The sequence below is a fragment of the Variovorax sp. Soil_C_26 genome (assembly GCF_057657075.1).
The window spans coordinates 1-54,405 of record NZ_JBDGJC010000013.1; the positions used below are offsets into that span (position 1 = coordinate 1).

At 69.0% G+C, this 54,405-nt stretch carries 57 protein-coding genes and 1 riboswitch (1 of these 58 only partly in view); of the genes, 23 read left to right on the plus strand and 34 right to left on the minus strand.

What is annotated here, in order from left to right; all coding sequences use genetic code 11:
- A partial coding sequence (locus tag AC3A6G_RS24605) for an aminotransferase-like domain-containing protein (protein WP_487874824.1) occupies window positions 1-765 on the minus strand: 765 nt, incomplete at its 3' end.
- A gap of 138 nt (window positions 766-903) precedes the next feature.
- Here AC3A6G_RS24605 and AC3A6G_RS24610 point away from each other — a divergent pair.
- From AC3A6G_RS24610 to nth, 3 genes are read left to right on the plus strand one after another with little or no spacing between them, the layout of a single operon-like run.
- Complete coding sequence (locus AC3A6G_RS24610; RefSeq protein ID WP_487862618.1) at window positions 904-1,158, plus strand: helix-turn-helix domain-containing protein; 255 nt, start codon at window positions 904-906, stop codon at window positions 1,156-1,158.
- A gap of 16 nt (window positions 1,159-1,174) precedes the next feature.
- Complete coding sequence (locus AC3A6G_RS24615) at window positions 1,175-2,521, plus strand: type II toxin-antitoxin system HipA family toxin (RefSeq protein WP_487862617.1); 1,347 nt, start codon at window positions 1,175-1,177, stop codon at window positions 2,519-2,521.
- Entirely contained in the window at window positions 2,518-3,156 is a 639-nt protein-coding gene (nth, locus tag AC3A6G_RS24620) for an endonuclease III (RefSeq protein WP_487862616.1), read from the plus strand. The genes AC3A6G_RS24615 and nth overlap by 4 nt, the downstream gene beginning before the upstream one ends.
- 22 nt (window positions 3,157-3,178) lie before the next feature.
- Here the strand turns inward: nth and AC3A6G_RS24625 are convergent, their stop codons facing one another.
- From AC3A6G_RS24625 to AC3A6G_RS24670, 10 genes are all read right to left on the minus strand, one after another.
- Window positions 3,179-4,075, minus strand: a complete 897-nt coding sequence (locus AC3A6G_RS24625) for an SDR family NAD(P)-dependent oxidoreductase (RefSeq protein WP_487862615.1) — start codon at window positions 4,073-4,075, stop codon at window positions 3,179-3,181.
- A 49-nt stretch (window positions 4,076-4,124) separates the two neighbouring features.
- A complete protein-coding gene (locus tag AC3A6G_RS24630; protein ID WP_487862614.1) occupies window positions 4,125-5,018 on the minus strand; it encodes a helix-turn-helix domain-containing protein in 894 nt (297 codons plus the stop codon).
- Window positions 5,019-5,056: 38 nt separating this feature from the next.
- A complete protein-coding gene (locus AC3A6G_RS24635) occupies window positions 5,057-5,614 on the minus strand; it encodes a histidine phosphatase family protein (protein ID WP_487862613.1) in 558 nt (185 codons plus the stop codon).
- Complete coding sequence (gene cobS, locus AC3A6G_RS24640; RefSeq protein ID WP_487862612.1) at window positions 5,611-6,399, minus strand: adenosylcobinamide-GDP ribazoletransferase; 789 nt, start codon at window positions 6,397-6,399, stop codon at window positions 5,611-5,613. The genes AC3A6G_RS24635 and cobS overlap by 4 nt, the downstream gene beginning before the upstream one ends.
- A 6-nt stretch (window positions 6,400-6,405) precedes the next feature.
- Entirely contained in the window at window positions 6,406-7,452 is a 1,047-nt protein-coding gene (gene cobT / locus AC3A6G_RS24645; protein WP_487862611.1) for a nicotinate-nucleotide--dimethylbenzimidazole phosphoribosyltransferase, read from the minus strand.
- An 11-nt stretch (window positions 7,453-7,463) separates the two neighbouring features.
- Window positions 7,464-8,903: a cobyric acid synthase gene (locus tag AC3A6G_RS24650; protein WP_487862610.1), complete on the minus strand. Its 1,440-nt coding sequence runs from the start codon at window positions 8,901-8,903 to the stop codon at window positions 7,464-7,466.
- Window positions 8,904-8,994: 91 nt separating this feature from the next.
- Window positions 8,995-10,482: an efflux transporter outer membrane subunit gene (locus tag AC3A6G_RS24655; RefSeq protein WP_487862609.1), complete on the minus strand. Its 1,488-nt coding sequence runs from the start codon at window positions 10,480-10,482 to the stop codon at window positions 8,995-8,997.
- A 41-nt stretch (window positions 10,483-10,523) separates the two neighbouring features.
- On the minus strand, window positions 10,524-13,796 hold the full coding sequence (locus AC3A6G_RS24660; RefSeq protein ID WP_487862608.1) for an efflux RND transporter permease subunit: 3,273 nt from the start codon (window positions 13,794-13,796) through the stop codon (window positions 10,524-10,526).
- A gap of 40 nt (window positions 13,797-13,836) precedes the next feature.
- Window positions 13,837-15,087: an efflux RND transporter periplasmic adaptor subunit gene (locus AC3A6G_RS24665; RefSeq protein ID WP_487862607.1), complete on the minus strand. Its 1,251-nt coding sequence runs from the start codon at window positions 15,085-15,087 to the stop codon at window positions 13,837-13,839.
- Between the two features lie 151 nt (window positions 15,088-15,238).
- Complete coding sequence (locus tag AC3A6G_RS24670) at window positions 15,239-16,120, minus strand: alpha/beta hydrolase (RefSeq protein WP_487862606.1); 882 nt, start codon at window positions 16,118-16,120, stop codon at window positions 15,239-15,241.
- Window positions 16,121-16,302: 182 nt separating this feature from the next.
- Here AC3A6G_RS24670 and AC3A6G_RS24675 point away from each other — a divergent pair, with 182 nt between their 5' ends.
- Window positions 16,303-17,217, plus strand: coding sequence for a LysR family transcriptional regulator (locus tag AC3A6G_RS24675; RefSeq protein ID WP_487862605.1), 915 nt, complete (start codon window positions 16,303-16,305; stop codon window positions 17,215-17,217).
- A gap of 27 nt (window positions 17,218-17,244) precedes the next feature.
- On the opposite strand, the gene AC3A6G_RS24680 is transcribed toward AC3A6G_RS24675, so the two are convergent.
- The 10 genes from AC3A6G_RS24680 to AC3A6G_RS24725 all read right to left on the minus strand — a co-directional run bounded on the left by AC3A6G_RS24680 (window position 17,245) and on the right by AC3A6G_RS24725 (window position 26,346).
- Window positions 17,245-17,979 (minus strand): LrgB family protein, encoded by a 735-nt coding sequence (locus AC3A6G_RS24680; protein ID WP_487862604.1) that lies wholly within the window; start codon window positions 17,977-17,979, stop codon window positions 17,245-17,247.
- A complete protein-coding gene (locus tag AC3A6G_RS24685) occupies window positions 17,976-18,329 on the minus strand; it encodes a CidA/LrgA family protein (RefSeq protein WP_487862603.1) in 354 nt (117 codons plus the stop codon). Before AC3A6G_RS24685 ends, AC3A6G_RS24680 begins: the two co-directional genes overlap by 4 nt.
- Before the next feature lie 29 nt (window positions 18,330-18,358).
- Window positions 18,359-19,390 carry an aminotransferase class I/II-fold pyridoxal phosphate-dependent enzyme gene (locus AC3A6G_RS24690; protein ID WP_487862602.1) on the minus strand — a complete coding sequence of 344 codons (1,032 nt, stop codon included), beginning with the start codon at window positions 19,388-19,390 and terminating at the stop codon, window positions 18,359-18,361.
- Window positions 19,391-19,393: 3 nt separating this feature from the next.
- Entirely contained in the window at window positions 19,394-20,362 is a 969-nt protein-coding gene (gene cbiB / locus AC3A6G_RS24695; protein ID WP_487862601.1) for an adenosylcobinamide-phosphate synthase CbiB, read from the minus strand.
- 127 nt (window positions 20,363-20,489) lie between these two features.
- Window positions 20,490-21,059 (minus strand): cob(I)yrinic acid a,c-diamide adenosyltransferase, encoded by a 570-nt coding sequence (gene cobO / locus AC3A6G_RS24700; protein WP_487862600.1) that lies wholly within the window; start codon window positions 21,057-21,059, stop codon window positions 20,490-20,492.
- Between the two features lie 25 nt (window positions 21,060-21,084).
- Window positions 21,085-21,861, minus strand: coding sequence for an ABC transporter ATP-binding protein (locus AC3A6G_RS24705; protein ID WP_487874825.1), 777 nt, complete (start codon window positions 21,859-21,861; stop codon window positions 21,085-21,087).
- Entirely contained in the window at window positions 21,858-22,868 is a 1,011-nt protein-coding gene (locus tag AC3A6G_RS24710; protein WP_487862661.1) for a FecCD family ABC transporter permease, read from the minus strand. Before AC3A6G_RS24710 ends, AC3A6G_RS24705 begins: the two co-directional genes overlap by 4 nt.
- Window positions 22,869-22,883: 15 nt before the next feature.
- Window positions 22,884-23,780, minus strand: a complete 897-nt coding sequence (locus AC3A6G_RS24715) for an ABC transporter substrate-binding protein (protein ID WP_487862598.1) — start codon at window positions 23,778-23,780, stop codon at window positions 22,884-22,886.
- Window positions 23,777-24,358, minus strand: coding sequence for a bifunctional adenosylcobinamide kinase/adenosylcobinamide-phosphate guanylyltransferase (locus AC3A6G_RS24720; RefSeq protein WP_487864404.1), 582 nt, complete (start codon window positions 24,356-24,358; stop codon window positions 23,777-23,779). Before AC3A6G_RS24720 ends, AC3A6G_RS24715 begins: the two co-directional genes overlap by 4 nt.
- A gap of 41 nt (window positions 24,359-24,399) precedes the next feature.
- The gene (locus tag AC3A6G_RS24725; RefSeq protein WP_487862596.1) at window positions 24,400-26,346 is read right to left on the minus strand and encodes a TonB-dependent receptor domain-containing protein; all 1,947 of its coding nucleotides are present in this window, start codon (window positions 26,344-26,346) and stop codon (window positions 24,400-24,402) included.
- 100 nt (window positions 26,347-26,446) lie between these two features.
- Window positions 26,447-26,699, minus strand: a riboswitch (cobalamin riboswitch).
- Window positions 26,700-26,736: 37 nt separating this feature from the next.
- Here AC3A6G_RS24725 and AC3A6G_RS24730 point away from each other — a divergent pair.
- From AC3A6G_RS24730 to AC3A6G_RS24750, 5 genes are all read left to right on the plus strand, one after another.
- Window positions 26,737-26,961, plus strand: a complete 225-nt coding sequence (locus AC3A6G_RS24730; protein ID WP_487862595.1) for a DUF904 domain-containing protein — start codon at window positions 26,737-26,739, stop codon at window positions 26,959-26,961.
- Complete coding sequence (locus AC3A6G_RS24735) at window positions 26,958-27,296, plus strand: cell division protein ZapA (protein ID WP_487862594.1); 339 nt, start codon at window positions 26,958-26,960, stop codon at window positions 27,294-27,296. The genes AC3A6G_RS24730 and AC3A6G_RS24735 overlap by 4 nt, the downstream gene beginning before the upstream one ends.
- 285 nt (window positions 27,297-27,581) lie before the next feature.
- Window positions 27,582-28,403, plus strand: a complete 822-nt coding sequence (locus tag AC3A6G_RS24740) for a sulfite exporter TauE/SafE family protein (protein WP_487862593.1) — start codon at window positions 27,582-27,584, stop codon at window positions 28,401-28,403.
- 61 nt (window positions 28,404-28,464) lie between these two features.
- Window positions 28,465-28,890, plus strand: coding sequence for a universal stress protein (locus AC3A6G_RS24745; RefSeq protein ID WP_487862592.1), 426 nt, complete (start codon window positions 28,465-28,467; stop codon window positions 28,888-28,890).
- Window positions 28,891-28,942: 52 nt separating this feature from the next.
- Window positions 28,943-29,635, plus strand: a complete 693-nt coding sequence (locus AC3A6G_RS24750) for a P-loop NTPase family protein (protein ID WP_487862591.1) — start codon at window positions 28,943-28,945, stop codon at window positions 29,633-29,635.
- 3 nt (window positions 29,636-29,638) lie between these two features.
- Here AC3A6G_RS24750 and AC3A6G_RS24755 read toward each other — a convergent pair whose 3' ends face one another.
- The 6 genes from AC3A6G_RS24755 to AC3A6G_RS24780 form a co-directional block, all read right to left on the minus strand.
- Window positions 29,639-30,139, minus strand: coding sequence for a disulfide bond formation protein B (locus AC3A6G_RS24755; protein WP_487862590.1), 501 nt, complete (start codon window positions 30,137-30,139; stop codon window positions 29,639-29,641).
- A complete protein-coding gene (locus tag AC3A6G_RS24760; protein WP_487862589.1) occupies window positions 30,136-31,233 on the minus strand; it encodes a sulfate/molybdate ABC transporter ATP-binding protein in 1,098 nt (365 codons plus the stop codon). The genes AC3A6G_RS24755 and AC3A6G_RS24760 overlap by 4 nt, the downstream gene beginning before the upstream one ends.
- Window positions 31,234-31,253: 20 nt before the next feature.
- Window positions 31,254-32,156, minus strand: a complete 903-nt coding sequence (gene cysW, locus AC3A6G_RS24765; protein ID WP_487862588.1) for a sulfate ABC transporter permease subunit CysW — start codon at window positions 32,154-32,156, stop codon at window positions 31,254-31,256.
- Window position 32,157: 1 nt separating this feature from the next.
- Window positions 32,158-33,045, minus strand: a complete 888-nt coding sequence (cysT, locus tag AC3A6G_RS24770) for a sulfate ABC transporter permease subunit CysT (RefSeq protein ID WP_487862587.1) — start codon at window positions 33,043-33,045, stop codon at window positions 32,158-32,160.
- Window positions 33,046-34,062, minus strand: a complete 1,017-nt coding sequence (locus AC3A6G_RS24775) for a sulfate ABC transporter substrate-binding protein (RefSeq protein ID WP_487862586.1) — start codon at window positions 34,060-34,062, stop codon at window positions 33,046-33,048.
- 195 nt (window positions 34,063-34,257) lie between these two features.
- On the minus strand, window positions 34,258-35,172 hold the full coding sequence (locus AC3A6G_RS24780) for a LysR family transcriptional regulator (RefSeq protein WP_487862585.1): 915 nt from the start codon (window positions 35,170-35,172) through the stop codon (window positions 34,258-34,260).
- Between the two features lie 134 nt (window positions 35,173-35,306).
- Here AC3A6G_RS24780 and AC3A6G_RS24785 point away from each other — a divergent pair, with 134 nt between their 5' ends.
- Window positions 35,307-35,954: an FMN-dependent NADH-azoreductase gene (locus AC3A6G_RS24785; protein WP_487862584.1), complete on the plus strand. Its 648-nt coding sequence runs from the start codon at window positions 35,307-35,309 to the stop codon at window positions 35,952-35,954.
- A gap of 19 nt (window positions 35,955-35,973) precedes the next feature.
- Here AC3A6G_RS24785 and AC3A6G_RS24790 read toward each other — a convergent pair whose 3' ends face one another.
- Window positions 35,974-36,531 (minus strand): NADPH-dependent FMN reductase, encoded by a 558-nt coding sequence (locus tag AC3A6G_RS24790; protein ID WP_487862583.1) that lies wholly within the window; start codon window positions 36,529-36,531, stop codon window positions 35,974-35,976.
- A 181-nt stretch (window positions 36,532-36,712) separates the two neighbouring features.
- On the opposite strand from AC3A6G_RS24790, the gene panE reads away from it, so the two are divergent.
- Together panE and AC3A6G_RS24800 are read left to right on the plus strand one after the other, a co-directional pair.
- Window positions 36,713-37,648: a 2-dehydropantoate 2-reductase gene (gene panE, locus AC3A6G_RS24795; RefSeq protein ID WP_487862582.1), complete on the plus strand. Its 936-nt coding sequence runs from the start codon at window positions 36,713-36,715 to the stop codon at window positions 37,646-37,648.
- Window positions 37,649-37,686: 38 nt separating this feature from the next.
- Complete coding sequence (locus AC3A6G_RS24800; protein WP_487862581.1) at window positions 37,687-38,397, plus strand: Asp/Glu/hydantoin racemase; 711 nt, start codon at window positions 37,687-37,689, stop codon at window positions 38,395-38,397.
- Here AC3A6G_RS24800 and AC3A6G_RS24805 read toward each other — a convergent pair.
- A complete protein-coding gene (locus AC3A6G_RS24805; protein WP_487862580.1) occupies window positions 38,384-39,742 on the minus strand; it encodes an NAD(P)/FAD-dependent oxidoreductase in 1,359 nt (452 codons plus the stop codon). The genes AC3A6G_RS24800 and AC3A6G_RS24805 overlap by 14 nt on opposite strands.
- A gap of 105 nt (window positions 39,743-39,847) precedes the next feature.
- Between AC3A6G_RS24805 and AC3A6G_RS24810 the strand changes: the two genes are divergently transcribed.
- Together AC3A6G_RS24810 and AC3A6G_RS24815 are read left to right on the plus strand one after the other, a co-directional pair.
- Window positions 39,848-40,696, plus strand: coding sequence for an AraC family transcriptional regulator (locus AC3A6G_RS24810; RefSeq protein WP_487862579.1), 849 nt, complete (start codon window positions 39,848-39,850; stop codon window positions 40,694-40,696).
- 37 nt (window positions 40,697-40,733) lie between these two features.
- Window positions 40,734-41,753, plus strand: coding sequence for an alpha/beta hydrolase family protein (locus AC3A6G_RS24815; RefSeq protein ID WP_487864403.1), 1,020 nt, complete (start codon window positions 40,734-40,736; stop codon window positions 41,751-41,753).
- 6 nt (window positions 41,754-41,759) lie between these two features.
- Here AC3A6G_RS24815 and epsC read toward each other — a convergent pair whose 3' ends face one another.
- On the minus strand, window positions 41,760-42,674 hold the full coding sequence (gene epsC / locus AC3A6G_RS24820; RefSeq protein ID WP_487862577.1) for a serine O-acetyltransferase EpsC: 915 nt from the start codon (window positions 42,672-42,674) through the stop codon (window positions 41,760-41,762).
- 200 nt (window positions 42,675-42,874) lie between these two features.
- On the opposite strand from epsC, the gene AC3A6G_RS24825 reads away from it, so the two are divergent.
- Window positions 42,875-43,831, plus strand: a complete 957-nt coding sequence (locus AC3A6G_RS24825; protein WP_487862576.1) for a 5'/3'-nucleotidase SurE — start codon at window positions 42,875-42,877, stop codon at window positions 43,829-43,831.
- 10 nt (window positions 43,832-43,841) lie between these two features.
- The gene (locus AC3A6G_RS24830; protein ID WP_487862575.1) at window positions 43,842-44,549 is read left to right on the plus strand and encodes a hypothetical protein; all 708 of its coding nucleotides are present in this window, start codon (window positions 43,842-43,844) and stop codon (window positions 44,547-44,549) included.
- 60 nt (window positions 44,550-44,609) lie between these two features.
- Here AC3A6G_RS24830 and AC3A6G_RS24835 read toward each other — a convergent pair whose 3' ends face one another.
- Complete coding sequence (locus AC3A6G_RS24835) at window positions 44,610-45,656, minus strand: sulfate ABC transporter substrate-binding protein (protein WP_487862574.1); 1,047 nt, start codon at window positions 45,654-45,656, stop codon at window positions 44,610-44,612.
- A 157-nt stretch (window positions 45,657-45,813) separates the two neighbouring features.
- On the opposite strand from AC3A6G_RS24835, the gene AC3A6G_RS24840 reads away from it, so the two are divergent.
- The 7 genes from AC3A6G_RS24840 (at window position 45,814) to AC3A6G_RS24870 (ending at window position 52,853) form a co-directional block, all read left to right on the plus strand.
- Entirely contained in the window at window positions 45,814-46,089 is a 276-nt protein-coding gene (locus AC3A6G_RS24840) for an oxidative damage protection protein (RefSeq protein ID WP_487862573.1), read from the plus strand.
- A 7-nt stretch (window positions 46,090-46,096) separates the two neighbouring features.
- Complete coding sequence (gene mnmC, locus AC3A6G_RS24845; RefSeq protein ID WP_487862572.1) at window positions 46,097-47,965, plus strand: bifunctional tRNA (5-methylaminomethyl-2-thiouridine)(34)-methyltransferase MnmC2/FAD-dependent 5-carboxymethylaminomethyl-2-thiouridine(34) oxidoreductase MnmC1; 1,869 nt, start codon at window positions 46,097-46,099, stop codon at window positions 47,963-47,965.
- Window positions 47,966-48,014: 49 nt separating this feature from the next.
- Window positions 48,015-48,914, plus strand: coding sequence for a transglutaminase family protein (locus AC3A6G_RS24850; protein WP_487862571.1), 900 nt, complete (start codon window positions 48,015-48,017; stop codon window positions 48,912-48,914).
- Between the two features lie 192 nt (window positions 48,915-49,106).
- Complete coding sequence (locus AC3A6G_RS24855) at window positions 49,107-50,609, plus strand: alpha/beta hydrolase family protein (RefSeq protein WP_487862570.1); 1,503 nt, start codon at window positions 49,107-49,109, stop codon at window positions 50,607-50,609.
- Window positions 50,610-50,699: 90 nt separating this feature from the next.
- Window positions 50,700-51,599 carry a LysR substrate-binding domain-containing protein gene (locus tag AC3A6G_RS24860; RefSeq protein ID WP_487862569.1) on the plus strand — a complete coding sequence of 300 codons (900 nt, stop codon included), beginning with the start codon at window positions 50,700-50,702 and terminating at the stop codon, window positions 51,597-51,599.
- A 16-nt stretch (window positions 51,600-51,615) separates the two neighbouring features.
- Window positions 51,616-52,377: an extensin-like domain-containing protein gene (locus AC3A6G_RS24865; protein ID WP_487862568.1), complete on the plus strand. Its 762-nt coding sequence runs from the start codon at window positions 51,616-51,618 to the stop codon at window positions 52,375-52,377.
- 104 nt (window positions 52,378-52,481) lie between these two features.
- Window positions 52,482-52,853 carry a VOC family protein gene (locus tag AC3A6G_RS24870; RefSeq protein WP_487862567.1) on the plus strand — a complete coding sequence of 124 codons (372 nt, stop codon included), beginning with the start codon at window positions 52,482-52,484 and terminating at the stop codon, window positions 52,851-52,853.
- A 21-nt stretch (window positions 52,854-52,874) separates the two neighbouring features.
- Here the strand turns inward: AC3A6G_RS24870 and AC3A6G_RS24875 are convergent, their stop codons facing one another.
- The 3 genes from AC3A6G_RS24875 to AC3A6G_RS24885 all read right to left on the minus strand — a co-directional run.
- On the minus strand, window positions 52,875-53,267 hold the full coding sequence (locus AC3A6G_RS24875) for a nuclear transport factor 2 family protein (RefSeq protein WP_487862566.1): 393 nt from the start codon (window positions 53,265-53,267) through the stop codon (window positions 52,875-52,877).
- 31 nt (window positions 53,268-53,298) lie between these two features.
- Window positions 53,299-53,622, minus strand: a complete 324-nt coding sequence (locus AC3A6G_RS24880; RefSeq protein WP_487862565.1) for a DUF2834 domain-containing protein — start codon at window positions 53,620-53,622, stop codon at window positions 53,299-53,301.
- Between the two features lie 67 nt (window positions 53,623-53,689).
- Window positions 53,690-54,405, minus strand: the 3' portion of a protein-coding gene (locus AC3A6G_RS24885) for an AraC family transcriptional regulator (RefSeq protein WP_487864400.1). It continues 103 nt past the right edge of the window; only the last 716 of its 819 coding nucleotides appear in the window; the start codon falls outside the window, past its right edge — the gene reads right to left on this strand; its stop codon occupies window positions 53,690-53,692.

The following is a 54,405-nucleotide window of genomic DNA, read 5'->3' on the forward strand; positions in this document are numbered from 1 at the left end:
CAGTTCGGCCGGCGCGATCATCCAGCCCACGCGCAGGCCCGGGCTCAGCACCTTGCTGAGGCTGCCGCAGTGCGCCATCAGTTCGCGGCTGCCGGGCACGTCCTTGGCGAGCGCCATGATCGACGGCGGCGGCGCTTCGCCGAAGTAGAGGTCGCCATACGGATCGTCTTCGACCATCAGCGTCTGGTACTTCACGGCCAGTTCGAGCACCTTCTTGCGGCGTTCGAGGCTCAGCGTCGCGCCGCTCGGATTGCCGAAGGTCGGGATCAGGTAGACGAACTTCGGCTTGTGCTCGGCGATGAGTTTCTCGAGCGCATCGGTGTCCACGCCGTTGGCGTCGATCGGTGCGCTGACGAGCTGCGCGCCATAGAGGCGAAAGCACTGGATGGTGGCCAGGAAAGTCGGCCCCTCGACAATCACCTTGTCGCCGGGCGAGATCATGGTCTTGCCGAGCAGGTCGAGCGCCTGCTGGCTGCCGGTGGTGACGATCAGGCCGCTCGGATCGACCTCGACACCCTTGGTGCCCATGAACGCGGAGAGCTGCGTGCGCAGCGGTTCGTAGCCTTCGGTGGCGCCGTACTGCAGCGCGCCGCCGGGTTCCTCCGCCAGCGCCTTCTGGCTCGCCTCCTTCAGGCCCTCCACGTCGAACATCGCGCTGTCGGGAAAGCCCCCCGCAAAGCTGATGATGCCGGGCTTGCCGAGCAGCTTGAATAGTTCGCGGATGGCGGAGGTTTCGACGTTGTCGAGGCGGGAAGCGAATTGCATGGGAGGTCTCACTTTCTGGGCGCTATTGTCACCAATGCCTGGCGCAACAATCCTGCGAAGTTTTATCGCCCTTCAGCGATATATTGACAATATCGTCTGAAGCCGATAAATTGCATTTACCACCCCTAGGCGGTAAATATGCACTCCATCATCCATTCGCCCGCACAACTCTCGACGCATCTCAAGTCGCTACGGAAGTCCCGCGGATTGACGCAGGCCCAGTTGGGTGCGCTGATCGGCGTCAAGCAGACGCGGATGGCCGACATCGAAAAGAACCCTGGCGCCATCAACGTCGCGCAATTGATGCAGGTGCTGCATGCGCTCGACATGCGGCTGATCCTGGCCTCGGCCGAGGCCGCATTCCCGGGGCCCGAAGACGCCGCGGACTGGTAACCGGAGCAGCCAAGACATGGCCCGACGCGCGCTCGATATCTGGATGAACGGTGAATACGTCGGCGTCTGGTACTGGACGCGCACCGGCGTGCCGGCCCTGCAATACGACGAAGGATGGTTGCGCTCGCGGAATGTGCGCGCGCTCTCGCTGTCGCTTCCGATACCTCTCGGCGAGAAGGAAGTGCGCGGTCCCGCAGTCGAAAACTACTTCGACAACCTGCTGCCGGACAGCGATCGCATTCGCGAACGGCTGCGTCGGCGCTTCCGCGCCGCCGGCACCGGCGCGGCCGATCTTCTGGCGGCGATCGGCCGCGATTGTGTGGGCGCCGTCCAGCTGCTTCCCGAGGGGCAGGCGCCGCCCGCCTTCGACCGCATCGACAGCGAGGCGCTGTCGGAGGAAAAGATCGCCCAGGTGCTGCGCAACGTCACAAGCGATCCGTTGCCTGGCCAGGCGGAAGGCGCAGACGACGATCTGCGCATATCGATTGCCGGCGCGCAGGAAAAGACCGCGTTGCTGCGGATCGGCGCGCAATGGCACCGCCCCCATGGCGCGACACCCACGACCCATATCCTCAAGCTGCCGCTCGGCCTGGTCGGCAACATGCGGGCGAACATGAACGAGTCCGTCGAGAACGAATGGCTGTGCGCCCGGCTGATGGCGGCTTTCGGCTTCGAGGTAGCGCCCGCGACCATCGGGCGCTTCGGCGACCAAAAGGTGCTCGTCGTCGAGCGTTTCGACCGGCGCTGGATGGACGGCGGTGGATGGATCGCCCGCCTGCCCCAGGAGGACTTCTGCCAGGCCACCGGCACGCCTGCCGCCCTCAAGTACGAGAGCGATGGTGGACCTGGCGTTCGAGGCATCCTCTCCCTGCTCTCCGGCAGCAGCAACGCGCAGGTCGACAAGGCCGGTTTCGCACGCGCGCAGCTTGCCTTCTGGCTGCTGGCTGCGACCGACGGACATGCGAAGAACTATTCGATCTTTCTGCGCCGGGGCGGTGAATACCGGATGACACCGCTTTACGACATGCTGTCGATGTGGCCCATCATTGGCAACGGGCCCAATCTGGTGTCGCCTTTCAAAGCGCGCCTCGCCCTCGCCTTGCGCGGGAAGAACCCGCACTACCAGCTCTCCACCATCCAGACACGCCACTGGCGTGCGCTGGCGCTGCAGACGGGCGTCGCCGACGCGTTCGACGGCATGCTGGCACTCGTCGGCGGGGCGCCGGCCGCGTTGCAGCGTGTCGAGCGGGAACTGCCGGTGGATTTCCCCGAGCCGCTATGGCGCGCCGTCAGGACCGGCGTGCTCGCCCAATGCGAGCGTTTTGAAGCCGGCCTTGCTCAAGAGAACAACACAGCCCCATGAAAAAAGACCACATCGCCCCCTTCTTCGCCACGCTCCAGGCCGCCAACCCCACGCCGGAAACCGAGCTCGAATACGCCACGCCGTTCGAGCTGCTGGCCGCCGTGCTGCTGTCGGCCCAGGCGACCGACGTGGGCGTGAACAAGGCCACGCGCAAGCTCTTCCCGGTCGCGAACACGCCGCAGGCGATGCTGCGGCTCGGCGTCGAGGGCCTCGAGGAGTACATCAAGACCATCGGCCTCTACCGCAGCAAGGCGAAGCACCTGATCGAGACCTGCCGCATGCTGGTCGAGCACGGCGGCGAGGTGCCGCGCACGCGCGCCGAGCTAGAAGCTCTACCGGGCGTGGGCCGCAAGACCGCCAACGTGGTGCTCAACGTGGCCTTCGGCGAGGCGACGATCGCGGTCGACACGCACATCTTCCGCGTCAGCAACCGCACCGGTCTCGCGCCGGGCAAGACGCCGCTCGAAGTGGAGCTCAAGCTCGAGAAGCGCGTGCCCTTCGAGTTCCGGCTGCATGCACACCATTGGCTGATCCTGCACGGACGCTACATCTGCGTGGCGCGCAAGCCGCGCTGCTGGGAATGCGCGGTGACGCAGTATTGCGACTACAAGCCGAAGACGGCGGCCCCGCAGTAGTCCGCCTGAATCCGCGCCGGGCCTAGAGTTCAAACGCCTCGACCTGCCGCCCGTCGACATCGACAAAGCCGTATTCCCGCGCCAGGTCGGCCACGCGGTGCACGCCGCCGCTCTTTTCGATCACCTGCGCATCGCCCGCCAGCGCCGCGACCGCGCGCCCCAGGTAGCGCGGCGATTCGGTCCGCGCAAGCGCCGGGCGCTCCTGCCAGTGCGCCTCGTCGGTCTGGTGGCCGGCGAGCACGAACTCGGTGCGCATCCAGCCCGGCGACACCGCGAGCGAAGCGACGCCGTGCGGGCGCAGTTCCTCGGCCATGCCGAATGCGAGCCGGTTCATCGCGGACTTGGCAAGGTCGTAGAACAGGTTGCCGCGCAGGTACTTGCCTTGGTCCCAGAAGGTCGTGGTCACGATCAGGCCGCGCTTCTGCGCCACCATCACGGGCGCTGCGAAGCGGCTGGCGAGCAGGTGGTTGCGCACGCCGCGGTCGAACATCGAGTCCCAGTGCGAAAGCGGGTGCTCCCAGAACGGTGCCTCGAAAATGCCGTCGAAGCTCTCGTGCCCGCCCCAGGCGTTGTTAACCAGCACATCCATGCGGCCCTGCTCGCGATGCACCTGCGCGAAGAGCCTGGCCACCTCGGCTTCGTCGGCGTGGTCGCAGCGCACCGCGATGCCCTGCCCGCCCATGCGCGTGACCTCGTCGGCCGTGTCGTCGATGCTGCCCGGCAGCGCCTTGAGTTGAGACATCGCCAGAATGCCGCCATAGCTTTCGGCCGGCTGGGCCCGCGTGCTGCGGCCGGTCACGTACACGGTGGCGCCCGCGGCACCGAGTTCCACCGCAATGCCGCGCCCCGCGCCGCGGCTCGCGCCGGTCACCACCGCCACCCTGCCCGCCAGTGGCTTCTTTGTCTGTTCGTCTTGCATCGATGCTTTCCTTTGTTCGCTCGGTCAAAGCGACGAAGGTATCGCCGCCTCAAGCCGCCGTCTTGGAAGAACCCGAAACCGCGCGGCCGACGAATTCCGTCGGCGTGAGGCCGCAGAGCGCCTTGAACTCGTTGACGAGATGCGACTGGTCGTAGAAGCCGGCGTCGAGCGCCAGTTCCGCCCAGGCCGGCATGGGCAGCAGCGCAGGCTGCCGCAGCGCGCGCAGACACGCATGCAGCCGTGCCAGGCGAGCCCAGGCCCGCGGCGACAGGCCCACCTGCTGCCGGAACAGCTGTTGCAGGCGCCGTTCTCCGACACCGACCGCCGCCGCCACGTCGCGCAGCGAGCGCCGGCCGCCCGATGCCGCGATCAGCTGCGCGGCACGCATTGCGGCCGGATGCGCCGCATCCCGGCTTTCGCCCAGCCGCTCTCGCAGCACCTCGCAGAGCAGCGCGACGCGCGCAGCATCATCGGGCTGGCTGGCCATGCGCTCGCGCAATTCGGCACCTTGGCCGCGCCAGAGCAGGTCGAGGTCGACGGCCGTGCCCGCGATCTCGCTGGCCGGCACGCCGAGCAGCGCCGCGGCCGCACCGGGGCGCAGCGTGACTGACAGCCCTTCGACCCGGCCGCGCAGGCGCACCAGCGCCGGCGCGGCCGAGGCTCCCACCGCCTCGACGGGCAGGCCCGCGCCTTCGCCCGCCGAAGGCGCATCGCCGAGGTTGAAGACCAGCCGCACCGCGCCGTCGGGCAGAACGCGCTCGCGCAGTTCGCGGCCCTCGGGCACCGTCTCGCGGTAGCGCAGGATGTGCGCCACATGCAGGCCCAGCGGCGCCGGGACTGCAAAGGCCTGCAGCGAACCCGCGGGCATCGCGGCTTCGGGCCCGTGCAAGGGGTCCTCGTCGAGGCGGACATAGAGGCGCTCGGGCGCGGGCGATGGGGACATGGCGCGGTCGGTGATGTCGGCGCGGACGGGGCCGCGCCTCAACCGCATTCGATCAGCAGGCAGGCCCCGTAGTCAATCGGCGCCGACGGCCATTGCGCGGCATCGTCCACGCGCCGCACGCCCTGCTGCAGCAGCTGCACCGCGCGCATCACGCCGGCATGCGTGATCCACACCGTCTCCTCCTGCCCCGACGCGCGCCATTCGTCGAAAGCCGCGCCGACCCGCCGCATGAACCGATCGGTGCTTTCGCCATGCCCGCCAGGCAACCCTGCGGCAAAGTTGCCGGTCCAGGCCTCGAACTCGGCGCGTGCGATGGACGACCACGGCCGGCCTTCCCAGGCGCCGAAGTCCATCTCGGCCAAACGCGCATCGGCCCGCACCGCGAGCCCGGGGCGCAGCGCGGCGATCGCTTCTGCCAGTTCGGCGCAGCGCCGCAGCGGCGAGTGGTCCAGTAACACCACGCCGTCGGGCAGGCGCGCCGCCACCGCCTGCGCCACCGTCAGCGTGGCCTCGCGCGGCACGCACACATCGGTCGCGCCATAGCATTGGCCGGGGGAGGCCTCGGTCTGCGCATGCCGCACGAGCCAGAGCTTCATGCCTGCCACGCCAGCGCGAGGTAGATCGCGAGTTCGCACACCTGCTGGGTCGCGCCGAGCCCGTCGCCGGTGAAGCCCTGCAGCCGGCGCTTGAACAGCCGCGCCATCGCCAGCGCCGCGAGCGCGCAGGCCAGCGCCACGGCCAGCGTGCGCGCGGGGCCTTGCGCCCACAGCAGCAGCGCGATGGCGGGCAGCGACCAGAGCACGCCGACCAACAAGGCGCCGCCGCCGATCGCATCGGCGAGCGGCTTGGCCTTGCTCGCGCCGGCCTCACCCACGTAGGGCAGCCACCGGATCAGGAACAGCGGCGCGAGCCGCGACAGCACATGCGCTGCGGCCACGGCCACCGCGATGGCGACCAGCGAGGCGCCCGGTGCGGCCAGCGCGGCGAGCAGCGCGGCCTTGAGCCCGAGCGCGAGCACCAGCGCGATGGCACCGAAGGCACCGATGCGCGAGTCCTTCATGATCTCGAGCGCGCGCGCCCGGTCGGCCGAGCCGCCGAGCCCGTCGGCCACGTCGGCGAGGCCGTCTTCATGGAAGGCGCCGGTGAGCAGCACCGTCGCCACCATGCTCAGGAGTGCCGCCGCGAGCGCAGGCAGGCCCTGCAGCGCCAGCACGAACACGCCCGCAGCCGCGGCGCCAACGAGCCAGCCCACGCCCGGAAAATGCGCCGCGCTCGCCCGCAGCATCTGCGGGCTGAATCCGACCCACTGGGCCAGGCGCCCGGTCACGGGCACGCGCGTGAAGAACTGCAGGGCCAGTAGAAAGTGACGAACGCCGTTCACGGGTTCTCAGGCCTCTTTCTGCGACACACCGGCCGACGCGAAGCTCGCCATCTCGCGGAGGATGCGGCAAGCCGATTCGAGCAGTGGCCACGCCAGCGCCGCGCCCGAGCCTTCGCCCAGGCGCAGGCCCAGGTCGAGCAGCGGCTCGAGGCCCAGTTGCCGCAGCATCGCCGCGTGGCCCGGCTCGGCCGAGCTGTGCGCCGCCACGCAGCGCTGCGCGACATGCGGCGCGAGCGCCTGCGCCACGAGCACCGCAGCGCTCGCGATGAAACCGTCGACCACGATCACGCGCCGCTCGTGCGCGGCCTGCAGCACGGCACCCACCAGCGTCGCGATCTCGAAGCCGCCGAAAGCCGCCAATGCGTCGAGCGGCGCGACGGCCGAGGCATGCAGCGCCAGCACCTCGCGCAGCACCGAGCGCTTGCGCGCCAGGCCCGCGGCATCGAGGCCGGTGCCCGCACCGGTGCAGCCATCGATGTCGAGGTTGGCAAGCCGCGCGAGCAGCAGCGCCGCGGCCGAGCTGTTGCCGATGCCCATCTCGCCAAGCAGCAGCACGTTGCCCGGCAAGGCGTGCACCACCTCGCGTCCGTTGGCGATGGCCTCGCGGCATTGCGCGGGCGTCATCGCGGGCCCGGTCGAGGCGTCGGCCGTGCCCGCCGCAATGCGCCGCTGCACCAGGCCCGGCCGCGGCTGGAAGTCGCGCCGCACGCCGCAGTCGACGACGGTGAGCGTGAGCCCGTGCTGGCGTGCGAGCACGCTCACGGCCGCGCCGCCCGAGAGAAAGTTCTCGACCATCTGCCAGGTCACGTCACTCGGAAACGCCGAGACGCCGCGCGCAGCGAGACCGTGGTCGGCCGCGCACACGAGCATCTGCGGCGCTTCGAGCGCCGGCGCTTCGCTGCCGAGGATGAGCCCGAGCCGCAGCGCCAGGCTTTCGAGCCGGCCGAGCGCGCCGAGCGGCTTGGTCTTGTTGTCGAGCAGCGCCTGCAGCCGCGCCGCGAGCGCGGGGTCATGCAGGTCGGGAAGGGTCGGAATGATGTCGTCGGAAGTCATGCGATCGAGAGTCATGCGATGAGGCCCAGCAGCATGCCGGCCTCGAAGTGGTTGTCGATGAAGTCGGCCAGGCCGTCGAAGGTGGTGTCGAGCGTCGGCGCGGCGGCGCCGAACAGCGCCTGCAGCGCGGCGGGGTCCTCGAACAGGCCATGCAGGTACAGCCCCAGCACGTTGCCGCGCGTGTTCTGCCAGGCCAGGCCCCCGGCCATCGCCTCGCGGCCGTCGTGGGCCAGCTGCGGATGGATGGCGGTGCGGCCGTGGTGGATCTCGTAGCCCGCGATGCGCACGTTCGACAGTGCGGCCCATGGCCCAGCCAGCGCGCCGAAGGTGGCGCTGCGGTGGCGCACTGTCTTCTCGCGCTCGAACACAGTCGCGAGCGGCAGCAGGCCCAGGCCGGGCGCATTGCCGTCGATGCCGTGCGGATCGATCAGCGCCTCGCCGAGCATCTGCAGGCCGCCGCAGATGCCCAGCACCGCGCCACCGGCCGCGGCATGCGCCGCCACCGCGCGGTCGAGGCCCTGCGAACGCAGCCAGGCCAGGTCGCTGCTCGTGTGCTTGGAGCCGGGCAGCACGATCCAGTCGGCGCCGGCCACCTCCGCCGGCGTGCGCGCCCAGACCAGGCGAACGCCTGGCACGTTCTTGAGCGGCTGGAACTCGTCGAGGTTGCTGATGCGCGGACAGGCGATGACGGCGACGGTGCGGGTGACCACGCCGGTCGAGTGGCTGCTGCCGTCGAACACGCCGTCTTCCTCGGGCAGGCCGTGCTGCCACCACATCGGCAGCGTCGCGACGGTGGGAATGCCGGTCAACGCCCGCAACTGCTCGGGCGCGGGGGCGAGCAGCGCCGCATCGCCGCGGAACTTGTTGAGCACGAAGCCGCGGACCAGCGCGCGGTCGGCCTCGGGCAGCAGCGCCCAGGTGCCGTAGAGGTGCGCGAAGGCGCCGCCGCGGTCGATGTCGGTCACGAGCAGGCAGCGCGCATCGGCATGGCGCGCCACGCGCAGGTTGACGATGTCGTTGGCCATCAGGTTGATCTCGGCCGGCGAGCCGGCGCCCTCGATCACGACCACGTCGTTCTCGGCCCGCAGCGCGTCGAGCGCCTCGGCGATCTGCGGCCAGACGCGCTCGCTGCGCCCGCGCCAGGGCAAGGCCGTGAGCGCTTCGCTCACCTGGCCCAGCAGCACCACCTGGCTGTGCGTGTCGCGCTCGGGCTTGAGCAGCAGCGGGTTCATGCGCACCTCGGGCACGGCGCGCGCGGCCAGCGCCTGGAAGTACTGCGCGCTGCCGATCTCGCCGCCGTCGACCACGCGCGCGTTGTTACTCATGTTCTGCGCCTTGAACGGCGCGACCTTGAGCCCCTGGCGCGCATACCAGCGGCACAGCGCCGTCGCCAGCCAGCTCTTGCCGGCACCGCTGGTCGTGCCCAGAACCATCACGCATCGAGATCTCATGCGGCGATTGTCCGTTGCCCGCGTGCCCGCCCGGGCACCACCAAGGAAAAAGGGGCTTGCGCCCCCTTGCCTCCGTGTGTCTGCCTGCGAATCAGCGCGCCGCGGTCTGCACCGCCGCGGCAGGCGCCTTCGCCAGCGCGGGCGGCACCTCCCATCCGCCGCCGATCGCGCGGATCAGCCCGACCGCCGCCTGGTATTGCGCGGCCTTCACCTGCAGCGCCTGGCGCCGGTTGCGCAATTCGCTGCGGCGTGCGTCGAGCAGATCGAGCTGGCTCACGTAGCCATTGCGGTAGCGCGTGTCCGACAGGCTGGTCGCGCGCTGCGCCGACGTGACGGCCTGCGCCTGCACCACCGACTGCTCCTGCAGGATGCGGATCGCGGCGAGCTGGTCCTCGACCTCCTGGAAGGCCACGAGCACCTGGCTGCGGTAGTTGGCGAGTGCGCCGTCGAGTTGCGCGTTCGCGCCCTGGACGCCGGCCTCGCGGCGGCCGCCGTCGAAGATCGGCAGCGAGAGCAGCGCACCCACGCCCCACGACCGCGCCGACCACTTGAACAGGTCGCCGATCTCGGGCGATGCGTAGCCCGCCGCACCGGTCAGCGAGATGTCGGGGAACCACGCGGCCTGGGCCACGCCCACGCGCGCCTGGGCCGCAAGCACCGCCTGCTGCGCCGCCGAGACGTCCGGGCGGCGCGTCAGCACCGTGGCCGGCACGCCGGGCGGCACCGAGGGCAGCGCGGTGTTCCACTCGGCCATGCCGAGCCCGAAGCTTGAAGCCGAATCGCCGACCAGCACCGCGAGCGCATGCTCGACCTGGGCGCGCTGGCGGTCGAGCGCGAGCGCCTCCGACTCGGTCGACGACACCTCGGTCTGCACGCGCGCCACGTCGAGCTCGGCGATGTCGCCGGCCGCCTGGCGGCGCTGCGACAGGCGCAGCGTGTCGCGGTAGGCCTCGACCTGCTCGCGCACCAGCGCACGTTCGGCGTCGAGCGCGCGAAGCTGCAGGTAGGCCTGCGCCACCTCGGCCTGCACCGCGAGCCGCGTGCTCTGCAGCAGCGCCTCGCGGCTCTGCGCATCGAGCCGCGCCGCGTCGCGCGCGCCCGAGAGCCGGCCGAACAGGTCGAGCTCGTACGAGAAGGTGGCGCCGATGTTGGTCATCGTGGCCGGCCGCGTGCTGGCCATGGCCCTGTCGAGCCCTGCGCCGCGGCTGGCGCCGGCACCGAGTCCGATCTGCGGCAGCCGGTCGGCCTGGGCGCTGCGCGCGAGCGCACGGGCTTCGGCGAGCCGCGCCGCGGCGGCCTGGATGTTGTTGTTGTTCACGTCGGCCTTCTCGACCAGCGCATTGAGCACCGGATCGTTGAAGGCCAGCCACCAGGCGCCGCGCGCCGCGGCCTCGGACGGCAGGGCGTGCGTCCAGCCCGCGGGTGGCGTGGCGCCCTGCTCCTTGAACTGGGCGGTGGTCGGGACTTCGGGCACGCCCGAAGGCACGCTCGCGCAGCCGGCCAAGGCCAGCGCAGCCACCAGCGGCAGCACGGCCGCACGCAGCGGCGTGGCGAGACGGGATGAGAGCTTGAAGTTCATGATGAGCTTCCTTCTTTGTTCGTTTGTTCTGTTCTTCTTGTTCAGTCGTGCGAGGGCCGTGGCGAAGCGGGCACCGGGTGCAGCCCGCCGCCACCGCCCGCGCCGCCATGCGGCGCCGGTCCGGCAGGATGCGTCGCCGAGACGAAGTCCTCGCCATGCGGCACTTCGCCATGCAGCTTGAGCGCGCGGTTGCCCGCCAGGCGGCGCAGCAGCACATAGAACACCGGCGTCAGGAACAGGCCGAAGGCCGTCACGCCGATCATCCCGGCGAACACCGCCACGCCCATGGCCTTGCGCATCTCCGAGCCCGCGCCGGTCGACAGCACGAGGGGCAGCACACCCATCACGAAGGCCAGCGAGGTCATCAGGATCGGGCGCAGGCGCAGGCGGCTGGCTTCGATCGCAGCTTGTATGGGCGTTCTGCCGGCAAACTCGAGCTCGCGCGCGAACTCCACGATCAGGATCGCGTTCTTCGCACTCAGCCCCACCAGCACGATCAGCCCGATCTGCGTGAAGACGTTGTTGTCACCTCCCGATATCCACACGCCCGCCATCGCGGCCATGATGCCCATCGGCACGATCAAGATGATCGCGATCGGCAACGTCAGGCTCTCGTACTGCGCGGCCAGCACCAGGAACACCAGCAGGATGGCCAGCGGGAACACCAGGAAGGCGGAGTTGCCGGCCAGGATTTCCTGGTAGGTCAGCTCGGTCCACTCGAAGCTCACGCCCTTGGGCAGCGTCTCGGCCGCGATCTTGGTGATCGCGTCCTGCGCCTGGCCCGACGAATAGCCCGGGGCCGGGCCGCCGTTGATGTCCGCTGCCAGGTAGCCGTTGTAGCGCATGGCGCGTTCCGGCCCGAAGGTCGAGTTGACCTTCATCAGCGCGGACAGCGGCACCATCTCGCCCGTGGTCGAGCGCACCTTCAGCATGCCCACGTCTTCGGCGCGGGCGCGGTACGGCGCATCGGCCTGCACGCGCACGCTGTAGGTGCGGCCGAACTTGTTGAAGTCGTTCGCATACAGGCTGCCGAGGTAGATCTGCATCGTGTCGAAGATGTCCGTCACCGGCACGCCGAGTTGGCGCGCCTTGGTGCGGTCGATGTCGGCATACAGCTGCGGCACGTTGACCTGCCAGCTCGTGAACATGCCCGTGAGCTCCGGCGTGGCATAGGCCTTGGCCATGAAGGCCTTCACCGCCGCGTCCATCTGGTCGTAGCCGAGCGAGGCGCGGTCTTCGATCTGCAGCTTGAAGCCGCCCGTGGTTCCCAGGCCCGCCACCGGCGGCGGCGGGAACATCACGATGAACGCGTCCTGGATGCTGGAGAAGGCGCCGTTGAGCTGCCCGGCCACCGCACCGCCGCTCTGGTCGGCACGCTTGCGCTGGTCGAAGGGCTTCAGCGTGGCGAACACGATGCCCGAGTTCGAGCTGTTGGTGAAGCCGTTGATCGACAGGCCCGGGAAGGCGATGGCGTCTTCGACGTTCGGGTTCTTCTTCATGATCTCGCCCATGCGCTGGATCACTTCGTCGGTGCGGTCCAGCGTGGCGCCGTCGGGCAACTGGGCAAAGCCGATCAGGTACTGCTTGTCCTGCGCCGGCACGAAGCCGCTCGGCACGGCCTTGAACAGGCCGAAGGTCACCGCCACGAGCGCGAGGTAGATCACCAGCATCAGCGTCTTGCGCGAGATCACGCTCTTGACGCCGCCGCTGTAGGCTTCCGCGCCGCGGCTGAAGAGCTTGTTGAAGCCGCGGAACAGCCAGCCGAAGGCCCGGTCCATGCCGCGCGTCAGTGCGTCCTTCGGCTGGTCATGGCCGCGCAGCAGCAAGGCGGCGAGCGCGGGCGACAGCGTGAGCGAGTTGATCGCGGAAATCACCGTCGAGATCGCGATGGTCACCGCGAACTGCTTGTAGAACTGGCCCGTGAGGCCGCTGATGAAGGCCAGCGGCACGAACACGGCCACCAGCACGAGCGCGATCGCGATGATCGGGCCCGACACCTCGCGCATGGCACGGTAGGTCGCGTCGCGCGGCGAGAGTCCGGCCTCGATGTTGCGCTCGACGTTCTCCACCACCACGATGGCGTCGTCCACCACGATGCCGATCGCCAGCACCAGCCCGAACAGGCTCAGCGCATTGATCGAGAAGCCAAGGACGTGCAGCACCGCGAAGGTGCCGATCACCGACACCGGTACGGCCAGCAGCGGAATGATGGAAGCGCGCCAGGTCTGCAGGAACAGGATCACGACCAGCACCACCAGCAGGATGGCTTCGAGCAGCGTGTGGATCACCGATTCGATCGATGCGCGCACGAACTGCGTCGGGTCGTAGGCGATGCGGTATTCCAGCCCTTCGGGCATGTTCTTGTTGAGCTCGGCCATCGTCTTGCGCACGTTGGACGAGATGTCGAGCGCGTTGGAGCCCGGCGCCTGGAACACGCCCATGCCGACGGCCGGGTCGTTGTTGAGCAGCGAACGCAGCGAGTAGTCGGCGGCGCCCATCTCGAGGCGGCCGATGTCGCGCAGGCGGGTCACGGCGCCGTCGGTGCCGCTCTTGACGATGATGTCGCCGAACTCTTCCTCGCTCTGCAGGCGCCCTTGCGCATTGATCGAGAGCTGCATGTCCACGCCCGACAGGCCCGGCGATGCGCCGACCACACCGGCTGCGGCCTGCACGTTCTGGCCGCGGATCGCAGCCACCACGTCGCTCGCCGACAGGCCGCGCTGCGCGACCTTCTGCGGGTCGAGCCAGACGCGCATCGAGTAGTCGCCGCCGCCGAAGATCTGCACCTGGCCCACGCCTTCGATGCGCGCGAGCGGGTCCTTCACATTCAGCACCGCGTAGTTGCGCAGGTAGTTGATGTCGTAGCGGTCGTTCGGCGAGACGAGGTGGACCACCATCGTCAGGTCGGGCGCGCTCTTGACGGTCGTGATGCCGAGGCGGCGCACTTCTTCCGGCAGGCGCGGCTCGGCTTGCGAGACGCGGTTCTGCACCAGCTGCTGGGCCTTGTCGGGATCGGTGCCGAGGCGGAAGGTAACCGTGAGCGTCATCACGCCGTCGGTGGTGGCCTGGCTGCCCATGTAGAGCATGCCTTCGACGCCGTTGATCTGCTCTTCGAGCGGCGTGGCCACGGTTTCGGCGATCACCTTCGGGTTGGCGCCCGGGTACTGGGCACGCACCACCACCGAGGGCGGCGCGACTTCGGGGTACTCCGAGATCGGCAGCCCGCGCAGCGCGATAAGGCCGGCTATCAGTATCAATAGCGACAGCACGCCGGCAAAGATCGGCCGGTCGATGAAGAATTTAGAGAGATTCATGTTGTTTCTCCGGCGAGCGCAAAAGCGCTCCCCTCCGAGTTCAGGACTTCGCGGCTTCCGCGACGCGTTCCGCTTGCTGTTGCTTGGTGTCGGCCTTGGCGTCCATGGTCACGCTCTGCGGCACCACCAGCGCACCGGGGCGGATGTGCTGCAGGCCATTGACCACCACGCGGTCGCCGGCTTTCAGGCCGTTGCTCACGACACGCAGCCCGTTGATCGAGGCGCCGAGCGTCACTTCGCGGTAGGCCGCCTTGTTGTCGTCGCCCACGACCATCACGAACTTCTTGTTCTGGTCGGTACCGATCGCACGCTCACTCACGAGCAGCGCGGTGTCGTTGCGCGCCTGGCCCATGCGGATGCGGGCGAACTGGCCGGGGATGAGCGTGCCGTCCTTGTTGTCGAAGGCGGCGCGCACGCGCACCGTGCCGCTGCGGGCATCGACCTGGTTGTCGATCAGCTGCAGCTTGCCGGTGAAGGGCGTGCCCTCGAGGCCGGCGGTGCCCATCTGCACCGGGATCGAATCGATCTGGCCGCGTGCGCCGGCGCCGCTCGGCAGGTCCTTCAGCGCCCGCGTGATCACCTGCTCGTCGGCATCGAAGCTCGCGTAGATCGGGCTCACCGACACCAGCGTGGTCAGCACCGGGGCGCCGGGGCCCGCGGCCACCAGGTTGCCGACGGTGACTTCGAGCCGGCCGATGCGACCCGCCACCGGCGCGCGCACCTGGGTGTAGCCCAGGTTCAGCCGCGCCGACTGCAGCGAGGCCTGCGCCGCGCGCAGGTTGGCGTCGGCCTCTCGGCTGGCGTTCACGCGCTCGTCATATTCGCGCTGGGCAATGGCCTGCTCGTCCCACAGGCGCTTGGCGCGTTCCTGCTCGCTGCGGGCAAAGGCCTGGCGGGCCTGTGCCGATGCGACCTGCGCTGCGGCGCGCTCCACTTCGGAGGCATAGGGTGCGGGGTCGATGGTGATCAGCAGGTCGCCCTTCTTCACCAGCGCACCTTCGCGAAAGTGCACCGCCTGCACGGCGCCGGCCACGCGGGAACGCACGTCCACGCGCTCCACCGCTTCGAGCCGACCCGAGAACTCGTCCCAGGCATTGACCTCGCTCGACTTCACGGTCGCCACCGACACCGGCGTGCCCTGCGGCGCGGCCGCCGGCGCGGTGGCCTCGGCCTTGAAGCTGTGCATGCCCAGCACTGCGGCGGCGACTGCGAGCACAGCGGTCAGCCCTGTCACGGCGGGCCAGAGCCCCTTGCGGGCGGCGGAAGACAGACTTGGCTTGTTGTTCGACATGATGTTTCGTCCTTCTCGATGACTTTTTGGGATGCGACAGGCCATCCCGGCGCTTTTGGCACCAAGAGGCGGATTTCAGGAAAAAAGAGGCCCACGTCGCGCGCCTCGGACGAGGCGGCGGCTTCTCTGGCGGTGGGCGGCGCTCGCGCGCCTAGCTGGGCTCAGGCGCCGCGGGCGGCGGCGTGGTGGCGCTGAAGAACTCGCGGAAGTGCTGCTGCACGCTGGCCTCGCAGGCCTTGCAGCCCGAGGGCTCGGGGTCGTACAGCGCCTTGGGCCAGTCCGCGGCGCTGGGCAGCACGCTGCTCGTCACCTCGATGCCCGCTGCGCGCAGGCGGCCCGCGAAGGTCATCGCCTCGTCGCGCATCGCGTCGTCCTCGCCCACCAGCACCAGCGCAGGTGCCAGTGCCGACAGGCGCAGCGACCCGCTCGGCACGGCATACGGGTGCATCGCGTTCGAGGGGCAGCTCAGGTATTTCTCCCAGCCCTTGGCCCAGCGGCATTCGGCCGCGTCGTTCGTGGCCTGGCGCAGCGAGGCCGTGCCAGCGCAGGGGTCGAGCATCGGCGACAGCAGGATCTGCCCCGCGATCGGCGGATGCGCGCGGTCGCGGGCGATCAGCGCCACCGCGGCCGCGAGGTTGCCGCCCGCCTCTTCGCCCGCCAGGTACACCTGGGCGCCCTTGCCGCCGAGCTTGGTACGCTGCTTGTAGAGCCATTCGAGGGCGGCGTAGCCCACCTCGATGGGCTCCGGGAACGGCGATTCGGGCGCCAGCGGATAGGCCAGAGACACCACCACCGCGCCGGCACCAGCCAGCAGGCGCGCCACGTTGCGGCCGTTGTCCAGCGTGCCGCACACGAAGGTGCCGCCATGGAAATGCAGCACCAGCGGCACGGTTTCACCGCGGAGGCGCTGGCCGTAGACCCGCGCGCCCACGGGGTCGCGGCCGGGCAGCTCGATCGAGAGATCGGCTTCCACGCCATCGGCTGCTGCAAGCGCAGCGGCGTCGGCGGAGCGGGACGATGGACGGGGTGACATGGGCAGCCTCAGGGGGATTGGCGATAGGTGAAATATAAGGCGGCCGGCGTGGCGTTAAACAGGCAAGCCGCCCCTACTCTGTTTCCAAACGGCGAACAATCCGTATTGCACTGGGGATTTGCTTGCTTGTGTGAGAATCCGCCTCCCTCGGCAGGGGCCGAGTCCCAGGAACAAGTTCATCCATGGATCAAATCCAGGCAATGCGGATATTCGTCCGCGTGGTGGAAGCCGGCACCTTCACGCGCGCAGCGGATTCGCTCGCCCTGCCCAAGGGAACGGTCACCAAGCAGATTCAGGCGCTCGAATCGCGCCTGCGCGTGAAACTGCTCAACCGCACCACGCGGCGCGTGACCGTCACCCCCGACGGCGCCGCCTACTACGAGCGTGCGGCCCGGCTTTTGAACGACTTCGACGACATCGAGGCCAGCATGACCAATGCGCAGGCCAACCCCACCGGGCGATTGCGGATCGACGTCGGCACCTCTGTGGCCCGCCTGATCATCCTGCCCGAGCTCGCGAGCTTCTGCGACCGCTACCCCGAGATCCAGGTCGACCTCGGCGTGAGCGACCGCGCCGTCGACCTCATCAGCGACAACGTCGATTGCGTGATCCGCGCCGGAGAGCTCAGCGACCAGTCGCTGGTGGCGCGGCGCATCGGCACGCTGCACTTCGTGACCGTGGCCTCGCCCGCCTACGTCAAGCGCTACGGCCAGCCGCAGCATCCGAACGACATCGAAAAGCGCCACCACGTGGTGAGCTATTTCTCGGGCAGCACGCGGCGCATCTACCCGCACGAGTTCAAGAAGGGCGACGAGTACGTCGAACTCAACGGGCCGTACCGCGTGTCGGTCAACGAGAGCAACGCCCATCTCGCCGCCGTGCTCGGCGGCTTCGGCATCTCGCAGGTGATCAGCTTCCAGGCCGAACCGCTGCTGGAGAGCGGCGAGCTGGTCGAGCTCCTGCCCGACTGGCACCGCGACCCGCTGCCGATCCACGTGGTCTACCCGCCCAACCGCCACCTGAGCGCGAAAGTGCGCGCGTTCGTGGACTGGGCGGCGGAGTTGTTTGCGAAGAATCCGCGGTTGCAGCGACGCTGAGGGGACAGGGGCTGCAAGCGCCTCAGCTCAAAAGAACCCGCCCGACAGCTTGATCAACAACGGCACCAGCAATGCCGTCGCAATCCCGTTCAGCCCCAGCGCCAGCGCCGAAAACGCCCCCGCCGTCTCGTTCACCTGGATCGCACGCGCGGTGCCGATGCCGTGCGCCGCCATGCCGACCGCGAAGCCGCGCACCGCGGGCTCCTCGATGCGCAACAGGTTCAAAAGGCCGGTCGCCATGATGGCGCCCGAGATGCCCGCCACGGCCGCCGCCACGGCGGCCAGCGATGCGAGGCCGCCGATCTTTTCGGCCACGCCCATGGCGATCGGCATGGTGGCCGACTTGGGGGCGAGCGACATCAGCAGTTCGTGCGAACCGCCGAGCGCCCAGGCGATGCCGACGGCCGAGACGATCGCGGCGACCGAACCCACGATGAGCGCCACGCCGATCGGCAGCCAGAGCCGCCGCAACCGCGCAATCTGTCCGTAGAGCGGCACGGCCAGCGCGACGGTGGCGGGGCCGATGAGGAAGTGCACGAACTGAGCGCCCTCGAAATACGTGTCGTACGGCGTGCGCGTGGCGAGCAGCACCGCGACGATGACGACCACCGACACCAGCACCGGGTTGACCACTGGGTTGCGCCCGCTCTTGGCATGCAGCCACAGCGCACCGAGGTAGGCCAGGAGCGTCAGCGACAGCCACAGCAGCGGCGACTGGGCCAGGAAGGTCCAGACCTCGAACAGCTTGGCGGGCGGGTTCATTCCGCGTCCTTTCCGGTGATGCGGATCATCCAGCGCAGCGTGAGCGCGGTCACGGTCATGGTGAATGCGGCGCCGACTATGCCCGCTGCAAGGAACGGCAGCCACTCGCGTCCCACGCGCTCGAAGTGCAGCATGACGCCCGCCACCGCCGGAATGAACAACAGCATCAGGTTGCGCAGCAGATGGCCCGACGTGGCCTCGAGCGCTTCGGGCACGTGGCCGCGCACGAGCAGCCCGACGAACAGCAGCAGCATGCCGATCAGCGGACCGGGGATCGGCAGGGCCAGCCACTGCACGAGCAGTTCGCCCGCGAGCTGGCAGAGAAAGAGCGTGGTGATGGCGATCAGCATGGCATCGGTCTTCGGTTCGGTCGGTTCGGTCAGTGCGGAATGCGGATGGTCGCACGGGTCCAGGCTTCCTTCAGCGCCTGCTGGCTCGCGGGCGGCAGCACGCCGAGCCGCACCAGGCCCGGCAGCCCGAAAGACGCGCAGTCGCGCAGTTTGATGCCTTTGGCGCGCAACGCGACGGCGAACGGCGGGTAAGGCACATCGGGGCGCGCGCAGAAGAAATTGGCGTCGCTCGGCCAACACTGCCAGCCCAGCGATTCGCACACCGCGCGCTGCTGCGCCTTCCAGCTGCGCAAGGTGTGCAGGCTGCCGGCGAGCCAGGCCTGTGCGTCTTCGCCGGTCCAGCAGGCGAGCAGCGCCACGCCGTGGGCGCCGACCGGCCACGAAGGCGCGAGCCGCGCCAGGTGCCGCACCATCGCGCGCGCGGCATCACCTTCGGGCGCAATGGCGTAGGCGGCGCGCACGCCCGTCAGGCCCATGGCCTTGTTCGGCGTCCACATTTCCCAGGCGCCGTGCCGCGCCGGCGCGTCGAGCGACGGCGCGCCTTCGAGGCGCAACGGCGCATAGGCCATGTCGACCACGCAGAGGCCCGCTGCCGCGGCATGCCGTCCGAGGGTGGGCTCCGACTGGCCAAGCGGGCTCGAAGGCTCGCAGCACCAGCGCAGCGCCATGCCGTCGGGCGCCTCGGCGGCGGCGGCCGGCCGCACCTGCAGGCCCCAGGCCGATGCCGCGCGCGCGTAGTCGCCATAGCCGTGCGCGGGCAGCAGCACCTGCCGGCCGCCGATCTGCGCGAAGGCCGCGCTGATTCGGTGGATGAACTCGCTCGCGCTCGCCGCGATCACGATGCGCTCGGCCGGCACGCCATGAAAGCGCGCCAGGTCGCTGCGCAGCGCGGTGTAGGCCGGATCGGGATAGTGGCGCGCGTCGGCATCGCGCAGCGCGGACACGGCCGCGGGACACGGGCCGGCGGCATTGCCGTTGGTCGAGAAATCGTGCGCGGCCGCACCGCCTGCGTCGGGGCCGCCGTGTTGCGGAGTTTGAAAAGCAGCGGGTTCGCCTGCCATCGCCTAGACCATTGTCGGAAAAAGAAAGAGCCCCAGCGATGCGCAAGCCGCCATCGCCAGCACGGCCCGGCCACCCCACTGCGCAGCCCGGTGCGTGTCTGCCGTGTCGGCAGGCAGCCCTTCGGCATTCAGCGCATAGACGCCCGGCTTCGCAAGCCGAACGCCCAGCAGCAAGGCCATCGCCGCCATCGGCCAGCCGCTGTTGGGCGACGGCGTGCGGCGCGCCTCGCGGGCCACGCCCCGCGGCCACCGCCTCGCCACCAGCGCGAGCAACAGCATGGTGAGCCGCGCGGGCACCCATGACAGCACATCGTCGGCGCGTGCCGCCCACTTGCCGAACCAGGTCCAGTCGCGTCCCTGGCGCTCGCCGCGGTAGCCCCACATCGCATCGGCCGTGTTGGCGAAGCGATAGACCGCCGCGCCCGGCAGCCCCAGCAGCACGAACCAGAACAGCGGCGCCACGAGCGAATCGTTGAGGTTCTCGGCCAGCGATTCGATCGCGCTCTCGCGCACTTCGTGCTCGTCGAGCGTGTTGACGTCGCGGCTCACGAGCTGCGCGAGCTGCGCGCGCCCCGCCGCGAGCGACAGGCCGAGCGCCGCCTCGACCGCCAGCACTTCGCCGCGCAGCATGCACCACGCGAAAAGCGGCTTGAGCGCCACGGCGAGCACCAGCGCGGTGGCCCAGGCGGGCAGCCATCGAAAGCTGGCTTGCTGCAAAGCCATCGCCACCGTACAGACGCCGATCGCGCCCGCGAGCCAGGCGAGTGCGCCCCACGCAAAGAGCGTGGCACGAGCCGAGGTGCACGCTGCTTCAGCGCGCGGCGCGAGGCGCGCACCGATCCAACCCAGGTACCGCCCCATCCACACCACCGGATGCCAGCGCGCGGCCGGCTCGCCGAGCCAGCGGTCGATGGCGAGCGCGAGCCACAGCGCGACGACAAGGACCAACTCGGGCACAAGCGGCTCCGACATTCGTCAGCCGCTCAGAATTGTGGCGCGGCAGAACCGCGAGCACCCGCGGAACCGGCTTTGCCGGGCCGCTGGGTGCGCCCCCCAGTGGGGGGAGGCGCCGCAGGCGCTTCGGGGGGCGTCGTCATGACTAGTCTTCGATGCCGCGCTGCGCCGGAATGCCGGCCTTGAACGCATGCTTCACCATCGTCATGTCGGTCACGGTGTCGGCCAGCTCGACGATCTCCGGCGGGCAGCGCCGGCCGGTGAGCACCACGTGCACATGCGTGGGCCGTGTGCGCAGCGTGTCGAGCACGCCCTCGAGCGGCAGCCAGCCGTAGATCAGCGGATAGGTGATCTCGTCGAGCACGACCATGAAGTGCTCGCCCGAGAGGATCGCCGCCCTCGCCTTCTCCCAGCCGTCGCGCGCGAGCTGCGCCGAGCGCTCGAGGTCCTGGCTCTTCCAGCTGAAGCCGTCGCCGAGGCCTTCGATCGGGATGCCGATCTGCTCGAACATGCGGTGCTCGCCGAAGCGCGCCGAGGGCACCTTCATGAACTGGTAGATCTTCACCGCCTTGCCACGGCCGTGGGCACGCAGCGCCAGCCCGAAGGCCGCGGTGCTCTTGCCCTTGCCGTCGCCGGTGTTGACGATGACGATGCCGCGGCGCTCGCCTTCGGGCTTGTCGTAGGGCTTGTCGGTGGGAGGCGTTTCGATTTGCATGGTGCGGCTTGTGTTGGTTGGGGGGTCAGTTGGGCAGCGCGATCCACTGGTCCGCCACGCGGTGGACGCGGATGCGGTGGTCGAACACCTGTTCGAGCGCGGCGTGCGTCGCCGGGTCGCCGCTGGCGCCGTGGTGCACCACGCGGCCCTGGTCCATGACGACGAGCGCGTCAGCCGCCAGCGCCATGGGCAGTTCGTGCAGCACGCTGACGACCGTTCGGCCCTCGGCGACCAGCGCGCGCACGGCCTGCATCCAGTCGGCCTGGTGCGGCGGATCGAGGTTGGCGAGCGGCTCGTCCATCAGCAGCAGCTCGGCCTCGACAGCGAGCGCGCGCGCGAGCAGCACGCGCTGGCGCTCGCCGCCCGACAGCTGGCCGAGCGGGCGGTCGCGCCAGTCCCAGGCCTGGGTGCTGCGCAGCGCGCGCTCCACGGCCTGGCGGTCGGCGTCGCTCGGTGCGGCCAGCCAGCGTTGGTGCGGCAGGCGGCCGAGCATCGCGATGTCGTAGACCATCAGGTCGTCGGCGCTGCCCTCGCCCGCGGCACCGCTCTGGCCGAGCCAGGAGACCCGCTGCGCACGCAGGCGGTGCGGCAGCTTGGCCGCCAGTTCGCCGAAGAGCAGCACCTCGCCGCCATGCGCGAGCAGGCCCGCAAGCACCCGCAGCAGCGTCGACTTGCCGGCGCCGTTCGGGCCGACCACGCTGGTCCAGCGTGCGCGGCCGATCGCCAGGTCGATGCCATGCAGCACTTCGGCGTTGCCGAGCCGGGCGCGCACGCCGCGTGCCTCGAGCACCGGCGCGTTCACGCCATGCCTCCGCGCAGGCCGCGCCGGTGCATGAGCCACAGCAGGTAGCTGCCGCCGAGCACCGCGGTGAGCACGCCCACGGGAAGCTCCTGCGGTGCGATCAGCCAGCGCGCCAGCAGGTCGGCCGCCATCAGCAGCAGCCCGCCCATCAGCGCGGAGAGCACGATCAGCCGCGCATGCGTGGTCTTGACGACCGAGCGCACGAGGTGCGGCGAGGCCAGCCCCACGAACGCGATCAGGCCGGTCTGCGCCACGGCCGCGCCGGTGGCCAGCGCGAGCACCACCACCAGCGCGGCGCGCATGCCGCCGAGCGGAAGGCCCAGGCTGCGTGCCGTGGCTTCGCCGAGCGCGAGCCCGTCGAGCACCGGCGCGAGCGCCCAGGCCAGCAGCAGGCATGCGGCGCCGACGACCGCCATCACCGCGCACGCGCTCCAGCCGACCAGGCCGGTACTGCCGAGCACGAAGCCCTGCAGCGCCTGCAGCACGTCGGCCGAGGCAATGGTGATCAGGTCTTTGGCCGCGCCGAGCACCACGCCGACGATCACGCCGGCCAGCAGCAACCTGAGCGTCTGCTGCACGCCGCGCGCCAGCGTGAGCGTGAGCATCACGGCGCAGACCGCGCCGAGGAAGGCCGCGCCGGTGAGCCCGAGGCGCAGCGCCCATTGCGCGCTCGCGGCCGAGCCGCCGAAGAGCATCAGCGCCACCGCCACGCCGAACGACGCGCCCGACGCACTGCCGAGCAGGTAGGGATCGGCCAGCGGGTTGCGAAACAGCCCCTGCGCCACCGCGCCCGCCAGCCCGAGCAGCGCGCCAGCGAGCCAGGCGCCGAGCGTGCGCGGCAGCCGGATGTCCCAGATGATCTGCAGCGCCACCGGATCGCGCCCGGCCGCCAGCAGGCTCTCGAACCCGGTGCTGCCGATGCCGAGGCCCAGCACCGCGAACAGGCCACCGAGGCCGACCAGCACGATGCCGATCCACCGGACGCGGCGCTGGTGCCGCAGGTGCATGGCGCCCTCGCCCATTCAGCTGCCCTTCTCGGCGAGGCAACGCGCCATCAGCCGCGCGGCCTCGTCCATGCGCGGCCCCGGGCGCACGAGGATGTCGGACTGCGCGGGGTCGAAGCGGCAGATGCGGCCTTCGCGCACCGCGCGGATGCCGCTCCAGCCCGGGCGTTGCTCGAGGCCCTGGGCGCTGCGCATGCTGACCATGATCAGGTCGGGATCGGCGCGCACCACGTATTCGGGGTTGAGCTTGGGAAAGGGCCCGAGCGCGGCGGGCACGATGTTGCGCGCGCCGAGCCGCGACAGGGTTTCGCCGATGAACGAGGATTCGCCGGCCGCATAGGGCGCGTTGTTGACTTCGAAATACACGCGCAGGCCTCGCGCCGCCGCCGGCACCGATTGCGCCGCGGCCGACACGCTGGCGTCGATCGCGCGCCAGACCGCCGGCGCTTCGCGCGTGCCGAGCACCTGGTCGAGCGTGCCGAGCACGCGCTGCACGTCGGCATGGCGCTGGGGTTCGAGCACCAGCACCTTGAGGCCCAGGGCCTCGAGCCGTTGCGTCACGCGCGACGATTTCGCGAGCAGCACGGCATCGGGGCGCAGGGCGACGATCGCCTCGACGTTCGGGTCGAGCCCGCCGCCGAGTTGCGGCAGGCCACGCACCGCGGCCGGCGAGTTGGAGTAGTTGTCGACGCCAACCAGGCGCGAACATGCGCCCAGTGCGCAGACGCCTTCGGTCAACGAGGGCAGCAGCGAGACGATGCGCTGCGGCGGCTGCGGCAGGTTCACCTTCACGCCGCGCTCGTCGGTCACTTCGAGCGCCTGCGCGCACAGCGCGGCCAGGCCGAGCACGGCCGCGAGCGGGAATGCGCGCCACCGCCGCGGCCTCGGTTTCGTGTTCATCTTCTTTGTCTTCATGCAGGGGCCTTCAGTGTCAGCGGCAGGCCCGCGGCCATCAGCGTGACGCGCCCGCAGGCGGCGGCCACGTCCTGGTTGAGTCGGCCGAGCGCATCGACGAAGGCCCGGGTCTCGCCGCCGAGCGGGATCACGCCCAGGCCGATCTCGTTGCCGACCAGCACCACCGGCCCGCGCGCGTCGCGCAGCGCCGCGAGCAGCATGCCGGCATGCAGTGCGGGCGTGCGCGTGACGGGCCGCGCCTGTGCCGAGCGCAGCGGCATCAGCAGGTTGGTGAGCCAGAGCGTAAGGCAGTCGACCACCACCAGCGTGTCGGCCGTACTGTGGCTGACGATCGCACGGGCCAGCTCGACCGGCTCCTCCACCGCGGCCATGGCCGGCACGCGTGCGGCGCGGTCGGCCTGGTGGCGCGCGATGCGCACGCGCATCTCGTCGTCGTGGGCCTGCGCGGTCGCGATCAGCACGGCGTGCCGCACCGCGGGGGCCTCGGCCAGCCAGTCGATGGCGCGCTGCTCGGCGCGCCGCGACTTGCCGCTCTTCTGGCCGCCCAGGATGAATTCGTGCCGAAAGGTCATGGGCATGTCGCGGTGTGGCGTGCTTGGCGTGCTTGGCTTTGGCGCGCCTACCGCGGCGTCCACTTGAGGCCGAGGTAGGCGTTGCGCCCGCCCGTGGCATAGCCGCGCGCGAGCATGTAGTCCTTGTCGCCCGCATTGTCGATGCGTGCGACCAGACCGATGTCGCGCGTGAGCTGCGTGCTGGCCACGAGGTTCAGCACGGCGTAGCCGCGGAGCTCGCGGGTGTTGGCCGCGTCGTCGAAGCGCTTGCTCGACGCCTGTACCTCGGCGCCCAGTGTCCAGCCGCCGACGCGCCAGTCGGCGCCCAGGGTGGCGTGGCGGCGCGCGCGGCGTGCGAGCAGGTTGTCGGTGTCGAGGTCGCGCGGGTCCTGGAAGTCGGCCGAGGCGCGCAGCGTGACGTCGCCGATGCGGTGGCCGCCCGAGAGCGTCACGCCGCGGTAGCGCGCGCGCGCAGTGCTCGCATAGCAGCCGAAGTCCGAACTGCAGCCGGTTGCCGTGCCGTCGAAGACGATCAGGTTGCTGACCCGGTTCTGGTAGACCACGATGCCCGCGTGCGTGTCGCCGTCGGTGTACTGCAGGCCCAGTTCGACGTTGCGGGCCGACTCGGGCTTGAGCGCCGCGTTGCCGTACTCGCTGAAGCGCTGGTACAGCGTCGGCGCGCGGAACGCCGTGCCGGCCGACACCGTGGCGCGCAGCTTCGGCGTGATGGCATAGCCGTAGGCCGCGCTGCCGGTGGTCTTGCCGCCGAACTCGCTGTCGTTGTCGTGCCGCACGTGCAGCTGCAGCGAATGCGGGCCCTGCACGAAACCGTAGCCGAGCGACACCGCATCCTGCGAGCGGTCGCGCGAGAACAGGCCGCTGCTGGTGGTGGGCGCGTTCTCGAGCACATCCTCGCGGCGTTCGAGCGTCGCGGTCACGAGGTGCGCGCCGAAGCGGAACTCGTTCTGGAACAGGTAGCCGCGCAGCCGGGTGTCGGTGCCGTAGAACGATGGCTGCGTGCGGTAGACCGACTGCGAATCGGTCACCTGCACGCGCGTGCTGTAGATGTCGTTCCAGCGGGCCGACCACGAAAGGCCCGCGGTCTGCAGCGTGCTGCTCGACACGTCGTCTTTGAAGCGGATCGGTGGCCGGGTCCTGAAGCTGACGGGCGCGTCGTAGCCGGCGTCGCTGTCGCTGTAGAGCAGCGTGGCCTCGAGCCGCTGGCCGGGCGCCAATTCATAGCCCAGGCGCAGGTTGCCGGCACTGGTGCGGTAGCCGTCGCGGTCGGGGCTGGTGAAGCCGTCGCGCGAGGGTGTGCGCTTGTCCATCGGGAGCACGTTGAAGCCCTTGCTTTCTTCGTGCGACACGCCGAGCGAGTAGTCGAAGGCTCCCGACTTGCCGCTCACGCCTGCCTCGGCCCGGCGCAGGCCGTGGCTGCCGAAGCCGATGCCCGCGTAGGGCGCCACGCCCTCTTCGCCGCGCCGCGTGAAGAGCTGGATCACGCCGCCCACTGCGTCCGAACCGTACACCGCAGCGGCAGGCCCGCGCAGCACCTCGATGCGATCGATCTGCGCCAGCGGAATGCTTTCCCAGGCGGCGCCACCGGTCGATTGCGAATCGACGCGCACGCCGTCGATGTACACCGCCGTGAAGCGCGTCTCGGCGCCGCGGATGAACAGACTCGTGGTGTTGGCCACGCCGCCGCTGCGCGAAATCTCGATGCCGGGCAGGCGTGCGAGCACGTCGGCCACACCGGTGGCGCCGCTGCGTTCGATGGTCTCGCGGTCGACGACCGACACGTCGCCCACAAGATCGGAAAGCCGCTGCGGCGTGCGGTTGGCCGTGACCACCGTCTCGCCGAGCGAGGCGACAAGCTCCGGCTGGGCATGCGCGGCAAGAGGCAGCTGCAGCAGCGCGGTGCCGCCGAAAGTGGATACGAGTGCGAGCGGAAGGCAGGCAAGGCGAAGGCGGCGCGCAGGCGCACGGCCAATGGATACTGGAAGGCAGGAAGTCATGGATGAAACGAACGAACGTCTGATGCCCGTCGCCGGCTTCCCCGCCGGCGGTTGGGCGCAATGGCTGCTGCACGCACCCTTCGAAGATCGTCGGGTCCATGCGGCAGCCGCCTCGTTGGCCGGTATCCGGGCTGGCAGTGCGACCCCACCGCCTTCCCAGGCACCTGTTTCAGGGCGCCCAGTGGCTGGATGGATGGGGTTGACGCGCGAGGCGTCGACTGCTTGACCGTTGCGGGGGCAGCGCAGGCGGCTTCGGCCCGGTCTTCGTTTCCGAAAAAGGGCCTCCACTCCTGCTTCCCGTTGAACCGCGGCGCGTGAACCAAGCCGCAGGCACCAACAAGCGGGATTCTAGGGCAGGCTCCAGCTTGGTTAACGCTATCATCGCCAACCATGCCCGCCTCCAGCCCCATCGACCAGATCGCCGAGCGTGTGGACCGCCTGCTCGTGCGTCATGAAGAGGTGCAGCGCACCAATGCGCTGCTGCAGGAGCAGCTCGAGGCACTCACGCGCGAGCGTGACGCCCTGAAGTCGCGGCTCGCCGCGGCCCGCACGCGGCTCGACGCCCTGCTCGAGCGGCTGCCCGTCGAACCACCCCCCGAAGATTCCTCCGCATGAAGCAGATCGAAGTTCAGATCATGGGCCAGAGCTATCTGCTCGGCTGTCCCGAAGACGGCGAGGCGCAGCTGCGCGACGCCGTCGAGCGCGTCGATGCGGCCATGTGCAAGATCCGCGATGCAGGCAAGGTCAAGGCGCGCGACCGCATCGCGGTGCTGGCCTCGCTGAACCTGGCTTTCGACCTGGCCTCGCAGCAGGTCGCTGCGGCGGCCGCGCCTGCCGCCATGGACGAACCGTCCGCAGCTGTTTCGAGCGACGTCGAAACCGATGCCAAGGCCGCCCAGATCATTCAGAAACTCGATCAAGCCCTCGCGGGCGATGACCATTTACTCTGAGTGCAGGCACCCGGCGCCAGCCGGGCGTAAAATCGGCACTGTCTGCGGTGCGCGTCGGGCTTAATATTTCCTTGTTCCAATGCTCTCCGGAGCCGGGCTTGGTACATCGCTCGACGGGTGTGATCATCTCGCGTCAGATGAACCCGAAGTCTTGCTGCCCTCGCCCACCTGAACCCTGGTTCAGGATGCGGGTTCGGCGCCCACTCGCAGACACCTTTTTTTCGTTCTTGCGGCCCCTGCATTCACTGCACGGGGCCGTTGCTTTTTCTCGAGGCTCTGCTGCGCGTGAATTCCCTGCTCGACCCCATCCTGATCGCCGAACTGGCCGCACTCGGCCTTGGCACCGGTTTCCTTGCAGGCCTGCTCGGCATCGGCGGCGGGATGCTCATGGTGCCGTTCATCACGATCATCGTGGGGCACCGCGGCGTACCGGGTGATCTGGCCGTGAAGATGGCGATCGCCACCTCGATGGCCACGATCATCTTCACCTCGATCTCGAGCGTGCGCGCGCACCACAAGCGCGGCGCGGTGCGCTGGGACATCGTGCGGCGCCTCGCGCCCGGCATCATCATCGGCAGCCTGATCGGCAGCATGGGCGTGTTCGCGCTGCTCAAGGGCACGGTGCTCGCGATCGTGTTCGCGCTGTTCGTGGGCTTCTCGGCCACGCAGATGTTCCTCGACCGCAAGCCCAAGCCCACGCGCCAGATGCCCGGCACCGCAGGGCAGCTGTCGGCGGGCGGCGCGATCGGCTTCATCTCGGGCCTGGTCGGCGCGGGCGGCGGCTTCGTCAGCGTGCCGTTCATGACCTGGTGCAACATCTCGATCCACAACGCCGTGGCCACCAGCGCCGCGCTCGGCTTTCCGATCGCGGTGGCCAACGTGGCGGGCTACGTCATCAGTGGGCAATCGGTCCAGGGGCTGCCGGCCGGCTCGTTCGGCTACATCTGGCTGCCGGCGCTCGCGGTGATCGCACTGGCCAGCGTGCTCACGGCGCCGCTCGGCGCCAAGGCGGCGCACAGCCTACCGGTCAAGAAGCTCAAACGCGTGTTCGCGAGCATCCTGTACGTGCTCGCTGCCTACATGCTCTGGAAGGGGCTGACGGGCTAAAGCCCTTCCGATGCCGGGTTGATCGGTTGCGGTGCGCGGGGCCGGGCCGTATAACGGCCGGATGAAAATCCTTATCGCAGTCGACGGCAGCCCGTACACCCAGAAGGCCCTCAACTACCTGCTGGCCAACCGGTCGATGTTCGTGGACGGCCACGAGCTCGTCGTGGTCCACGTGGTCACCGGCATCTCGGGCCATGTCACGCGCCACCTCAGCAAGGAAGTGCTCGACGAGTACTACACCGAGGAGAGCACCAAGGTGCTCGATCCGGTCGTCGCCCTGCTCGCCAAGGAAGGCGTGAGCAGCTATACGGTCGACAAGCGCCACGGCCATGCTGCCGAGGAGATCCTCAAGGCCGCCACCGCGTCGAAGGCACAGCTCATCGTGCTCGGCACCCATGGCCACGGCATCCTCGGCCGCGCGCTGATGGGCTCGGTCGCCACCAAGGTGATCTCGGAAACCGACACCTCGGTGCTGCTGGTGCAGTAGCAGCAGGCTGCCCGGTTACAGTGGGGAGGCTTCCCCAACGACCGGATCAACCATGGCTTCCATCAACTTCATTGGCGGCGAGAAAGGCGGGGTCGGCAAGTCGGTCACCGCGCGCGTGCTGGCGCAGTACTTCATCGACCACAGCCGGCCCTTCACCGGCTTCGACACCGACCGCTCGCACAGCTCGTTCACGCGCTTCTACGAAGGCTTTGCCTCGCCCGTCGTGGTCGACAGCTTCGAAGGGCTCGACACCGTGGTCAACGGCTTCGAGACCAACCCGCAGCAAAGCGTGATCGTCGACCTCGCGGCGCAGACGCTTGCGCCGCTCGCGCGGTGGATCAAGGAGTCGGACCTGTTCGACGTGTTCGACGAGCTCGGCGTGGCCGTCAACTTCTGGCACGTGCTCGACGATGGCAAGGATTCGAGCGACCTGCTCGGCACGCTGATCGACACCTTCGGCAAGCGGCCCAACTACATCGTGGTGCAGAACTACGGCCGCGGCAGCGACTTCGGCATGCTGCTCGCGTCGCAGTCGCTCTCGAAAGCCACGGCCGCCGGCGCGCGCGTGATCGCACTGCCGCGCCTGCACGAGGCCAGCATGCGCAAGATCGATGCGCAGAGCACCAGCTTCTGGAAGGCGGTGAACGACCGCGAAAGCCCGCAGGCACTCGGCCTGCTGGAGCGCCAGCGCGTCAAGTCGTGGCTCGCGACCGCTTACGCAGCCTTCGACACGCTGCCTCTCTAGCAATCAGCCCCTCGGGCGGCGAAACAGCAGCACCAGCAGCAGCACCGAGAGCACCGCGAAGGCCACGAACGACCAGTTCGCGAGCGTCAGGCCGAACAGCGACCAGTCGATCTTCGAGCAGTCGCCGCCACCGCGGAAGATCATCGGCAGCGCGCGCTTGAGCGGGAAGGTCTCGATCATTCCGTACAGGTCGCGACCGCAGGAAACGACCTCGGGCGGATACCACTGCAGCCAGCTCTGCGCGGCCGCGGTGTAGGCCCCGCCGATGGCCGAGACCAGCGCCAGCGCCGTACCCGCGCGCTGCAGGCCGCGCTGGCGGAACAGCGCCGCCAGACCCGAGAAGATCGCCACCAGCATCAGCGCATAGCGCTGCACGATGCACATGGGACAGGGCTCGAGCCCCACGACATGCTGCAGGTAGAGCCCGAATGCGAGCATCAGCACGCAGGCGAGGCAGATCAGGGCAAGCGCGCGGCGCGGCGCGCCGAAATACCAAGCGATCAAGGGGAAACCCAATCTTCTTCGACGAACACCCTGGCCTTGCGCGGCGTGGCGACCACGGTGTCGCCCTCGTTCAAGCCCAGGTCGCGGAACTGTTGCGCAGGGATTTGCGCCTCGATGATGGTTCCGGAGCCCGGATTATCTGGATTCGTTTCGGTGGGCTCAAGTTCCAGCCGTGCGATCGGCCCGACCACGATGGCGCGCGACAGCGTGGCCACGATGCCGGTCGCGCCGGCGGTGTAGCGCTCCACGCTCAGGTCGTGCGGCCGCACATAGGCCATGGCTTTGGCGCCGCGCGCGCCGCTGTGTTCGGGCGAATCGAGGCGCATGCCGTCGAGCTGCACCGTGCCGGCATCGGCCCGGCCATGGAACAGGTTCACGTCGCCGAGGAAGCCGTAGACGAACGGGCTCGCGGGCTGGTCCCACACCTCCTGCGGCGAGCCGACCTGCTCGATGCGGCCCTTGTTGATGACGACCACGCGGTCGGCCACCTCGAGCGCCTCTTCCTGGTCGTGCGTGACGAAGATCGAGGTCACGTGCAGCTCGTCGTGCAGCCGACGCAGCCAGCGGCGCAGTTCCTTGCGCACCTTGGCGTCGAGCGCGCCGAAGGGCTCGTCGAGCAGCAGCACCTTGGGCTCGACCGCCAGCGCGCGCGCCAGGGCGATGCGCTGGCGCTGCCCGCCCGAGAGTTGCGACGGGTAGCGGTCGGCCAGCCAGTCGAGCTGCACCAGCTTGAGCAGGTCGGTCACCTTGGCCTTGATCTGCGCCTCGCTCGGGCGCTCGCGGCGCGGCTTCACGCGCAGGCCGAAGGCCACGTTCTCGAACACTGTCATGTGGCGGAACAGCGCGTAGTGCTGGAACACGAAGCCCACCTGCCGCTCGCGCACGTGCACGTCGGTGGTGTCCTCGCCCGCGAACAGGATGCTGCCGGTGTCGGCCGTCTCCAGCCCCGCGATGATGCGCAGCAGCGTGGTCTTGCCGCAGCCCGAGGGGCCGAGCAGTGCGACCAGTTCGCCCGAGCCCACGTCGAGGTTGACGTCGGCCAGCGCGCGGAAGTCGCCGAACTGCTTGCTGATGTTGCGGATTTCGATGCTCATGTCTTGTTGTTCCTTCTCACTCAGGCCGCCGTGGCGCCGGCAGGCCGCTCGGGCGGCAGCTCGGCGATGGCCTTCATCTCGCGCTCGTGGCGCCACTCGATCACGGTCTTGATCACGAGCGTGACCAGCGCGAGGATCGCCAGCAGCGAAGCGACGGCAAAGGCCGCGACCGACTGGTATTCGTTGTAGAGCACTTCGACGTGCAGCGGCATGGTGTTGGTCTGGCCGCGAATGTGACCCGACACCACCGACACCGCGCCGAACTCGCCCATGGCGCGCGCGTTGCACAGGATCACGCCGTACAGCAGGCCCCACTTGATGTTGGGCAGCGTCACACGCCAGAAGGTCTGCCAGCCGGTCGCGCCGAGCACGATGGCCGCCTGCTCCTCGTCGGTGCCCTGCGCCTGCATCAACGGGATGAGTTCGCGCGCGATGAAAGGAAAGGTCACGAACACGGTCGCCAGCACGATGCCGGGCACCGCGAAGATGATCTTGATGTCGTGCTCGGCCAGCCAGGGCCCGAACCAGCCCTGCGCGCCGAACACCAGCACGTAGATCAGGCCCGCGACCACCGGCGACACCGCGAAAGGCAGGTCGACCAGCGTGGTCAGGAAGGCCTTGCCGCGGAACTCGAACTTGGCGATGGCCCAGGCGGCGGCCACGCCGAACACGAGGTTCATCGGCACCGAGATGGCGGCGACGATCAGCGTCAGGCGGATCGCGCTCCAGGCGTCGGGCTCCTTCAGCGCCTCGACGTAGGCGTCGACGCCCTTGCGCAGCGCCTCGGTCGCCACCGCGGCGAGCGGCAGCACCAGGAACAGGAACATGAACGCCAGCGCGATGCCGATCAAGAGCCAGCGCACCCATGCGGATTCGGTGGTGCCGGCCTGCGTGCGGCGGATGACTTTGGAGGGTGCTCCCATGTCAGGCTCCCGCCCTGTGGCGCTGCCACGCTTGCAGGCCGTTGATGACGAGCAGCAGCAGGAACGAAATGACCAGCATCACCAGCGCGACCGCCGTGGCGCCCGCGAAGTCGTACTGCTCGAGCTTGCCGATGATGATCAGCGGCGTGATCTCCGAGATCATCGGCATGTTGCCCGCGATGAAGATCACCGAGCCGTATTCGCCGATCGCACGCGCGAAGGCCATGGCAAAGCCGGTGAGCAGCGCCGGCGCGATCGAGGGGAAGATCACCTTGGTGAAGGTCTGCAGGCGTGTGGCGCCGAGCGAGGTGGCGGCCTCTTCGAGCTCTTTCTCGGCGTCTTCGAGCACCGGCTGCACCGTGCGCACCACGAACGGCAGCCCGATGAAGATCAGTGCCACCACCACGCCGGCCGGCGTGAAGGCGAGCTTGATGCCGTGCGGCTCGAGCCATTGCCCGATCCAGCCGTTACCCGCGAGCAGCGCGGTGAGCGAAATGCCCGCCACCGCCGTCGGCAGCGCGAAAGGCAGGTCGACCAGCGCATCGACGATGCGCTTGCCCGGAAACTTGTAGCGCACCAGCACCCAGGCCACGAGCAGCCCGAACACGGCATTCACCATGGCCGCGAGCAGCGAGGCGCCGAAGGTCAGCCGGTACGAGGCCATCACGCGCGGGGCGGTCACGGCCTCCCAGAACTGCTCCCAGGTCAGCGCGAAGGTCTTGAACACCAGCGCCGACAGCGGGATCAGCACGATCAGGCAGAGATAGAAGATCGAGAAGCCGAGCGTGATGTGGAAGCCCGGCAGCACGCGCTTGCTGGCCCCTGCCCTGTTCCCACGCGAAAGCGGCGCTCCCGCGGACGGGAGCGCCGAAGAGACAGCGCCGCTCATTTACTTTCCGCCGGGGGTGTAGAGCTTGTCGAACTGGCCGCCGTCGTTGAAGTGCACCTTCTGCGCCTCGCCGAGGCTGCCGAAGAGTTCCTGCACCGTGAAGAGCTGCAGCGGCTTGAAAGTGGCGGCGTGCTTCTTGAGTACCGCCTGCGAGCGCGGGCGCAGCGCATGCTTGGCCGCGATTTCCTGCGCCTCTTCGGAATAGAGCCAGTCGAGGTAGGCCTTGGCCAGTTCGCCGGTGCCCTTCTTCTTGACCGTGCGCTCGACGATGGCAACCGGGTTCTCGGCCACGATGCTGATCGACGGATAGACGGAGTCGACCTTGCCCGTGCCGAAGTCGCGGTCGATGGAGACCACTTCCGACTCGAAGGTGATCAGCGCGTCGCCGATGTTGCGCTGCAGGAAGGCGGTGGTCGCGTCGCGCCCGCCGCGTGCCAGCACCGGCACGTTCTTGAACAGCTTGCCGACGAACTCCGCCGCCTGCGCGTCGGTGCCGCCCTTCTTCTTGATGTAGCCCCAGGCCGCAAGGTACGCATAGCGGCCGTTGCCGCCGGTCTTCGGGTTGACGACCACCACCTGGACGCCCGGCTTGACCAGGTCGTCCCAGTCCTTGATGCCCTTGGGATTGCCCTTGCGCACGAGCAGCAGCATGGTCGAGGTGGTCGGTGCGGCGTTCTCGGGGAACTTCTTGTTCCAGTCTTTCGCAACCACGCCCGTGCTGGCGAGGAAGTCGATGTCGGTGGTGGTGTTCATGGTGACCACGTCGGCATCGAGGCCGTCGGCCACGGAGCGGGCCTGTGCGCTCGAGCCGCCATGCGACTGGTCGATCTTCACGTCCTTGCCGGTGGTCTTCTTGTAATGGGCCACGAAGGCGGCGTTGTAGTCCTTGTAGAACTCGCGCGCCACGTCGTACGACGCGTTGAGCAGCGTACTGGACTGCGCCAGGGCGCTGCCCCCCCCGAGAGCGGAAGATGCCAGCACGAGCACGGCGGTGAAGGTCTTGAATCTGGATTTCATGGTGTTGCGAAGGTCTTCTGGAAATGTCGCGGTCCGCATTCTGCCTGCAGTCCCGCCGCGACCCGGCTTGCACGGGTGCGGCAATCAATCTGGTCTGTGTGTCCTTGTGCCTGGTGGCGCCTGCGATTGTGCGAACGGCGGCGTCGATCCCAAACGAATATCTGCTTGTTTGGTTATGGCGTTTTCAACATAAGGCTAGTACATCGTGGTCGCCCCGCCGCTCAGGTGCTCGACCAGAAAGTCGATCAGCCGGCGCACCGCCGGCACCATCGCCCGCCGCGCCGGGAACACGATGTGCGCAATGACGGGCGCCGGCCCCCAGTCGGGCAGCACCCGCGCGAGGCGGCCGGCCTCGAGGTCGGCGCGGCACATGTAGTCGGGCAGCAGCGCCGCACCCACGCCCTCGAGCGCCGCGGCCTGGAGCGTGGCGAGGTCGTCCGCCACGTAGCGCGGCGTGTGCAGGTGCACGTGGCTCTCGCCGTTCGGGCCCTCGAGCCGCCATTCGCTGCGGCCTTCGCCGTTGGCGGACATGGCGGCGGTCGGCAGTCGCGCAAGGTCGGCCGGCGAGGCGACCGGCCCCAGCCGCTGCAGCAGGTCGGGGCGGGCCACCAGCACGCCTCGGCTGGTGCCCAGCACCTTGGCGACCAACGTGGTGCTGTCTTCGATCTCGGGGCGCACGCGAAGCGCGATGTCGATGCCCTCCTCGATCAGGTCGACTGGCCGGTTCATCACGCGCATGTCGACGCGCACCGCTGGGTAAAGCGCCATGAAGCGCGGCAGCAATTGCGCGAGCCCGCTGTGGGCGATGGTGATCGGGCACGCCAGGCGGACCGTGCCGCACGGTTCGGTGTGCACCTGCGCCACCGCTTCGGTCGCGGCCTGCGCCGCGTCACGCACCGCGGCTGCATGGCGCAGAAAGATTTCGCCGGCCGGCGTGAGCGACAGCCGGCGCGTACTGCGCTGCATCAACTGCACGCCGAGCCGCGCTTCGAGCTCGGCCACGCGGCGCGACAGGCGCGATTTGGGAATGCCGAGCGCCCGGCTGGCCGCGGCAAAGCCGCCGCGCTCGGCCACCTCGGCGAAGAAAACCATGTCGTTGAGATCCTGCATGGGTCGAATTGTCCTGCAATTGGAACGATGTAGTCAAAAAATGGCTACTTATCACCCACTCGCACCAAAAATAGAATTACTCATCGCCGGTCACGTTTCGAGCACCGGCCCCTCACACACAAGAAAGATTGATCATGAAGTTGCTCCACGTCGACGCCAGCGTTCTGGCCGCCGGTTCGGTTTCGCGCTTGCTCACGGCCGAGACCGTGGCCGCCTGGAAGGCCGCGCATCCTGATACCACGGTCGAGTACCTCGATCTCGCCGCCGACGCACCGCCGCACTTCGGCGCCGATGCGCTGGGCGCGAAGATCGGCATGCAGGCCCAGCCCACCGAAGCCCAGCTGCGCGAGAACGCCCTGTCCGAAAAGCTGGTGAGCCAGTTTCTCGCCGCCGATGTGGTGGTGATCGGTGCGCCGCTCTACAACTTCTCGATCCCGACCCAGCTCAAGGCCTGGATCGATCGCCTGGCCCAGCCCGGCCGCACCTTCAAGTACACCGAGACCGGCCCCGTAGGCCTGGCCGGCGGCAAGACGGTCATCGTGGCCTCGAGCCGCGGCGGCGTCTACTCGACCACCGAGGGCGGCCAGGCCACGGAGCACCAGGAAAGCTACCTCAAGGTGATCTTCGGCTTCTTCGGCATCACCGACGTGCGCTTCGTGCGCGCCGAAGGCGTGGCGATGGGCGATGCGCCCAAGGCTGCGGCGCTGGCCGCGGCGCGCAGCGACATCCTCGCGGCCACGGCCGAGGCCGCGAACCAGAAGAACGTCGCCCAGGCGGCCTGAACCACGACACCCGGCGGCTTCAGGCCGCCGAGTGGGCCTTGACCCAGGCCACGTACTTGTCCATCCAGCCCTGCAGGAATTTCTTTGTTCCTTCGTTGCCGATGTGTCCGCGGTCGTCGAACAGGTCGTCCTTGGCCTGCAGAAACACCTCGGGCGCACCGAGCGTGGGCGCGTCGAGGTAGGCCAACACGTTGCGCAGGTGCTGCTGCGCCAGCGCGGTGCCGGTGGCGCCCACCGACACGCCGAGCACGCCGGCCGGCTTGCCGCCCCACGCGCTCTGTCCGTAGGGCCGCGAGGCGTGGTCGATCGCGTTCTTCAGCACCCCCGGGAACGAGCGGTTGTACTCGGGCGTCACGAACAGCAGGCCCTGCGCCGCCGCGATCTCGCTCTTGAGCCGCCTCACCGAAGGCGCCTGGTTGCCGTCGTCGTCCTGGTTGTACAGCGGCAGGTCGTCGATGCGCACATGCTCGAAGGTGAAGTCCGAGGGCGCCAGGTGTGCCAGCGCGAGCGCCAGCTTCTGGTTGAACGAATCCTTGCGCAGGCTGCCGACGACGACAGCGATCCGGGTCTGGCTCATGGATGAGTCTCCTAGAAAGGGGGGATAAAAAGAAAAGGGCCGGTCCGCAAGATTATGCGAAGCCCCAAGACCTTTTCGATGAAAGCGCTTCGCCCGGGCTGGCTTTGTGCCACGCCCAGCAGGCACGCGCGATCGAAGGCATCATGGCCCGGGTCTATTCCTTGATGCTGGAGCGAATCGCATGAGATTTCTGATGGTTGGCGCCGGCGCGCTCGGCGGCTATTTCGGTGGACGGCTGCTCGAGGCCGGCCGCGACGTCACCTTCCTGCTGCGGCCCCGCCGCGCTGCGCAGATCGCCCGCACCGGGCTGGTGGTGCAGAGCCCGTTCGGCAACCTGAACCTCCCCTCGCCGCGGCATGTACTCGCCGAGGACATCGAGGCGCCCTACGACGTGATCGTGGTCGGCAGCAAGGCCTACGACCTCGACGCGACGATGGATTCCTTCGCGCCCGCGGTCGGGACCGAGACCGTGATCCTTCCGCTGCTGAACGGGATGGGCCATGTCGATCGGCTGGCCGAGCGCTTCGGCGGCGAGCGCGTGCTTGGCGGCCTCTGCATGATCTCGGCCACGCTCGACGACGAAGGCCGCGTGCTGCACCTGAACGACCTGCACGGCCTGCGCTTCGGCGAGCGCGCGGGCGGGCGCTCGGCGCGGGTCGACGCGATCGCCGCCCAGTTCGCCGGCGCCGGCTTCGACGCCAGCCTGAGCGAGGACATTTCGCAGGACATGTGGGAGAAGTGGGTCTTCATCGCCTCGGCCGCGGGCCTCACGAGTCTGATGCGCGCCAGCATCGGCGACGTCGTGGCCGCGGGCGGCCGCGACGTGGCGCTCGCGATCTTCGATGAATGCTGCGCCATCGCGGCGCACAACGGCTTTGCGCCGCGCCCCGCCGCCATCGAGCGCGGCCGCGCCATGCTGACCACCGCCGGTTCGCCGATGACCGCCTCGATGTACAAGGACATCGTGCGCGGGGCGCCGGTGGAAGCCGACCACATCGTCGGCGACCTGCTCGGCCGGGCGGCGCCTGCCGGCGCCTCGTCTGCGCCCTCGGTGCTGCGCACCGCCTACGTCCACCTCAAGGCCTACGAAGCGCGCCGCGCGAACGCGTCCGCCTGAAGCCTGAAACGCCCACGCGAACGCAACCGCAAGCGCCGATGACCGGCCGCATCGCATTCCTTCACACCGCGCAGGTGCATGTGCCGAGCTTCGAGCGCCTGGTGCGCGAACTCGCGCCCGAGGTGGAGGCCGGGCACCTGGTGCGCGAAGACCTGCTGCACGAGGCCCGTACCGCCGGCACCGACCACCCCGCCCTGCCCGCCAAGGTGCAGGACGCCATGCGCGAGGCCGCCGCTGCCGATGGTGCGGCGGTGGTCGTGTGCACCTGTTCCACCCTCGGCGACATCGCCGAAAGAACCGCCACCGGCGGCGCCTTTGCGGCCCAGCGCATCGACCGCGCGATGGCCGACCGCGCGGTGCGCGCGGGCCCGCGCGTGTTGGTCGCCGCCGCGCTCGAGAGCACGCTCGAACCGACCCGCGCGCTGGTGCTGTCGGCAGCCGCACAGGCCGGCGTGGGCGTGCGGCCGAGCCCGTTGCTGGTCGCGGGTGCATGGGCCCATTTCGAGGCCGGCGACACCGCGCGCTACATCGAGGTGCTGGTCGACGCGATCCGCGACGCCGCCACGGCAGCCGACGTCGTGGTGCTGGCCCAGGCCTCGATGGCGCCCGTCGCCGACGAACTTGCCGACCTCGGCATCGAGGTGCTCAGCAGCCCGCGGCTCGGCGTGGCGCATGCGCTGGCCACGCTGCGCGCCGCGCACCGGGCGTGGGATGCCGACCCGGTCGGCGGCGCCCTCAATCTGCCTTGAGGATCGTCTCGCCCCTGAGCGCGCCCATGTCGCGGATGTTGAGGCGGTGCCGCTTCCAGCCGTCCCAGGTGCGGCGCATGTGCGTGATCGAGATGAAGTAGTAGAGGACCTTGAACATGCCGAGCGCGCGCCAGATCGGCGTGCCGCGGTAGATGTCGCCGGCCAGCAGCGACATCAGCGCCTCCTTCACGCGGAACGGGTTGCCCGGATGCATGAACATGTCGCGGATCGTGGGGTTCGTCACGCGGTAGATGAACCACGAGTATTCGCGCGGGCCCTTGCGCATCATGGTCTCGAAGTCGCGTCGCGCGGCGGCCAGCGCGGCGGGACGGTCGAGCGCCGTCGCCACCAGTTCGGCGCCGTCGAAGGCGCTGTGCATCGCCAGGTACACGCCCGACGAGAACATCGGGTCGATGAAGGTGAAGGCATCGCCGAGCAGCAGATAGCGATCGCCCGTGGCGTGCGTGCTCGAATACGAAAAGTTCCCCGTGGCGTGCACCGCGTCGTCCACCAGCCTCGCGTTCTTGAGCCGGTCCGCGAGCACCGGGCACAGCGCGATGGTGTCGTAGAAGAAATCCTTCAGCGGCTTGTCGCGCGTCTTCAGGTAGTACGGCCAGCAGACCGCGCCCACACTCGTGGTGCCGTCGGCGAGCGGAATGAACCAGAACCATCCGTGCGCGAACCAGCAGATGCTGATGTTGCCTTCCTTCTTGCCTTCGAGCCGCTCGGCGTTGGTGAAATGGCCGAACAGCGCGGTGCTGTTGTGGTCGGGGTTCTTTTCCTTGCAGCGGAATTTGTTGGCCAGCAGCGTGTCGCGGCCCGTCGCGTCGACCACGAAGCGCGCACGCCAGCTGCGCTTGGCGCCGTCGTCCATCACGGCCTGGACCGTGGCGCCCTCGGCGTCGAAAGCCACGTCGCGCACTTTGCAGCCTTCGATGGTTTCAGCGCCACGCGTCGCGGCATGGCGGAACAGCAGTTCGTCCAGCTCCGAGCGCCGCACCTGCCAGGCCGAGTCGAGCGACCTGTCCCAGCCCTCGGCAAAGTCCACATAGCTGCGGTGCTCGTGGTCGGGCGACACGAACTCGATCCCGAACTTCGGCATGCCGATCTTCTCGACCTGGTCGCGCACGCCGAGCTTGTCGAACAGCTCGACGTTCGCGGGCAACAGCGATTCGCCGATGTGGAAGCGCGGGTGATGCTCCTTTTCGATCAGCACCACCTGGCGGCCCTGCTGGGCAAGCAGCGCCGCAATCGTGGACCCGGCGGGGCCGCCGCCGACGACGAGAACGTCGCAGGAATCAGCAGGGTCGGAGGGCAGCTGGGCGGAAGCTGGAGGTTGGGACATGCGAGGACAGGCTAGGTGGTCAAGGACCGCAAAGCATAGCCTGCACCGCCGGCACTCCGCAAAGTCGGCTAAGCGGCCGGCGCACCGAGGCGGCACACTCCGCCAATGACAGCGCCCCGAGCCGAACATGAATACCGCGAACGCGTGGCACGCGTCGTCGCCGCCATCGTCGCCGATCCGATGGCCGAGCACCATCTCGAGGATCTAGCGCGCCTCGCGCACTTCTCGCCTTTTCACTTTCACCGCGTCTACCGGTCGGTGGCAGGCGAAACCGTGGCGGCGACCGTGCGGCGGGTCCGCCTGGCGCTCGCCACCCAGCTGCTGACGCGCGGCGGCCATAGCATCACGGACGTGGCGCTGAGCGTGGGCTATGAAAGCCCGCAGGCCTTCACGCGCGCCTTCGGCCAGTTCGCCGGGCAATCGCCGCGCGCATTCCAGCAGCAGATGCACGCCGTGGTCCTCAGCCCCGCCCTAACCGCCTCCGAGGTCGGGCCGGTGCCGGAGGTGCGAATCGTCGAGCGCCGCGCGCAGCCGGTGCGTGCGCTGCGCCATCAGGGCCCGTTCTCCACCATTCCCCACACGCACCGCCAGCTGCATGCACATGTCGGAACGCGCAGGGTGTCGGACTGGTTCGGCATCTCGAGCGGCGATCCGGAAGCGCAGCCCGAGTTTCTCTACTACGTGGCAGCGGCCTCGGCAGATCCGTGGCCACTCGGCGACACCGCGCTCGAATCGCTCGACGTTCCCGGCGGCCTCTACGCGGTGCATACCCTTGCGGGCCCCTACACCCGCATCAATTCCGCTGTCTACGCGCTCTACGCGCGCTGGCTGCCGGGCAGCGGCTACGAGCCGGACGACCGCCCGACGCTGGAACGCTACCTGAACTCACCGCACGAGGTCGCACCGGCCGCGCTGCGCACCGAACTGCTGATTCCCATACGGCCCGCTCGCTGACACGTAATCAAGCCTTATCCAGAACACGGAACATTTCATGCCGCTCTTTTTTCTGCGCTCCTTGCTGACATTCGTCTGCCTCGCCGCGCCCATGGCACAGGCCGCGGGCTTCGACACGTTCGAGATACCGGCCAGCGCGGAAGGCCCGGCACTTCGCTCGGCGGTCTGGACGCCGTGCGCCAAACCGGCTGCTGAGTTCCAGCTTGGCCCCTACGCCCTTCGAGGCGTGCGCAACTGCCCGGTTGCGACCGAGTCACGGGCGTTGCCGCTGGTCGTGCTGTCGCACGGCTACGGCGGCTCTTTCCTCGGCCACCACGACACGGCCGAAGCGCTGGCGAATGCAGGATTCGTCGTCGCTGCCATCAACCACTCCGGCGACAACTACCAGGTGCGCGGCGGACCGGCCGACAGCATTGCAGCGCTCGCGACCCGCACGACAGACATCCGGCGCCTCATCGACCACATGCTCCGGCAGTGGCCCGGGCATGCCGTGCTCGACGAGCAACGAGTCGGCTTCTTCGGCTTTTCCAGGGGCGGCTACACAGGCCTCGTGCTGATCGGCGCACAACCGGATTTCTCTCGGCTGTTGTCGCTTGCTCCATCCCTCTGCGCGTCGGCCTCGAAGGCTCCAGCTTGCACGTCGATGCAGCAACGCTACAACGAACTGCTTGCCACACCGCTGGTGCGCGACGCCCGCATCAAGGCCGCCGTCATCGCCGATCCGCTCAGCATGGTGTTCGATGCCGCGGGCTTGAAGAACGTCAAGACCCCCGTGCAGCTCTGGGCCTCCGAGTACGGCGGCGACGGCGTAACGCCCGAAAGCGCGATGGCTGTCCGACACAACCTGCCCGTTATGCCCGATTGGCACCGAGCGGACAAGGCCGGGCATTTCGGCTTTCTCGCACCGTGCACGCCAGCGCTGCTCGCCTCGGCGCCCGAGATCTGCCGTGACGGACCAGGTTTCGACCGCGCGGCTTTCCACGCCGGCTTCAACGCCGAAGTCGCCGCCTTCTTTCGGCGCCACCTCGCCGCGGAGCGCACGAGTTCGCCCCCGTAGCGCTCATCAGGCGGCGGCACCTCTGGGCGCGTTCTGCAGCGTCGCCTGCGTCACGCTCGCCCCCGCCGGCACGTCCTCGGTAACCCAGACGTTGCCGCCGATCACCGCGCCCTTGCCGAGCGTCACGCGTCCGAGGATCGTGGCGCCCGCATAGACCACCACATCGTCCTCCACCACCGGGTGCCGCGGCAAGCCCTTCTGCAGGTTGCCTTGGGCATCTGTCGGAAAGCGCTTGGCGCCGAGCGTCACCGCCTGGTAGAGCCGCACGCCCTTACCGATGACGGCGGTCTCGCCGATGACGATACCCGTGCCATGGTCCATGAAGAAGCCGGCATCGATCTGCGCGCCGGGGTGGATGTCGATTCCGGTCTGCGCATGCGCGAGTTCGGCCACGATGCGCGCGAGCAGCGGCAGGCCGAGCTTGTAGAGCTCGTGCGCGAGCCGGTGGTGGATCATCGCGAGCACGCCCGGATAGCACAGCAGGACCTCGTCCACGCTGCGCGCGGCCGGGTCGCCGTTGTAGGCCGCGAGCACGTCGCTGTCGAGCAGGCGGCGCAGCCTCGGCAGTTCGCGCGCGAACTGCAGCACGGCCGCAGCAGCAACCTCGTCGATCTCGACCGCCGAGCGCGGTTCGTGGCGCGCGTTGAAGTTGAGTTCGAGCCGCGCCTGTACCAAAAGTGTCTGCAGCGCAGTGTTCAGCGTGTGGCCGACGTAGAAGTCCTCGCTCTCGTGGCGTAGCTCGGGCGGTCCGAGCCGCATCGGGAACAGCGCGCCCTTGAGCGATTCGACGACCTGCGCCAGCGCATCGCGCGACGGAAACTCGCGCGCGCCGGGCTCGCGCGAGCGACGCTGCGAATCGCGCCATTCGTTGCGTGCGTCATGCAGCGCGTGGACGATGCCGCTCAGTTCGAATTGAGCCATGTGTTCCTTGCTCCCGTGTGTTTCGAGTTGCGTCCGGTCCGGTCCCGCGCAGGCGACTGGATGGACCTGGCCACCACCACTATAGGAGGGTCGCGGCGACCGTGCATCGTCGCCAAGGCGTCTACGGCCGGCAGTGTGTCATTCGGGTTTCACTGCCGCACCGGACGATGGGGCGACGATCCACTTTCCCCCATGCATTCATGAAGCTTCGAATCGCCGCCCTCGGTGCAGTGGCGGGCCTGCTGGCCAGCCCGGCCTTCGCACTCAACATCTTGGTCGTCAACGACGACGGCCTGACCAGCAACCTCAAGGCGCTCTACGAAGCGCTGAAGGCCGACGGCCACGATGTCATCGTCTCGGTCCCCTGCACCGGCCAGAGCGGCCGCGGCGCCGGCATCGTCATGTACAGCACCGTCACCATCGTGCCGGACGATGATGCAACCCAGGTCAACAAGGAAGGCGGCTGCCACAACGGCGCGGCCAAGACGGGCGAGCCGGCGGTCGGCCCCTTTACCAAGGCCGGCTACACGAACGGCGACTACTTCTACGCGCACGGGACGCCGGTGATGGCCACCATGTACGGCCTCGACGTGCCTGCCAAGGCGCGCTGGTCGAAGGCACCCGACCTCGTGCTGTCGGGCCCCAACGAAGGCCAGAACGTCGGGGGCATCATCAACAGCTCGGGCACGGTCAGCAATGTGCAGTTCGCGCTCGGCCGCGGCATTCCGGCCATCGCCCTGAGCGCCGGCGCCGACACCACCGACAACGCCGGGCTGGCCAACGCCTACTCCCAGGTGGTTGCCGCGCACACGGTCAAGCTGGTGAAGACGCTGCAGGCCAAGGCCGGCAATGGCCCGCTGCTGGCCGGCGGTGTGGCGCTCAACGTGAACTTCCCGAACGCCCCCACCCCCGCGATGACCTGGGCGTTCTCGCGCATCGGCACCTACAACCTGTACAACCTGGCCTTCCGCAACAGCCCGCCGTACGGCCTGGGCGGGCTGGCCGGCAGCGGCACGCCGACGCCCGAGCAGGCAGAGGACGAGTCGCTTGTCATCCAGTCGAAGATCGCGGTCTCGGCGATGCAGTTCGGCTTTGAGCACCGGCCGGCCGGACAGCAGTGGCTGCGCCTGCGCCTGCGCGACCTGTTTGCCGAATGAGGTCCGCCGCATGAAGCGACTCTCACTCTGTGGCGCGGCCACGGCGGCCCTCCTCGTCCTCTGCGCATGTGGAGGCGGCGGCGGCGGTGCATCCGCGGTGTTCCCGCCGGTCGCGCTGCCCACGCAGCCGGAAGCACCCGGTGCTGCCGAAGGGCCTCGGGTGTCGGTAGACGAACTGGGCAGCGGCACGTATGCCGTGAGCATCGGCGACGCCGATGCGCCGACCGTCGGCAAGTACTACGCTGCGGCCGACGGGACGCGGCTGCTGGTGCTCGGTGGCCATGACGACATCGCCAACCAGTCCTACCGCCGCGCGGCCGAACCCGCGGCACGCTGGATCGCCGTGCCGGCGCCGGACCAGGACGTGGCCGTCACGCTGCTCCAGCACCACACGCTGAACACGGCCGAACTTGCCGCGGCGACACTGGCCGGGCGCTATGTGTCGCAGGTCGCAGCCGGGGAAGCCACGGCCTTCAGCATCGCGGCCGACGGCCGGCTGTCGGCGGAACCGGGTTCCGACTGCAAGCTCAGCGGGAGCCTCGCGGCAGGCGTGCTGCCGGGCACGCTCCTGCTCGACCTGCACACGCACGGCTGCGCCGCGCTGCCGGCCTCGGCCAAGGGCGTGCTGGTGGCCGACGCCGACTACGCGCCGGCGCGCTTCCGACTCCTGGCGGACAACGGCGAGCGGCTGATCGACATCTGGGCCTACGCCGAGTAGGAGAACGGCGCCTCGTGCACACCACACCGGGCTCGTCGAGGCGCCTCCTGTCCTGCTTGCCTACTTCTGCTTCGCGGTATAGATCTGGTCGAACGAGCCACCGTCGGCGAAGTGCGCCTTGTCGGCCTTGGCCCAGCCGCCGAACGCCTGGTCGATGCTGACCAGCGTGAGCGTCGGAAACTGCTTGTCGTATTTGGCCCTGGCCTTCTCCGACGTGGGCCGGTAGAAGTTGCGGCCCGCGATGTCCTGGCCTTCGTCCGAATAGAGATAGTTGAGGTATTCCTCGGCCACCGCGCGGGTGCCCTTCTTGTCGACCACCTTGTCGACCACCGCCACCGTGGGCTCGGCCAGGATCGAGAGCGGAGGCACCACGATCTCGAACTTCTCGGTGCCGAACTCCTTCAGCGCCAGGAAGGCCTCGTTCTCCCAGGCCAGCAGCACGTCGCCCACGCCGCGCTGCACGAAGGTGATGGTCGAGCCGCGCGCGCCGGCGTCGAGCACGGGCACGTTGCGGAACAGGTTGCCGACGTATTCCCTGGCCTTGTCGTCGCTGCCGTACTTGCGCCGCGCGAACTCCCAGGCGGCCAGGTAGTTCCAGCGCGCGCCGCCTGAGGTCTTGGGGTTCGGCGTGATCACCTGCACGCCGGGCTTGGCCAGGTCGTCCCAGTCCTTCAGGCCCTTGGGGTTGCCCTTCTTCACGAGGAACACGATGGTCGAGGTGTAGGGCGCCGAGTTGTGCGGCAGGCGCTTCTGCCAGTCGGACTTGACCACGCCGCCATGGGTGACGAGCGCATCGATGTCGCCGCCGAGCGCGAGCGTCGCCACGTCGGCGTCGATGCCGTCGATGATCGAGCGCGCCTGCTTGCCCGAGCCGCCGTGCGACTGCTTGACCGTCACGTCCTGGCCGGTCTTGGCCTTCCAGTATTTGGCGAACGCACGGTTGTAGTCGACATAGAGCTCGCGCGTCGGGTCGTACGACACGTTGAGCAGCGTCACCGGGCCGGCGCCCTGCTGCTTCTGCGCGAACGACGGCAACGCCGTCAGGGCCATGGCGCCGGCCAGGCCGGCACCGAGGGAAAGCTTGATAAAGTCGCGGCGGAGGCGCATGGTGTCTTGCTCAAAAAGGCATATCGATGAAGCCACGTATTCTCAATAAGGCATATGGAAACGGGAACGACCGAGTTCTCAGTTCTAAATAGCCAAATCAACTAAGGCCTGTCAGCAGGCCTTGGCAACCACTTTCCCCACCAAAGGCAATTCAAAAATGGCACGCATGGTTCAGTGCATCAAGCTCGGCAAGGAAGCCGAAGGGCTCGACTTCCCGCCCTATCCCGGAGAACTGGGCAAGCGCCTGTGGGAAAACGTCAGCAAGGAAGCCTGGGCTGCCTGGCTCAAGCAGCAGACGATGCTCGTCAACGAGAACCGGCTGAACCTTGCCGACCTCCGCGCACGCCAATACCTGGCCCGGCAGATGGAGAAGCATTTCTTCGGCGAAGGCGCCGACGTGGCACAGGGCTACGTGCCGCCGCCGTCGAACTGAGCCTGCCTTGGCCGCCGAGCCCGTCGCCTGGCGCGCCGACGGCCTGCCGTTCAGCGAACGCTTCGGCAACCTCTATCACACCGAAACCGGGGCACTGGCGCACGCGCGCCATGTGTTCCTCGACGGCTGCCGCCTGCCACAGGCGTGGACGGGGCGACCGCAATGGCGGGTTCTCGAAACCGGCTTCGGGCTGGGCCTCAATTTCCTGACAACCTGGCAGGCCTGGCGTGCGGACGCCGGCAGGCCCGGGATGCTGCACTTCGTCTCGGTCGAGGCCCATCCCGTCGCTGCCGACGACCTGCGTCGCGCCGCCCGGGCCTACCCCGAACTCGCGCCCCTGGCCGCCACATTGGCCGGCCAGTGGCATGGCCTGCTGCCGGGCTTTCATCGGCTGGCATTCGACGACGGCCGCGTGCTGCTCACGCTCTGCATCGGCGACGTGCAGCCGATGCTGCGCGTCCAGCGCTTCGAGGCCGACAGCATCTTCCTCGACGGCTTCAGCCCGCAGAAGAACCCGGCGATGTGGTCGCCCGAGACGCTGAAGGCCGTGTCGCGCTTTGCCCGCCAGGGCACCGGCCTCGCCACCTCGACCTCTTCGCGCGCAGTGCGCGATGCGCTCGCGCAGAACGGCTTCCAGATCGAAACACGCCCGGGCCTTTGCTCCGAACGCGACGGCCTTGCCGCCGAGTTCGCACCCGCCTGGACCGTGCGGCGCCGCGACCCGCCGCCGGCGCAGGCCGAACCGGGCCGCTGCGCCGTGGTGGGCGCTGGCCTGGCGGGGGCCGCCGTGGCCGCGAGCCTGGCGCGGCGCGGCTGGCAGGTCACGGTGCTCGATGCGGCCGACCGGCCCGCGGCGGGCGCTTCCGCTCTTCCAGTGGGTTTGATGGCGCCACATGTGTCGCCCGACGACGCGCTGCTCTCGCGGCTCACGCGCGCGGGCATTCGCGCCACCTGGGCCGAACTCGAACGCCTGCTGCCCGAGGGAAGTGACTGGCGCGCCAGCGGCGTGCTCGAGCGCCGGCCCGACGGCGACCTTCGCCTGCCGCCCGGCTGGCGCGAGGACGGCCTGAACGAGTCGTGGCGCGCGAGCGCCGCGCGATGCGCCGAAGCGGCGCTGCCGGCCGACGCGCCCGCGCTACGGCATGCGCGCGCGGGCTGGGTGCGCCCGGGCCGATTGGTCGAGGCCTGGCTGCGCACACCGGGCGTTGCTTTTTGCGGCCGGTCGGCCGTGGCGCAGTTGGTCCGCGGTGGCACCGGCTGGCAATTGCTGGACGCGGCGGGCACGCTGCTGGCCGAAGCCGATCGCGTGGTGATTGCGGCCGGGCATGGATCGCATCTGTTCGCCCCGGCGCTGCCGCTGCAGCCGGTGCGTGGCCAAGTCGCCTGGGGCCTTGTTTCCGGTGCGCCCGTGGCAGGCGCCCTGCCCGCCGTGCCGCTCAATGGCGACGGCCACCTGATCGCCAGCGTGCCCGAGCCCGACGGTGCCCAGCTCTGGCTCGCGGGCGCCACCTACGACCGCGACCGCACCGACCTGGCGCCCGACCCGGCCGATGCTGCGGCCAACCGGGCGCGGCTCGAACGCCTTGCGCCCGCCGCCGCGGCCGCGCTGGCGCCGGCCTTCGAAGGCAATGAGGCCAGGGCCTGGGTCGGCATTCGTTGCGCCTCGGGCGACCGCCGGCCGCTGGCCGGTCCGCTCGGCGAGCCCGGTCTCTGGACCTGCACCGCCCTGGGCTCGCGCGGCCTGAGCTTTGCGGCGCTGTGCGCCGAATTGATCGCGGCGCGCTGGCACGGCGAGCCGCTGCCGCTGCCCGCCAGGATGGCCGAGGCGCTGTGCACTTCGCGCACGCAGGGGCCCGCCATCGATTCCGCAACATAAGTCCGGCCACACGGGTCCCGCGCACCGACAAGGCCGCAGAATGCGTCGCATGGCCATCCACTACGACATCATCCACACCACCGTCTACCGCTACAAGAAGCCCGTGAGCTTCGGGTTGCACCGCGTGATGTTCCGCCCGCGCGACAGCCACGACCTGCGCGTGCTGGCCACCGACCTGCAAGTGAGCCCCGATGCGATCACACGGCTCATCCAGGACCCGCATTCCAATTCGGTGGCCATGGTGCAGCCGCTCGGCGATGCGACCGAGCTGCGCATCGTCTGCGCCTTCACGATCGAGCATGTGCCCGCGCAGCAGGACCATCTCGCGCTCGATCCGTCGGCCGAATACCTGCCGTTCGCGTACTCGGTGCAGGAGCGGCTCGACCTCGAGCATTACCTGCGCCCGCACCACGACGACGACGATGCCGGCACGCTGATCCGGTGGGCCCACCAGTTCCTGCATACCGACCAGCCCAACAGCACGCGCGAAGTGCTCACGCGCATGAATGCGCACATCGGCGGCAGCTTCAAGTACATGGCGCGCGACGCCGAAGGCACCCAGACGCCGCTGCAGACGCTGGCGCTCGGCAGCGGCAGCTGCCGCGACTACGCGCTGCTGATGATGGAAGCCGCGCGCCGGCTGGGCATTGCGACACGCTTCGTCTCGGGCTACATCTACGACGCCGCGCTCGACACCGCCGCACGCGCGCACGGCGAATCGATGACCGGCGCCGGCACCACGCATGCCTGGCTGCATGCCTACCTGCCGGGCGCCGGCTGGCTCGCCTTCGATCCCACCAACAACCTGATGGGCAGCGGCCAGCTGATCCGCGTCGCGGTCTCGCGCGACCCGGCGCAGGCCGCGCCGATCTCGGGCAGCTGGTATGGCGAGCCCGATGCGTTCGAGAGCCTCGAGGCCACGGTGGTCGTGACCAAGCGCGACGCCTGAGCGCGCGCCGGTTTGCGCCGGCTGTCGCACAGGAGATAGCAGGTACGGGAAAGCCCGGGCCGGGCAGCGGGCCGACGCCTCTACGCTGCCCCGCCGGTCCAGCGAAATAGCACGGTCGTTCTCGACGGAACGCCAGGCTGCGCTGCGCCGGGCATCTTCTTCTCAGCACCCAAGAACGGAGACAGACACCCCATGCATTCCGCGCGCCTGACACTTCTTGCCCTTGCAGCCAGCCTTGCCGTCGCATCTTGCGGCGGGGGCGGCGGAGGCGGCAACGGCTTTGCCTTCCTGCCCGTGCCACCGCCCGCGCCGGCGCCCGAACCGCCGGCACCGCCTCCGCCGCTGCCCGAAGAGACGCGCCTGCAGGACAGCCGCAACGCCTTCGCCCCTGCCGACCCGTCGGCCACGACTTTCGCGGCGCTCGCCGCCGATGCGAGCGATACGGTGGACAACAGCACCACCAGCCGCTGGGCCGGGATGATCGGCGGCGCGCAGTACCGCGTCGAGGTGCCCGCCAACTGGAACGGCAAGCTCGTGATGTACGCGCACGGCTACGCCGGCGAAGTCAATGTGCTGTCGGTGAGCAATCCCTCGATCCGCCGCCACCTGATCCAGAACGGCTATGCCTGGGCGGCATCGAGCTACAGCAAGAACTTCTACGACGTGCGCGTCGGCGTCGAAGACACCAACGCGCTGGCGCTGGCCTTCAACGACATCGCCAAGACCAACGGCCGCGAGCTGGCAGCCCCTTCGAAGGTCTTCATCACCGGCCACTCGATGGGCGGCCACATCACGGCCGCCGCCATCGAGGACGAGACCTACGCCACCGCCAACCACAAGATGAAGTACCACGGCGCGGTGCCTATGTGCGGCGTGATGGGCGACACGGAGCTGTTCGACTATTTCGCGGGTGCGCAGGTTGCAGCGCAGGCACTGGCCGGGCTGCCCAGGTACCCCACCGTCAACTGGTCGGACATCGCGCCGCAGGTCACGCAAGCGCTCTACACCACCTTTCCGAGCGCGCCCACGCCCACGGGGTTCAAGTTCGGTTCCGTGGTGAAGAACCTGACCGGCGGTGAACGCCCGATGTTCGACCTGGGCTTCACCGCGGGCGGCTCGTTCGGTGCGGTGTGGGGCACGTTCGGCAGCGACGGCACGGTCAACGGCATCCTCAACAAGAGCACGCTCGACACGAATCGCTTCACGTACGCCATCGACGGCGACGAGCCCGGTACCCTCGCGCTGAACAATGCGGTGCTCAAGCTCACCGCGGCGCCCGACGCCAACCGCCTGCGCACGGATGGCCTGCGCTGGATTCCGAAGGCGAACGGTGAGTTCAGCGTGCCGGTGGTCTCGTTGCACACGCTCGGCGACCTCTACGTGCCCTTCAGCATGCAGCAGATCTACCACCAGCGCGCGGCCGCCAAGGGCAATAGCGGCTGGCTGGTGCAGCGCGCCATCCGCGGCATCTCCCACTGCGACTTCACCATCGCCGAACAGGTCGAGGCTTTCGACGCGATGGTGAACTGGGAAGCCGACCCGGCCCAGAAGCCGGCCGGCGACGACGTGATGACCGCCGCCACGGTGGCCGCGCCGACCTACGGCTGCACCTTCACCCGGCCGCTTGGCGCGGTGGACGAAAGCGGCACCAGCAAGGCCACGCGCCCGAACGCGGCCGCGGCGCGCCCCTGCTGATCGGCGCGTGACCCGGCGCGGGCGGCATCGCCGCCGTCCGCGCCCCATCGATCGCTGCTCAGCTTGCGCCGCGCACGCAAAATGGCGGCAATGAGAAAAGACATTCCGAACCTGGGCGCGCTGCAGGCCTTCGAAGCCTCGGCGCGGCTCGGGAGCTTCACGCGCGCGGCGGCCGAGCTGGCGCTCACGCAAAGCGCCGTCGGCCGGCAGGTGGCCATGCTCGAGCAGCGGCTGGGCGTTGCGCTGTTCTCGCGCGTGCGGCAGCGCCTCACGCTGACCGACACCGGGCGCGAATACGCGGCGCGCATCCGCCGCCACCTCGACCAGATCCGGCGCGACACGCTCGAGATCAGTGCCGGCCACGACATGGGCTACGTGCTCGAGATCGCGGTAGTGCCCACCTTCGCGACCCAGTGGCTGATCCCGCGGCTGCCCGACTTCGGCCACGAGCACCCGAACATCACCGTGAACCTGTCGGTGCGCACGCAGCCCTTCTCGTTCGAGGACAACGCCTACGACGCCGCCATCTACTTCGGCGAGCAGTCCTGGCCCGGCACGCAGGGCGGGCTGATCTTTACGGAGGGCGAGATGGTGCCGGTGTGCAGCCCCGCCTTCCGCGACGCCAACGCCCCTTGGGACGAAGCCACCTTCGCGCGCTGCCGCCACGTGCACCTGGGCACGCGCGCGCAGGCCTGGCGCGACTGGTATGCGCAGCAAGGGTGGGACTACACCGTGCAGGCCTCGCGCGGGCCGCGCTACGAGCTCTTCACCATGGTCACCGCCGCGGCCGCAGCGGGCATGGGCATCGGCCTCGCGCCGCGCATCCTGGTCGAGCGCGAGCTGCGCACCGGCGAACTCGTGGTTCCGATCGACCGGCACCTCGACGTGCGCCAGGGCTACTACTTCGCGCATCCCGAAGACGGCCCACCATCGGAGGCGCTCGCGCACTTCAAGCACTGGGTGCTCGCGCGGCGCGACAGCGCCAGCTGATCCGGACAGGCATTTCATGGAGCCGCCTCGCGCGCCCTCGTCTCCTTCTCGCCGTGGCCGGTGGCTCGGACTGGCCCTGTGCGCCGCGCTCGCCGCAGGCGTGTGGGCCGTCGCGAGCGGCAAGGTCGAAATTCCCGAGCGCTTCAACCCCTGGGCGCCGCTCGATGTCGCGGCCGCGCCCGACTGGCTCACCGACTTCAAGCTCGCCCGCGCCCGGCGCGACCCCGCGCGCTGCCTCGCGGCTCTGGCCCAGACCGGCATGCAATACGACCAACTGCCCGACCGCGTCACCGGCCCCGGCTGCGGCTTCGAGAACGCTGTGCGGCTGCGCGGCGCGGGCGTGCGCCTGGGCACCGCGCCCTCGTTGAGCTGCCCGATGGCGCTCTCCTTCTTCATGTGGGAGAAGCATGCGCTGCAGCCGGCCGCCCGCCAGCACTTCGGGCAATCGGTGGTGGCCATCGACCACCTCGGCAGCTATGCCTGCCGCAACATCAACCGCGGCGAAGGCGCCGTGCCGGGCGCTTCGCGCAGCCGCCATGCGACGGCCGATGCGCTCGACGTTGCCGGGCTCACGCTTGCGAACGGCCGACGCATCAGCGTTCAGCGCGACTGGACGACGGCCGGTTCGAGCAATGCGGGCACGCCTGCCGCGCTGCTGCTGCGCGATGCGCACCAGGGCGGCTGCCGCTTCTTCGATGGCGTGCTCGGGCCTGAGTACAACGCGGCGCACCGCGACCATCTTCACTTTGAAACGGGTGGGTTCTCGATGTGCCGCTAGTGGCGTGCGGCACTGGTGGCGACCGAGTGGGTTGCCGCAGCCGCCGCTTGTGCCTAGCATGCAAGCGTGCATCCCCAACCCGTGCCTGCCAGGAGAAAGCCGTCATGCAGCTACGCACCGCGCGCATTTTTGTTCGAGACCTGCCGGGCGCATCGCGCTTCTACGAAGAGGTGCTCGGCCTGCCGCTCAGGGCCGGGCAAGCGCAGCAAGGCTATTGCGTGTTCGACGCCGGCCCCTTGAGCCTGGTCGTCGAGCACGTGGACGCGGATGCCCCCGCGGAGGACCAGGTTCTCGTCGGGCGTTTCACCGGCTTGTCTTTCGACGTGGCTGACGTGCAGTCGACCTACCAGTCGCTGTCCTCGCGCGGCGTCGCGTTCTCGGGACTCCCGGAGCGCCAGGACTGGGGCGGCATCCTTGCGACGCTGCGCGATCCTGCCGGAAACGAACTGCAGCTGGTGCAGCAGCCCGCGCGATAGCGAGCACGGCACGCGGGCGCCTCAGTCAATCGCGTCGCGCCACAAGCCCGTATCGGTGATCTGCTGCAGCCCTGAAAACCGCGTCCCGTCGTATTCCCAGAAATGCGCAAACGGAGCGTTCAGTACTTTGCCGGTTTCCCTGGCAGTGCCGCTGTAGGTGCCTCGGACGATCAGCATTTCGCCTGCATCGAAGAACTGGTCGACCTTCACATCGAGCTGGAACAGCTGGTCGACCAGCGCCCATGCCTCGCCCATCATTGCGTGCAGACCGCTGTAGCTCTTCCCCAGGCCTCGTGGCAGGCCGGGAGATAAACGGCCCCTGAAGTCGTCGCTAAGCAATCGTTGCAGCGCATCGGCATCTCCGCTGTTCAGCGCCGCGTACAGATCGTTGCCATTGGTCAAGATGTTGATCATGAACAGACTTTTCCGGTCAGCATTTCACCCTTCATCGCACCACCCGCCGCAGCGCGATGTACAGCGGCAATGTGAAGGCGAGGCCGATTCCGAATGTCAGCACGACATAGACCCACGGCCGACGAACACCCGCGGCGGGTGCATCTTGCAGCACCCATACCGAGAACGCCGCAGCCGCCAGGTAGACGTCCCAGGTGATGCCTGCGACCAGCTTGTTGGCCGACACGGCGGCGATGAAAGACGCCGGCGCGAAGCTGCCGCCGCTCAGGAGGAACCCGATATTGAAATACCAGGGAACCACCAAGCCGAAGAGTGCAAGGATGAAGAAGGCAAGGTTTCGGTTCGTCGGCGACATCCAGGCATCCTATGAACCCTGCGCTGCGGCCGATAGGAAAAATCCGACATCGGCCTGTACGCTACTGTCACTGCGCCGTACCTACCGCAAGCGCCCAATTTTCCGAGTCACGCTGGCGAGCGCTTTCAACCAGTGAGCGCAGCGAAGCGCCGGCCAACATGCGCAGGTCGCGTGCCATGTGCGATTGGTCATAGTAGCCATGCTGCAATGCGAGCCCTGCGCCTGTCGCGCCTGTGGCAAGGGCGTCGCGCAGCAATCCTTCCGCGCGGGCTACGCGCTGGAACAGCTTCGGCGTCAGGCCGAAGGTCCCGGCGAACACTCGCTCGAACTGCCTCGCGGAGAGGCCCACGGCATCGTGAGGAGACCCTCCCCGCAGGGCCGCCTGCTGCAGTCGCGCCGCTCGACGCGCCCGCTGGCAATGCACTTCCTCGCGGAGGCGCTGGCGTGCGAACGCCAACAACGATGCCAAGCGCCTCTGTGGGATTGTTTCTGCCCTGATGCATTCGACCAGCCGCGGCCAGGCGTAGCCGAAAACGTCAGCCGCATCGGCAAACTGGTGCGGAAGGGACAGCGGGCTCGCTTGCAGCAGCCCCAGCGTCCCCGGCGGCTGCAACCGCAGCCCGGCATAGCACAGCCGAGGCGTGCGATAGAGCGTGAGCGGCACTGCGCGAGCGGTGCCCACGAACCCGGCAGGAAGCGGAACAAACGCACCCGACGGCGCCTGGACGAAGAACTGGCCCTCGAGAACCAGAACCAGCCCCCCCTCGACCAGCGCGGGAAAGT

Excerpts from the sequence above, each read along its gene's own strand:
- AC3A6G_RS24680 (WP_487862604.1), bottom strand. The coding sequence starts at position 17,979 with ATGAACCCGCCCGCCAAGCTGTTCGAGGTCTGGACCTTCCTGGCCCAG.
- AC3A6G_RS24785 (WP_487862584.1), top strand. The coding sequence starts at position 35,307 with ATGAAGTTGCTCCACGTCGACGCCAGCGTTCTGGCCGCCGGTTCGGTT.
- AC3A6G_RS24745 (WP_487862592.1), top strand. The coding sequence starts at position 28,465 with ATGAAAATCCTTATCGCAGTCGACGGCAGCCCGTACACCCAGAAGGCC.
- AC3A6G_RS24800 (WP_487862581.1), top strand. The coding sequence starts at position 37,687 with ATGACCGGCCGCATCGCATTCCTTCACACCGCGCAGGTGCATGTGCCG.
- AC3A6G_RS24875 (WP_487862566.1), bottom strand. The coding sequence starts at position 53,267 with ATGATCAACATCTTGACCAATGGCAACGATCTGTACGCGGCGCTGAAC.
- AC3A6G_RS24685 (WP_487862603.1), bottom strand. The coding sequence starts at position 18,329 with ATGCTGATCGCCATCACCACGCTCTTTCTCTGCCAGCTCGCGGGCGAA.
- AC3A6G_RS24835 (WP_487862574.1), bottom strand. The coding sequence starts at position 45,656 with ATGCGCCTCCGCCGCGACTTTATCAAGCTTTCCCTCGGTGCCGGCCTG.
- cbiB (WP_487862601.1), bottom strand. The coding sequence starts at position 20,362 with ATGTCGGAGCCGCTTGTGCCCGAGTTGGTCCTTGTCGTCGCGCTGTGG.
- AC3A6G_RS24610 (WP_487862618.1), top strand. The coding sequence starts at position 904 with ATGCACTCCATCATCCATTCGCCCGCACAACTCTCGACGCATCTCAAG.
- AC3A6G_RS24865 (WP_487862568.1), top strand. The coding sequence starts at position 51,616 with ATGGAGCCGCCTCGCGCGCCCTCGTCTCCTTCTCGCCGTGGCCGGTGG.
- AC3A6G_RS24790 (WP_487862583.1), bottom strand. The coding sequence starts at position 36,531 with ATGAGCCAGACCCGGATCGCTGTCGTCGTCGGCAGCCTGCGCAAGGAT.
- AC3A6G_RS24870 (WP_487862567.1), top strand. The coding sequence starts at position 52,482 with ATGCAGCTACGCACCGCGCGCATTTTTGTTCGAGACCTGCCGGGCGCA.
- cysT (WP_487862587.1), bottom strand. The coding sequence starts at position 33,045 with ATGAGCGGCGCTGTCTCTTCGGCGCTCCCGTCCGCGGGAGCGCCGCTT.
- AC3A6G_RS24775 (WP_487862586.1), bottom strand. The coding sequence starts at position 34,062 with ATGAAATCCAGATTCAAGACCTTCACCGCCGTGCTCGTGCTGGCATCT.
- epsC (WP_487862577.1), bottom strand. The coding sequence starts at position 42,674 with ATGGCTCAATTCGAACTGAGCGGCATCGTCCACGCGCTGCATGACGCA.
- AC3A6G_RS24720 (WP_487864404.1), bottom strand. The coding sequence starts at position 24,358 with ATGCCCATGACCTTTCGGCACGAATTCATCCTGGGCGGCCAGAAGAGC.
- AC3A6G_RS24815 (WP_487864403.1), top strand. The coding sequence starts at position 40,734 with ATGCCGCTCTTTTTTCTGCGCTCCTTGCTGACATTCGTCTGCCTCGCC.
- AC3A6G_RS24840 (WP_487862573.1), top strand. The coding sequence starts at position 45,814 with ATGGCACGCATGGTTCAGTGCATCAAGCTCGGCAAGGAAGCCGAAGGG.
- AC3A6G_RS24665 (WP_487862607.1), bottom strand. The coding sequence starts at position 15,087 with ATGTCGAACAACAAGCCAAGTCTGTCTTCCGCCGCCCGCAAGGGGCTC.
- AC3A6G_RS24660 (WP_487862608.1), bottom strand. The coding sequence starts at position 13,796 with ATGAATCTCTCTAAATTCTTCATCGACCGGCCGATCTTTGCCGGCGTG.
- AC3A6G_RS24860 (WP_487862569.1), top strand. The coding sequence starts at position 50,700 with ATGAGAAAAGACATTCCGAACCTGGGCGCGCTGCAGGCCTTCGAAGCC.
- AC3A6G_RS24805 (WP_487862580.1), bottom strand. The coding sequence starts at position 39,742 with ATGTCCCAACCTCCAGCTTCCGCCCAGCTGCCCTCCGACCCTGCTGAT.
- AC3A6G_RS24675 (WP_487862605.1), top strand. The coding sequence starts at position 16,303 with ATGGATCAAATCCAGGCAATGCGGATATTCGTCCGCGTGGTGGAAGCC.
- cobT (WP_487862611.1), bottom strand. The coding sequence starts at position 7,452 with ATGACTTCCGACGACATCATTCCGACCCTTCCCGACCTGCATGACCCC.
- AC3A6G_RS24830 (WP_487862575.1), top strand. The coding sequence starts at position 43,842 with ATGAAGCGACTCTCACTCTGTGGCGCGGCCACGGCGGCCCTCCTCGTC.
- AC3A6G_RS24625 (WP_487862615.1), bottom strand. The coding sequence starts at position 4,075 with ATGCAAGACGAACAGACAAAGAAGCCACTGGCGGGCAGGGTGGCGGTG.
- AC3A6G_RS24635 (WP_487862613.1), bottom strand. The coding sequence starts at position 5,614 with ATGAAGCTCTGGCTCGTGCGGCATGCGCAGACCGAGGCCTCCCCCGGC.
- AC3A6G_RS24730 (WP_487862595.1), top strand. The coding sequence starts at position 26,737 with ATGCCCGCCTCCAGCCCCATCGACCAGATCGCCGAGCGTGTGGACCGC.
- AC3A6G_RS24750 (WP_487862591.1), top strand. The coding sequence starts at position 28,943 with ATGGCTTCCATCAACTTCATTGGCGGCGAGAAAGGCGGGGTCGGCAAG.
- AC3A6G_RS24615 (WP_487862617.1), top strand. The coding sequence starts at position 1,175 with ATGGCCCGACGCGCGCTCGATATCTGGATGAACGGTGAATACGTCGGC.
- AC3A6G_RS24850 (WP_487862571.1), top strand. The coding sequence starts at position 48,015 with ATGGCCATCCACTACGACATCATCCACACCACCGTCTACCGCTACAAG.
- AC3A6G_RS24810 (WP_487862579.1), top strand. The coding sequence starts at position 39,848 with ATGACAGCGCCCCGAGCCGAACATGAATACCGCGAACGCGTGGCACGC.
- AC3A6G_RS24855 (WP_487862570.1), top strand. The coding sequence starts at position 49,107 with ATGCATTCCGCGCGCCTGACACTTCTTGCCCTTGCAGCCAGCCTTGCC.
- AC3A6G_RS24725 (WP_487862596.1), bottom strand. The coding sequence starts at position 26,346 with ATGACTTCCTGCCTTCCAGTATCCATTGGCCGTGCGCCTGCGCGCCGC.
- AC3A6G_RS24735 (WP_487862594.1), top strand. The coding sequence starts at position 26,958 with ATGAAGCAGATCGAAGTTCAGATCATGGGCCAGAGCTATCTGCTCGGC.
- nth (WP_487862616.1), top strand. The coding sequence starts at position 2,518 with ATGAAAAAAGACCACATCGCCCCCTTCTTCGCCACGCTCCAGGCCGCC.
- AC3A6G_RS24655 (WP_487862609.1), bottom strand. The coding sequence starts at position 10,482 with ATGAACTTCAAGCTCTCATCCCGTCTCGCCACGCCGCTGCGTGCGGCC.
- AC3A6G_RS24690 (WP_487862602.1), bottom strand. The coding sequence starts at position 19,390 with ATGGCAGGCGAACCCGCTGCTTTTCAAACTCCGCAACACGGCGGCCCC.
- panE (WP_487862582.1), top strand. The coding sequence starts at position 36,713 with ATGAGATTTCTGATGGTTGGCGCCGGCGCGCTCGGCGGCTATTTCGGT.
- cysW (WP_487862588.1), bottom strand. The coding sequence starts at position 32,156 with ATGGGAGCACCCTCCAAAGTCATCCGCCGCACGCAGGCCGGCACCACC.
- cobO (WP_487862600.1), bottom strand. The coding sequence starts at position 21,059 with ATGCAAATCGAAACGCCTCCCACCGACAAGCCCTACGACAAGCCCGAA.
- AC3A6G_RS24630 (WP_487862614.1), bottom strand. The coding sequence starts at position 5,018 with ATGTCCCCATCGCCCGCGCCCGAGCGCCTCTATGTCCGCCTCGACGAG.
- AC3A6G_RS24880 (WP_487862565.1), bottom strand. The coding sequence starts at position 53,622 with ATGTCGCCGACGAACCGAAACCTTGCCTTCTTCATCCTTGCACTCTTC.
- AC3A6G_RS24760 (WP_487862589.1), bottom strand. The coding sequence starts at position 31,233 with ATGAGCATCGAAATCCGCAACATCAGCAAGCAGTTCGGCGACTTCCGC.
- AC3A6G_RS24825 (WP_487862576.1), top strand. The coding sequence starts at position 42,875 with ATGAAGCTTCGAATCGCCGCCCTCGGTGCAGTGGCGGGCCTGCTGGCC.
- AC3A6G_RS24650 (WP_487862610.1), bottom strand. The coding sequence starts at position 8,903 with ATGAGATCTCGATGCGTGATGGTTCTGGGCACGACCAGCGGTGCCGGC.
- AC3A6G_RS24670 (WP_487862606.1), bottom strand. The coding sequence starts at position 16,120 with ATGTCACCCCGTCCATCGTCCCGCTCCGCCGACGCCGCTGCGCTTGCA.
- AC3A6G_RS24710 (WP_487862661.1), bottom strand. The coding sequence starts at position 22,868 with ATGCACCTGCGGCACCAGCGCCGCGTCCGGTGGATCGGCATCGTGCTG.
- AC3A6G_RS24715 (WP_487862598.1), bottom strand. The coding sequence starts at position 23,780 with ATGAAGACAAAGAAGATGAACACGAAACCGAGGCCGCGGCGGTGGCGC.
- AC3A6G_RS24780 (WP_487862585.1), bottom strand. The coding sequence starts at position 35,172 with ATGCAGGATCTCAACGACATGGTTTTCTTCGCCGAGGTGGCCGAGCGC.